This window comes from Hymenobacter sp. UYAg731, from assembly GCF_054061335.1.
Genome location: NZ_JBSSEC010000011.1, coordinates 1 through 57,454, shown reverse-complemented (window position 1 = coordinate 57,454; position 57,454 = coordinate 1). Strand labels below are relative to the sequence as shown.

The 57,454-nt window shown below is 62.4% G+C and carries 45 protein-coding genes and 1 tRNA gene; 17 read left to right on the top strand and 29 right to left on the bottom strand.

The genetic code is table 11. The features are described from left to right. Nucleotides 1-270: 270 nt before the first annotated feature. The 5 genes from arfB to ACVWYF_RS22425 form a co-directional block, all read right to left on the bottom strand. Complete coding sequence (arfB, locus tag ACVWYF_RS22445; RefSeq protein WP_457072428.1) at nucleotides 271-675, bottom strand: alternative ribosome rescue aminoacyl-tRNA hydrolase ArfB; 405 nt, start codon at nucleotides 673-675, stop codon at nucleotides 271-273. A 79-nt stretch (nucleotides 676-754) separates the two neighbouring features. Then, on the bottom strand, nucleotides 755-1,702 hold the full coding sequence (locus tag ACVWYF_RS22440) for a 3-oxoacyl-ACP synthase III family protein (RefSeq protein ID WP_457072427.1): 948 nt from the start codon (nucleotides 1,700-1,702) through the stop codon (nucleotides 755-757). Between the two features lie 182 nt (nucleotides 1,703-1,884). Next, nucleotides 1,885-2,616, bottom strand: a complete 732-nt coding sequence (locus ACVWYF_RS22435) for a head GIN domain-containing protein (protein ID WP_457072426.1) — start codon at nucleotides 2,614-2,616, stop codon at nucleotides 1,885-1,887. A 112-nt stretch (nucleotides 2,617-2,728) separates the two neighbouring features. Then, nucleotides 2,729-4,075: a carbohydrate porin gene (locus tag ACVWYF_RS22430; protein WP_457072425.1), complete on the bottom strand. Its 1,347-nt coding sequence runs from the start codon at nucleotides 4,073-4,075 to the stop codon at nucleotides 2,729-2,731. Nucleotides 4,076-4,190: 115 nt separating this feature from the next. Then, a complete protein-coding gene (locus tag ACVWYF_RS22425; protein ID WP_457072424.1) occupies nucleotides 4,191-4,604 on the bottom strand; it encodes a winged helix-turn-helix transcriptional regulator in 414 nt (137 codons plus the stop codon). Nucleotides 4,605-4,746: 142 nt separating this feature from the next. Here ACVWYF_RS22425 and ACVWYF_RS22420 point away from each other — a divergent pair, with 142 nt between their 5' ends. The 3 genes from ACVWYF_RS22420 to ACVWYF_RS22410 all read left to right on the top strand — a co-directional run bounded on the left by ACVWYF_RS22420 (nucleotide 4,747) and on the right by ACVWYF_RS22410 (nucleotide 7,357). Continuing rightward, nucleotides 4,747-5,649 (top strand): NmrA family NAD(P)-binding protein, encoded by a 903-nt coding sequence (locus ACVWYF_RS22420; protein ID WP_457072423.1) that lies wholly within the window; start codon nucleotides 4,747-4,749, stop codon nucleotides 5,647-5,649. 83 nt (nucleotides 5,650-5,732) lie between these two features. Beyond that, nucleotides 5,733-6,515, top strand: coding sequence for an alpha/beta fold hydrolase (locus ACVWYF_RS22415; RefSeq protein ID WP_457072422.1), 783 nt, complete (start codon nucleotides 5,733-5,735; stop codon nucleotides 6,513-6,515). Between the two features lie 134 nt (nucleotides 6,516-6,649). Next, the gene (locus ACVWYF_RS22410) at nucleotides 6,650-7,357 is read left to right on the top strand and encodes an SAM-dependent methyltransferase (protein ID WP_457072421.1); all 708 of its coding nucleotides are present in this window, start codon (nucleotides 6,650-6,652) and stop codon (nucleotides 7,355-7,357) included. 86 nt (nucleotides 7,358-7,443) lie between these two features. Here the strand turns inward: ACVWYF_RS22410 and ACVWYF_RS22405 are convergent, their stop codons facing one another. The 11 genes from ACVWYF_RS22405 to ACVWYF_RS22355 all read right to left on the bottom strand — a co-directional run bounded on the left by ACVWYF_RS22405 (nucleotide 7,444) and on the right by ACVWYF_RS22355 (nucleotide 21,641). Next, a complete protein-coding gene (locus ACVWYF_RS22405; protein ID WP_457072420.1) occupies nucleotides 7,444-8,811 on the bottom strand; it encodes an ammonium transporter in 1,368 nt (455 codons plus the stop codon). 129 nt (nucleotides 8,812-8,940) lie between these two features. Then, nucleotides 8,941-10,239, bottom strand: a complete 1,299-nt coding sequence (locus ACVWYF_RS22400; RefSeq protein ID WP_457072419.1) for a sensor histidine kinase — start codon at nucleotides 10,237-10,239, stop codon at nucleotides 8,941-8,943. Between the two features lie 130 nt (nucleotides 10,240-10,369). Next, nucleotides 10,370-11,758 (bottom strand): sigma-54-dependent transcriptional regulator, encoded by a 1,389-nt coding sequence (locus ACVWYF_RS22395; protein ID WP_457072418.1) that lies wholly within the window; start codon nucleotides 11,756-11,758, stop codon nucleotides 10,370-10,372. 304 nt (nucleotides 11,759-12,062) lie between these two features. Next, nucleotides 12,063-12,764, bottom strand: a complete 702-nt coding sequence (locus ACVWYF_RS22390) for a head GIN domain-containing protein (protein WP_457072417.1) — start codon at nucleotides 12,762-12,764, stop codon at nucleotides 12,063-12,065. 120 nt (nucleotides 12,765-12,884) lie between these two features. Next, the gene (locus ACVWYF_RS22385; RefSeq protein WP_457072416.1) at nucleotides 12,885-14,069 is read right to left on the bottom strand and encodes an ABC transporter permease; all 1,185 of its coding nucleotides are present in this window, start codon (nucleotides 14,067-14,069) and stop codon (nucleotides 12,885-12,887) included. Continuing rightward, nucleotides 14,066-15,319, bottom strand: a complete 1,254-nt coding sequence (locus ACVWYF_RS22380) for an ABC transporter permease (RefSeq protein WP_457072414.1) — start codon at nucleotides 15,317-15,319, stop codon at nucleotides 14,066-14,068. The genes ACVWYF_RS22385 and ACVWYF_RS22380 overlap by 4 nt, the downstream gene beginning before the upstream one ends. Nucleotides 15,320-15,451: 132 nt before the next feature. Further along, nucleotides 15,452-16,183 carry an ABC transporter ATP-binding protein gene (locus ACVWYF_RS22375; protein ID WP_457072412.1) on the bottom strand — a complete coding sequence of 244 codons (732 nt, stop codon included), beginning with the start codon at nucleotides 16,181-16,183 and terminating at the stop codon, nucleotides 15,452-15,454. Further along, nucleotides 16,180-17,655, bottom strand: a complete 1,476-nt coding sequence (locus tag ACVWYF_RS22370; RefSeq protein WP_457072410.1) for a TolC family protein — start codon at nucleotides 17,653-17,655, stop codon at nucleotides 16,180-16,182. The genes ACVWYF_RS22375 and ACVWYF_RS22370 overlap by 4 nt, the downstream gene beginning before the upstream one ends. 12 nt (nucleotides 17,656-17,667) lie before the next feature. After that, a complete protein-coding gene (locus ACVWYF_RS22365) occupies nucleotides 17,668-18,918 on the bottom strand; it encodes an efflux RND transporter periplasmic adaptor subunit (RefSeq protein WP_457072408.1) in 1,251 nt (416 codons plus the stop codon). 265 nt (nucleotides 18,919-19,183) lie between these two features. Beyond that, entirely contained in the window at nucleotides 19,184-21,352 is a 2,169-nt protein-coding gene (feoB, locus tag ACVWYF_RS22360) for a ferrous iron transport protein B (RefSeq protein ID WP_457072406.1), read from the bottom strand. Nucleotides 21,353-21,362: 10 nt separating this feature from the next. Beyond that, complete coding sequence (locus ACVWYF_RS22355; protein ID WP_457072404.1) at nucleotides 21,363-21,641, bottom strand: FeoA family protein; 279 nt, start codon at nucleotides 21,639-21,641, stop codon at nucleotides 21,363-21,365. 223 nt (nucleotides 21,642-21,864) lie between these two features. On the opposite strand from ACVWYF_RS22355, the gene ACVWYF_RS22350 reads away from it, so the two are divergent. Further along, nucleotides 21,865-22,764 carry a carboxypeptidase-like regulatory domain-containing protein gene (locus tag ACVWYF_RS22350; RefSeq protein WP_457072402.1) on the top strand — a complete coding sequence of 300 codons (900 nt, stop codon included), beginning with the start codon at nucleotides 21,865-21,867 and terminating at the stop codon, nucleotides 22,762-22,764. A 175-nt stretch (nucleotides 22,765-22,939) separates the two neighbouring features. Here ACVWYF_RS22350 and ACVWYF_RS22345 read toward each other — a convergent pair whose 3' ends face one another. Both ACVWYF_RS22345 and ACVWYF_RS22340 read right to left on the bottom strand, forming a co-directional pair. Then, nucleotides 22,940-24,247, bottom strand: a complete 1,308-nt coding sequence (locus ACVWYF_RS22345) for an alpha/beta hydrolase family protein (RefSeq protein ID WP_457072400.1) — start codon at nucleotides 24,245-24,247, stop codon at nucleotides 22,940-22,942. Between the two features lie 414 nt (nucleotides 24,248-24,661). Then, complete coding sequence (locus tag ACVWYF_RS22340) at nucleotides 24,662-25,279, bottom strand: OmpA family protein (protein WP_457072398.1); 618 nt, start codon at nucleotides 25,277-25,279, stop codon at nucleotides 24,662-24,664. 302 nt (nucleotides 25,280-25,581) lie between these two features. Here ACVWYF_RS22340 and ACVWYF_RS22335 point away from each other — a divergent pair, with 302 nt between their 5' ends. After that, nucleotides 25,582-26,478: a carboxypeptidase-like regulatory domain-containing protein gene (locus ACVWYF_RS22335; protein WP_457072396.1), complete on the top strand. Its 897-nt coding sequence runs from the start codon at nucleotides 25,582-25,584 to the stop codon at nucleotides 26,476-26,478. A 109-nt stretch (nucleotides 26,479-26,587) separates the two neighbouring features. On the opposite strand, the gene ACVWYF_RS22330 is transcribed toward ACVWYF_RS22335, so the two are convergent. Both ACVWYF_RS22330 and ACVWYF_RS22325 read right to left on the bottom strand, forming a co-directional pair. After that, nucleotides 26,588-28,018, bottom strand: coding sequence for an alpha/beta hydrolase family protein (locus tag ACVWYF_RS22330; RefSeq protein WP_457072394.1), 1,431 nt, complete (start codon nucleotides 28,016-28,018; stop codon nucleotides 26,588-26,590). A 244-nt stretch (nucleotides 28,019-28,262) separates the two neighbouring features. Continuing rightward, on the bottom strand, nucleotides 28,263-30,848 hold the full coding sequence (locus tag ACVWYF_RS22325; protein WP_457072392.1) for a bifunctional UDP-N-acetylmuramoyl-tripeptide:D-alanyl-D-alanine ligase/alanine racemase: 2,586 nt from the start codon (nucleotides 30,846-30,848) through the stop codon (nucleotides 28,263-28,265). 188 nt (nucleotides 30,849-31,036) lie between these two features. On the opposite strand from ACVWYF_RS22325, the gene ACVWYF_RS22320 reads away from it, so the two are divergent. The 6 genes from ACVWYF_RS22320 (at nucleotide 31,037) to ACVWYF_RS22295 (ending at nucleotide 40,088) form a co-directional block, all read left to right on the top strand. Then, nucleotides 31,037-32,485, top strand: a complete 1,449-nt coding sequence (locus tag ACVWYF_RS22320) for a M16 family metallopeptidase (protein ID WP_457072390.1) — start codon at nucleotides 31,037-31,039, stop codon at nucleotides 32,483-32,485. Nucleotides 32,486-32,502: 17 nt separating this feature from the next. After that, nucleotides 32,503-33,975 carry a M16 family metallopeptidase gene (locus tag ACVWYF_RS22315; RefSeq protein WP_457072388.1) on the top strand — a complete coding sequence of 491 codons (1,473 nt, stop codon included), beginning with the start codon at nucleotides 32,503-32,505 and terminating at the stop codon, nucleotides 33,973-33,975. A 464-nt stretch (nucleotides 33,976-34,439) separates the two neighbouring features. Next, on the top strand, nucleotides 34,440-36,437 hold the full coding sequence (locus tag ACVWYF_RS22310) for an ATP-binding protein (protein WP_457072386.1): 1,998 nt from the start codon (nucleotides 34,440-34,442) through the stop codon (nucleotides 36,435-36,437). Nucleotides 36,438-36,466: 29 nt separating this feature from the next. After that, nucleotides 36,467-37,906: an amidohydrolase family protein gene (locus ACVWYF_RS22305; RefSeq protein WP_457072384.1), complete on the top strand. Its 1,440-nt coding sequence runs from the start codon at nucleotides 36,467-36,469 to the stop codon at nucleotides 37,904-37,906. A 228-nt stretch (nucleotides 37,907-38,134) separates the two neighbouring features. Next, nucleotides 38,135-38,920, top strand: coding sequence for a bacteriorhodopsin (locus ACVWYF_RS22300; protein ID WP_457072382.1), 786 nt, complete (start codon nucleotides 38,135-38,137; stop codon nucleotides 38,918-38,920). 154 nt (nucleotides 38,921-39,074) lie between these two features. Further along, nucleotides 39,075-40,088 (top strand): Brp/Blh family beta-carotene 15,15'-dioxygenase, encoded by a 1,014-nt coding sequence (locus ACVWYF_RS22295; protein WP_457072380.1) that lies wholly within the window; start codon nucleotides 39,075-39,077, stop codon nucleotides 40,086-40,088. 19 nt (nucleotides 40,089-40,107) lie between these two features. On the opposite strand, the gene ACVWYF_RS22290 is transcribed toward ACVWYF_RS22295, so the two are convergent. Further along, nucleotides 40,108-42,756, bottom strand: a complete 2,649-nt coding sequence (locus tag ACVWYF_RS22290) for a DUF5686 and carboxypeptidase regulatory-like domain-containing protein (protein ID WP_457072378.1) — start codon at nucleotides 42,754-42,756, stop codon at nucleotides 40,108-40,110. Between the two features lie 190 nt (nucleotides 42,757-42,946). Between ACVWYF_RS22290 and ACVWYF_RS22285 the strand changes: the two genes are divergently transcribed. Continuing rightward, nucleotides 42,947-43,453 (top strand): regulatory protein RecX, encoded by a 507-nt coding sequence (locus ACVWYF_RS22285; RefSeq protein WP_457072376.1) that lies wholly within the window; start codon nucleotides 42,947-42,949, stop codon nucleotides 43,451-43,453. 134 nt (nucleotides 43,454-43,587) lie between these two features. Here the strand turns inward: ACVWYF_RS22285 and ACVWYF_RS22280 are convergent, their stop codons facing one another. Next, on the bottom strand, nucleotides 43,588-44,223 hold the full coding sequence (locus tag ACVWYF_RS22280; RefSeq protein WP_457072374.1) for a DUF4230 domain-containing protein: 636 nt from the start codon (nucleotides 44,221-44,223) through the stop codon (nucleotides 43,588-43,590). 65 nt (nucleotides 44,224-44,288) lie between these two features. Here ACVWYF_RS22280 and ACVWYF_RS22275 point away from each other — a divergent pair, with 65 nt between their 5' ends. Then, a complete protein-coding gene (locus ACVWYF_RS22275; RefSeq protein ID WP_457072372.1) occupies nucleotides 44,289-45,458 on the top strand; it encodes a hypothetical protein in 1,170 nt (389 codons plus the stop codon). Here ACVWYF_RS22275 and ACVWYF_RS22270 read toward each other — a convergent pair. From ACVWYF_RS22270 to ACVWYF_RS22260, 3 genes are all read right to left on the bottom strand, one after another. Continuing rightward, complete coding sequence (locus ACVWYF_RS22270; RefSeq protein ID WP_457072370.1) at nucleotides 45,455-46,375, bottom strand: 1-aminocyclopropane-1-carboxylate deaminase/D-cysteine desulfhydrase; 921 nt, start codon at nucleotides 46,373-46,375, stop codon at nucleotides 45,455-45,457. The two genes, ACVWYF_RS22275 and ACVWYF_RS22270, sit on opposite strands and share 4 nt — an antisense overlap. 84 nt (nucleotides 46,376-46,459) lie before the next feature. After that, complete coding sequence (locus ACVWYF_RS22265) at nucleotides 46,460-48,988, bottom strand: YfhO family protein (protein WP_457072368.1); 2,529 nt, start codon at nucleotides 48,986-48,988, stop codon at nucleotides 46,460-46,462. Nucleotides 48,989-49,147: 159 nt separating this feature from the next. Beyond that, nucleotides 49,148-49,414, bottom strand: coding sequence for a DUF4834 family protein (locus ACVWYF_RS22260; RefSeq protein WP_457072366.1), 267 nt, complete (start codon nucleotides 49,412-49,414; stop codon nucleotides 49,148-49,150). A 266-nt stretch (nucleotides 49,415-49,680) separates the two neighbouring features. Between ACVWYF_RS22260 and ACVWYF_RS22255 the strand changes: the two genes are divergently transcribed. After that, nucleotides 49,681-49,753: transfer RNA gene (locus ACVWYF_RS22255), tRNA-Thr, on the top strand. A 73-nt stretch (nucleotides 49,754-49,826) separates the two neighbouring features. On the opposite strand, the gene ACVWYF_RS22250 is transcribed toward ACVWYF_RS22255, so the two are convergent. The 3 genes from ACVWYF_RS22250 to ACVWYF_RS22240 are packed head-to-tail and all read right to left on the bottom strand — an operon-like array spanning nucleotide 49,827 to nucleotide 51,825. Then, nucleotides 49,827-50,612: a geranylgeranylglyceryl/heptaprenylglyceryl phosphate synthase gene (locus ACVWYF_RS22250; protein WP_457072364.1), complete on the bottom strand. Its 786-nt coding sequence runs from the start codon at nucleotides 50,610-50,612 to the stop codon at nucleotides 49,827-49,829. Further along, entirely contained in the window at nucleotides 50,584-51,435 is an 852-nt protein-coding gene (locus tag ACVWYF_RS22245; protein WP_457072362.1) for a hypothetical protein, read from the bottom strand. The genes ACVWYF_RS22250 and ACVWYF_RS22245 overlap by 29 nt, the downstream gene beginning before the upstream one ends. 12 nt (nucleotides 51,436-51,447) lie before the next feature. Beyond that, on the bottom strand, nucleotides 51,448-51,825 hold the full coding sequence (locus tag ACVWYF_RS22240; RefSeq protein WP_457072360.1) for a phage holin family protein: 378 nt from the start codon (nucleotides 51,823-51,825) through the stop codon (nucleotides 51,448-51,450). A 144-nt stretch (nucleotides 51,826-51,969) separates the two neighbouring features. On the opposite strand from ACVWYF_RS22240, the gene ACVWYF_RS22235 reads away from it, so the two are divergent. After that, nucleotides 51,970-53,109 carry a DnaJ domain-containing protein gene (locus ACVWYF_RS22235; RefSeq protein ID WP_457072358.1) on the top strand — a complete coding sequence of 380 codons (1,140 nt, stop codon included), beginning with the start codon at nucleotides 51,970-51,972 and terminating at the stop codon, nucleotides 53,107-53,109. Between the two features lie 84 nt (nucleotides 53,110-53,193). On the opposite strand, the gene ACVWYF_RS22230 is transcribed toward ACVWYF_RS22235, so the two are convergent. Further along, on the bottom strand, nucleotides 53,194-53,757 hold the full coding sequence (locus tag ACVWYF_RS22230; protein WP_457072356.1) for a fasciclin domain-containing protein: 564 nt from the start codon (nucleotides 53,755-53,757) through the stop codon (nucleotides 53,194-53,196). A gap of 262 nt (nucleotides 53,758-54,019) precedes the next feature. Between ACVWYF_RS22230 and ACVWYF_RS22225 the strand changes: the two genes are divergently transcribed. Both ACVWYF_RS22225 and ACVWYF_RS22220 read left to right on the top strand, forming a co-directional pair. Continuing rightward, a complete protein-coding gene (locus tag ACVWYF_RS22225) occupies nucleotides 54,020-56,461 on the top strand; it encodes a TonB-dependent receptor (RefSeq protein WP_457072354.1) in 2,442 nt (813 codons plus the stop codon). Nucleotides 56,462-56,831: 370 nt separating this feature from the next. Then, nucleotides 56,832-57,134 (top strand): transposase, encoded by a 303-nt coding sequence (locus ACVWYF_RS22220; protein WP_457072352.1) that lies wholly within the window; start codon nucleotides 56,832-56,834, stop codon nucleotides 57,132-57,134. Nucleotides 57,135-57,454 lie beyond the last annotated feature (320 nt).

Below are 57,454 nucleotides of genomic sequence, written 5' to 3'. Positions count from 1 at the left end.
TACGTCGGGTTGCGCATGTCGGGGGGCCCCTGGGCGCTCGCGAGCGGGCGGGGGGGCCCCCCCCCCCCCCCCCGGGGGGGGGGGGGGGGGGCCCCCACCTCTCACGCCTACTGCCACCAATGGCGGTCGTTTTTGCCACTATGCCCCTGGCCACTACCGCATGCGGCGGGCCCTGTGGGCACACTGGCGGACCCCATTACCGCATGCGGCGGGTGCTGTGGGCACACTGCCGCAAACCGCCGCCGCATGCGTCGGGAATTTTGCCGGCTGCTACTCCGTCCGTCGCCGGTTGGCCTTTTTCTCCCCCTGAATCTTTTTGCCCTCCAGGCGCTTGCGCACGGCGCTTTTGCTGGGCTTGGTGGCCTTGCGGGGCTTGGGGCGGCGCAGGCTTTTAAGGAGTAATTCGTGGAAGCGGGCCAGCACGATTTCCTTGTTGCGCAGCTGGCTGCGGTCGTCCTGCGCGGTGAGCAGCAGCAGGCCGTCGGCGGTGAGCTGGTTCGCCAGCTTTTCCCCTATCAGTTGCTTCTGGGTATCGGTGAGCACCTCCGAGTTCAGCAGATGCCAGCGCAGCTCCACGCGCGATTCTACCTTGTTCACGTTCTGCCCGCCCGGCCCGCTGGCCCGGCTGGTCTGGAAGGTGATTTCGGGCAGGAAGGATTGGACTGGCGGCAGCACTTGGTTGGGGTTGATTTATGAACGAAAATAGAACGGTCAGGCTGAGCTGCGCTCAGCCTGACCGTTCTATTTTCTAAGCCTACTTATTCAAGAGCATCGCCCCGTAGGAATACCCGCCGCCGAACACAGTAATAATCACCTTATCGCCGTGCTTCAGCGTGTCCCACACCTCAGCCAGGCCGATGGCGGCCCCGGCGCAGCCGGTGTTGCCGAGGCGCTCGATGTTGTTCACGGTGCGCTCCAGCTCGATGCCGAGTTGTTTGGCCACGTTTTTCGAGATGCGCAGGTTGGCCTGGTGCGGGATGAGGTACGTCAGGTCGGGGGTGGCAATGTGGTGCTTGTCGAGCAGCGTCTGGGTCACGCGAGCCATATAGGTGCAGGCCTGCTGAAACACGTCGCGGCCGAAAGGCATTACGATGCCCTTTTCCACCGGCTTGAGGGTTACGGCCTCGTCGGCCTTGCCCATAGGGGCCGCGCCGCCGGTGATGACTTCGGCAATGTACAGGTCCTCGGGGCTGATGCGCTCCTTGCTGATGAGCAGGGCCGCCGCGCCATCGCCCCAGAGGTGGCCGGCCATGGTGTCAGCCTCGTTGTTGTAGGCCGTGTTGTGCTCCGTCACGACCACCACGGCGCGGGTGGCCTTGCCCGTGGCAAAGTAGCCCTCCACGATTTCCACGGCGTTCAGCAGCGACGAGCAGGCCGAGGAAATGCTGACGGTCGGGATTTCGTTGATGTCCAAATCACGCTGCACGGCGTGCGCGGCGGTGAAAATGGTATCGTGCGGCGTGTAGGTGCCGGCCACAATCAGGTCGACACTAGCTTGGGCAAAAGCGGGGGCGGCGGCCAGTACGGCGCGGGTAGCGGCAATGGCCATGGTGTTGGCATTCTCGCCGGGGGCCGCTTTGCGGCGCTCCTGAATGCCGGTGCGCTCAATTATCCACTCGCTGGCCAGGCCATTGATTCGAGTGAAATGAGCGTTGGTGACGACGGCCTCCGGGAGGTAGGCCGCCACATGATGAAGATACACGGGGTGGTATTGGGTGAAAAGCAAAGCCGGCCAGCGGCCTGGCAAAGGTACGGCCCGCATCCCCCGGCGGTCGGCCCGCCCCGGCGATATGCCCGAATTTTACACCCGGAGGCCACTATCCGCCTGCCAAAAAGCCCCGGCTGCATCAGGCAGTCGGGGCTTTTCCACAAGCTTTTAGCTCCTTATTCCTTCACGACCCGGCCGCTGCCGTGTACCGCGCTGCTGAGCTGCGCCCCGCCGGCCACGTACATACTGCCCGAGCCCGAAATGGACGCATCGGCCGTGCGGCTGGCCGATACATGGGCATCGCCCGAGCCGCTGATGCGGGCGCGGCTGGTTTCGGTTTTCAGGTCGTGGGCCCGCACCTTGCCCGAGCCGCTGATGCGGATTTCGTTGCTGGAACAGGTGCCGCCCACCATCAGGTCGCCCGAGCCGGACACGGCCGTTTCGAGGCGGCCGGCCTTGAGTTGCGGCACCAGCAAATCGCCGGAGCCACTCACGGCCAGTGTCATGGCATCGGCTTGCAGCGGGCCGCTCACTTCGAGCTTGCCCGAGCCGCCCACCCGCAGCGCCGTGAGGCTGGGCGCGGTTACGTACACCGTCACGGAGCCGTGGTTTTTGTAGTTGAACATGCCCTTGCCCGTGTTCTGGCGGTAGCCCAGGTGCAGCTGGCTGCCCTTCACTTCGGTTTCAAAATCGGCCAAATCTTCTTTACTGCCTTCCACGGCCACGCTTTGGGGGCTGCCCTGCTTCACCACCACCCGCGACGAGCCGCCGAGGCTGATTTCGGTGAACGAGCCCACCGAGCGGGTTTCGCGGTCGGCCAGGGGCCGGGCCGGGGTGAAGGACGAAAGCGCGCCCACGGCCAGCACCAGCAGGCTGGCGCACATTGAGGTAATCCGAAAATTATTCATGTGAAAAAAGGTGAAAGGGTGAGTAAGTAAATCCGGTTACCGCCATGATGCAGCCAACGTTACAACGGTTGCCCGAAGTTATTCCTTTCCACCTTTTTTTGCTCCGGTTTTCCTAGAACTCGACGTGCAGGCGCACGGCCACGACGTGGACCGGGCCGCTGCGGTCCTTATTATACGCCGGGTTGATAACCAGCTGGTAATCGGAGCTGATGCTGGCGTGGTAGGTGGGCAGCGCGATGCTGTAGTACACCTCGCCAATCTGTTCCAGGCCGTAGTTCAGCATCCCGTCGCCCACGATGAATCCGTAGCCGCCGGCCGCCAGGTAGGCGCGGTGCTCGGGGCTGAGGCCGTTCACGACGAGGGCCGCGCCGAGGCGGTCGTCGGGCCGCTGCCAGCGGTCGCCGGTGCTTACGATGCCGAGGCTGGCGCTGTGGTCGATTTCGGTGAAAGCCCAGGTTTCGTTCTTGCCGTTGTTATAGCTCACGCGGGCAAACAGGCCTACGTTTTTGGCGATTTCCTGCTCCGCGTTCAGGCCGAAGCCGATTTTGGTGTGGCCATCGCGGCGCACCAGCGTCACATCGGGTTGCTCGCCCGTGGTTTGGGCCAGCCGGATGGCCGTGTTGTAGGTAGCCATGGCCGCCACGTTGCGGAAGCCCAGCGCCCGAATCGTGCCCTGCCGCCCCTTGAGGTGGTAAGTTTTGGTCAGCTCCAGGGTTTCGGCGTGGGCCGTGCCGTAATGGAAATTCAGCACCGGGCCGTTGGCCAGCGTGGGCATGAGGGTGGAAGCGAACCGGGCCGCGAAGCCGGGCACAACATACTCAAAAACCCCGCCCACGGTGTAGCCCCGCGTGTTGGCGGCGTAGTCCCAGGCCCCGGCGCTCATCAGGCTCCAGTTCAGAAACTGGGTGCGCGGGTCGTGCGAATAGCTGTTCTGGTCGAAGAAATCGGCGGTGCTGAACTTGCCGAGGTTGAGGGCAAAGTAACGCTGAGGCGTGGGCCCGGCCACCTGGTTAAGGTCATCGAGGTCGTTATCAGTCGCAGCGCCCAGCGCAAACACCTGCCGCAGGTACAGCCGGGCCAGGTACAGATTGGGGGCCGGGTCGCCGATGCGGAAGGTTTCGCCGTTGGTGAAACCCGCGATGCCGCGCGCGCCACTCAGCCCGCTGCCGCCCGCCACTTCGGGGTTGAAGTACACCGCCGCGCCCTTCCACAGCCGCCGCCCGATGAACAGCGTGCTGGTGAAGGAAAGCTTGGCCGATTCACGGTCGGCCAGGCTATAGTCGCCCGAATATGGCGTGGTCAGGTTGTTGTGCCACTGGTCGATGAGGGTTTGCTGGAAGTGCAGACTCCAGTTGCGGGCCTTTTCGGGCTGATGCACCGGCTCCTGGGCCGAAGCGGCATTGGGCGGCGTGGCGGGCGAGGTAGAGCCGGGCGGCGTGACCTGGGCCAGGGAAGGCATTGCCAGCAGCAATGCTCCAGCCAGCAGAATGGATACGTGTTTCAGAAAGCAAACCTAAGAAGGCCGAGTAAAATGGGGCGAAAGGTCCCGCGTTTCAGATGTTGAATAAGTGAAGTTATCCAGCGGCCGCCGTTGCGGCGGGCTTTTTCGCCACCGCGCAGCCCTGACGGCCCAGGTACTGTTGGCCCCAGCCCACCAGCTCGCCAAACAGCGGCTGCACGCGCTGGCCCTGCTCGGTGAGGCTGTAATCTACGCGGGGTGGCACGGTCTGATGCACGGTGCGGGCCACGATGCCATCGGATTCCAGCTCGCGCAATTCCTGAATCAGCATCTTCTCCGTGATTTCGGGCATCAGCCGGCGCAGCTCGCCGTAGCGGCGGGACTCATCGAGCAAGTACGAGAGAATGAGCAGCTTCCACTTACCACCCAGCACGTTGAGGGTGGTCCGCACGGGGCAGGTGAGGTTGCGCTCGGCATCGGCCGCCGACCAATAGGCTTCGGCCGTTTGCTGCTTGGTTGGTTTCGACATAAAATAATCTGACTGATTAACAGCAATTTTTACCTTTAAGTAAGTACCCTACTTTTTAGTAGGTACTTGCGAAAAGCAAAGTTAGGCCATCACCTTTGTATTGCCGCCGCGCAACAATGCCCCGGTTCAACCTTTTGCTCCCATGTCCAAGAAAATCACCGTCCTCGGCGCGACCGGCAACATCGGCACCGCCCTCGTCCACCACCTGCTGCAACAGGGCCACCAGGTCACGGCCGTATCCCGCCCCAGCGCCCGCCTCGACGCCCTCGCCCAGGCCGGAGCCACCATCAAAGCCGGCGATGCCCACGACGCGCCCTTCCTCACCGAAGCCCTGCGCGGGGCCGATGCGGCCTTCCTCATGATTCCGCCGAACCCGACTTCACCCAACGTGCTGGCCCAAATGGACCAAATCGGCGAAGCCACCGCCCAGGCCGTGCGCGACTCGGGCCTGAAAAACGCCGTCCATCTGAGCAGCATCGGGGCCGACGAGCCGGCCGGCACCGGCCCCGTGGTGGGCCTGCACCGCCAGGAAGCCCGCCTCAACGCCATCGCAGGGCTGAACGTGGTGCATCTGCGCCCGGCCTACTTCATGGAAAACCTGCTGGCCAACGTGGGCCTGATTCAGCACATGGGCATCGCCGGCTCGGCCACGCGGGCTGACGCCGCGTTCCCGATGGTGGCCACCAAGGACATTGCCGCCAAAGCCGCCGGGCTACTGGCCGGTGCGCCGCTAGAAAACCACGCCGTGCAGTACCTGCTGGGGCCGCGCAACTACACCTTGGCCGAGGCTACGGCCGCTATTGGCCAGGCCATTGGCCGGCCGGAACTGCCCTACGTGGCCTTTTCCTACGAAGACGCGAAGAAAGGTATGGTCGGGGCGGGTTTGAGCGAGAACCAGGCCGACCTCTACGACGAGATGACGCGCAATATCAACGACGGCAAGTCAATGACCAACGGCCCGCGGGACGCAGCCAGCACCACGCCCACCACGCTGGAGGAATTTGCGCAGACGGTGTTTGCGCCGGCGTTCGTGGCAGGAACGTAGCTTGGACTCTGCGAGTCCAAGCTACGTTCCTGCCACGAACGCCTCCCGGGCCCTGCCGGGGAGGCTTTCACTACTTTTGCCCCATGCCGCTACTTCATTACCTCGACCAGGGCCAGGGCCGCCCGCTGGTTATCCTCCACGGCCTGTTTGGCACCCTTGATAACTGGCAGAGCCTGGCCCGCCGCTGGGCCACCGAGGCCGGCCTGCGCGTTATCAGCGTGGATTTGCGCAACCACGGCCGCTCATTTCACAGTGCGGAGCACACCTATGCCCTCATGGCGCAGGACGTGCTGGAGCTGTTCGACCACCTGCAACTCGGGGCCGATACCACCCTCATGGGCCACAGCATGGGCGGCAAGGTGGCCATGCGCCTCGCCCTCGACCATCCCGAACGGCTCGCCAAGCTCATCATCGTCGACATCGCCCCGCGCTTCTCGGATATGGAGCATCAGGACGACATTGTGGCCGGCCTGCAATCGGTCGATTTTACCACCTGCACCAACCGGCAGGAAGCCGATGCCGCGCTGGCGAAGTACGTACCCAACGTAGGCACCCGGCAGTTTCTGCTGAAAAACCTCTACCGCAAGGAGGACAATACCTTCGCCTGGCGCATCAACCTGAACGTACTGGCCGCCCAGCTGGCCGCCATTGGGGAAGAAACCATCGGCCTCACGCCGTTTTTGAAGCCCACGTTGTTCATTCGGGGTGGCAAGTCCGACTACATCACCGCCGAAGACAAATTGCATGGGATTCCGGCGCTGTTTCCGCACTCGCAGGTGGCGACCGTGGTCGATGCCGGCCACTGGGTGCATGCCGAAAAGCCGGAAGAGATTTTCGGGATGATAAAGGCATTCGTACAGCAGTAGCTTGGACTCTGCGAGTCCGAGCAGCGAGCGGAGCGAGCATCTCGCGCCTGGTTATCGATTATCTAAACAATGAGTCCTAACGCGAGATGCTCGCTGCGCTCGCACTCGGACTCGCAGAGTCCAAGCTACTTCTTTTGAAAACCCTTTTCCTCATCCCCACACCCCTGGCCGACGACACGGCCCCGCAGGTGCTGCCGCCGCAGGTGGTGGCCGCCGTGGCCGCCCTCCCCTACTTCCTGGTGGAGAATGCCCGCACCGCCCGCCGCTTCGTGAAAAGCGTGGCCCCGCACCGCGTCATCGAGGATATCCGCTTCGTCGTCATCGACAAAGACAGCACCGACGCCGAGGTCCGCGCCGCCCTCGCCCCGCTGGCGAAAGAGGGAATTGACGCCGGAATTCTCAGCGAGGCAGGCTGCCCCGGCATTGCCGACCCCGGCGCGGCGCTGGCCCGAGAGGCGCACCGGCAAGGGCTGCGGGTGGTGCCGCTGGTGGGGCCGTCGTCGCTGCTGCTGGCGCTCATGGCCTCGGGGCTGAATGGGCAGCAGTTTGCCTTCCACGGGTATTTGCCCATTGAGAAAGCGCCGCGCGTGGCGGCCATCAAGGCGCTGGAGAAAGAGGCGCAGCAGCGGCAGCAGTCGCAACTGTTTATCGAAACGCCTTACCGCAATGGGTCGCTATTCAGCGATTTGCTGGCGCATCTGCAGTCCGGTACGCGGCTGTGCGTGGCGGCTGATGTAACGGGCGAGGGCGAGTTTATCCGGACGCTGACCGTGAGCGACTGGAAGCGGCTGCCGGCCCCGGAGCTGCACAAGATTCCGACGGTTTTTATAATTGGGATATAGCGCGGACTTTTAGTCCGCGACTCGTCCGATTATAAGACCAGTAGCCAGCGACTTGTCCGATATAACTCGCGGACTAAAAGTTCGCGCTACGAGGCCCGCACTACGAAGCGCAGCTCCCGGGCGGGCTCCAGCTCCTGGGCGGCGGGCAACACCGTTTCGCCGTGCTGGCTCATGTCAAGGCCATCGGCTTCATGCACAGCGTTTACCCGAATGGGAATGAGGACGTTGGTTACCTTATAGAGCAGGTAGGAGCCGCCGAAGGTGTAGACCGAGATGAAGGCTAGCGCGCCGAGGTGGTGCAGCAGCAGCGTGTAGGAGCCGGTGGTGGCCAGGCCGCCGTCTTTGGCGAAAATGGCGGTGAGAATCATGCCCACGATGCCGCCCACGCCGTGGCAGGGAAACACATCTAAGGTATCATCGAGCTTCGTGCGGTTCTTCAAATCGACCGCGCCGGCGCTGATGGCAGCCGATACTACGCCGATAAACAGCGCCGGGCCGTAGCTCACGTAGCCCGCCGCCGGCGTGATGGCCACCAGGCCCACCACCGCGCCAATGGCCGCGCCCGCCGCCGAAGGCCGCTGCCCGCGCACGGCCTCAATCAGCATCCAGGTGAGCATGGCGGCGGCTGAGGCCATGTGCGTAGTGAAGAAGGCCTGCACCGCCGTGGCATTAGCCGCCAGCGCCGAGCCGGCATTGAACCCAAACCAGCCGAACCACAGCAACCCCGTGCCGATGAGGATGAACGGCACGTTGGGCGGGACGTGGGTGTGGCCTTCGAGGTGCGAGTGGCGGCGGCCCAGGGCCAGCGCGCCCGCCAGCGCCGCGAAGCCAGCCGAGATGTGTACCACCGTGCCGCCCGCGAAATCCAGCACGCCCCACTTCAGTAGGAAGCCGTCGGGGTGCCAGGTCCAGTGGGCCAGCGGGCAGTAGATGAGCAGGCTGAAGAGGCACATAAACAGCAGGTAGCCCCAGAATCGGATGCGCTCGGCAAACGCTCCGCTGATGAGGGCGGGCGTGATGATGGCGAATTTCAGCTGGAAGGCGGCGTAGAGCACCAGCGGCAGGTTGGGGGCCAGGCGCGGGTGCGGGGCCGTGCCCACGTTATTGAACATGAAAAACGTGAGCGGATTGCCGATAACGCCGCCGATGCTGTCGCCAAACGCCAGCGAAAAGCCCACCACGTACCACAGCACCGAGATGACGCCCAGCGCGATAAAGCTCTGGAGCATGGTGGAAATGACGTTGCGCTTGCTCACCATGCCGCCGTAGAAGAAGGCCAGGCCGGGCGTCATCAGCAGCACAAGGCCGGAGGCGGAGAGCATCCAGGCGATGTCGGCGGGGTTAAAGGCATTGGGCAGGGCGTCGGGGTGGTTTTGGGGCAGGAAGGCGGCAAAACCGGCCAGTAAGAGGATGGCCCCGAGACAGGCAGCAGCTAAATATCTTTTCCGAGTCATAGTAGGGTAAATTTAAAGGCACTTGACCGAATATATCAAATAAATCTCGATTATCCCTTTCAATACAAACCCCCACAAACGTTATTCAACCATTATTTCCCACCAATGCCCTATTAAAAATAACTGCGATTAGAAATCAATGCTAAACTCGGTGCGGCCGTCCTCATTCGTTTCGAGGCGAAAGCGGAAGCCGTGGGCCAGCAGCACGTCGCGCACCAGCGTGAGGCCGATGCCCTGGCCGTCGCGTTTGGTGCTGAAGAAGGGCGTAAAGAGCCGCTGGCGCACTTCCGGGGTGAGGCCGGGGCCGTCGTTTTCGATGGTGAGGGCGGGCGGGCTGAGCGTGGTGCGCACCCACACGTTGCCGCCGTGGCCGATGGCTTCGAGGGCATTTTTGGCCACGTTGAGCAGGGCCTGCTCCAGCTGCTGGGCATCGAGGCTGATTATTAAAGGTGTTTCCGGCAATTTCAGGTGCCAGGTGATGCCGCGCTCCGCGCTCTGGGGCTGGAGGAGGCGGGCGATGCCGCGCAGCAGGGCATGAAGGTCGGTGGGACGTGGCGCGGGCGGCGGCAGGCGCACGAGGTGGGCGAAGTTGGCAATGAAGTTGGCCAGCTGGGTATTGCGGGCAATGCTCACGTCGAGGGCCTGGGTGAAGTCGGGCTGGTCGGCGGGATTCAGCTGCGGGGCGTAGTGCTGGAAGCTGTGCAGGATGGAGTTGATGGCCCCGATGGAATTGTTGATTTCGTGCGACATCATCCGGATGAGCTGCTCGTAGGCCTGCTTTTCCTGCCTGATGAGCTCCTGGGTCAGCTCTTCGAGCACGATGAAGCGGCGCGTGAAGCCCCGGTCCAGAAAGTGGGCGGCGTGGGCGCGGTAGGTGGCCAGGCCGGAGAGGCGCAGGGCCTGCGGCTGATTTTCACTGAGGCCGGCCAGGGCCGCCCCCCACGGCGCGGGTAGCGCGGCGAGGGCTTGGCCGGCCAGCGCGGCGGCCGGCTGGCCGATGAAGCGGGCGGCGGCGGCATTGGCGCTTTCAACCCGGCCTTCAAAATCCAGGATGAGAATGCCGGCCGGCGAGGCCTGGATGAGGCGTTCGAGCAGCACGCTTTTCTCGTGCTGGCTCACGCGCTCGCGGCGCAGGGCGTCAATCATCTGGTTGTAGACGAGGATGAGCTGGTCCATCTCGCGCTGGCCCACGGGCACGAACTTCATGCTGAAATCTTGGGCCTGCATGGCCGCCGTGCCCGCCGCGATGAGTTGAAACGGCCGCACAAAACCCCGGTAGAGTTGCGTGGTGACGGCAATGCTGATGAGCAGTAAAACTTCGCTCCCGATGAACAGCGGCACATTGGTGGTGCGCAGCTGGGCCGCCAGCCCAATGAGCACGGCGTGGATGAGGGTGACGAACAGCAGGAACTGGAGGCGGAGGGACATGGGTGGGCGTTGGCTCTGGTCCGACCGCCCTAGGCGGTCCGACCGGTTGCCGTTGGGATGGGTCGGTTGTTGGTGGTGCTTCAACCGGTCGGACCGCCTAGGGCGGTCGGACCGGCGCACGACCCCGCCCCTATGCGTCGTACGGAATCCCGTGCTTCTCAAACCGTCGGTATAATGCGCCCCGGCTCAGGCCCAGCGCCTTGGCCACGCGGCTGATGTTGCCTTCATAATGCGCCAGGCTCTGCCGAATCATCTGGGCTTCGAGCTCGTCGAGGGTCATGGTGCCGGGGGGGGGCAGCTCGCCGGGGGCGAGCGGGCGCGGGGGCTGGTGCAAGGCGTTGGCTTGGAAGTCTTCGGGGCCGAGCTCCTCTTTGCCGCTGACGAGGACGGCGCGCTCCACCAGGTTTTTGAGCTCGCGGATGTTGCCGGGCAGGGACTGTTCGCGCAGCCAGTGCAGGGCGCGGGTGCTCACGCGCAGGGCCGGGCGCTGGTAGGTGGCGCGCAGCTGGTCGAGGAAGTGCTGGGTTAATAAAGGGATGTCGGCGGGGCGCTCGCGCAGGGCGGGCAGGCGCACCGAAATCAGGTTGATGCGGTAGAACAGGTCTTCGCGGAAGCGGCCCTGGGCCACCAGCTCGGCCAGGTTGCGGTTGGTGGCGGCAATGACGCGGATGTCGAGCCGGCGGGGCTTCGAGTCGCCGAGGACTTCGTAGGTGCGGTCCTGCAGCACGCGCAGCAGCTTCACTTGGCTGGCCAGCTCCAGCTCGCCGATTTCGTCCAGGAAAATGGTGCCGCCGTTGGCCAGTTCGAAGCGGCCCACGCGGTCGGTTTTGGCATCGGTGAACGCACCCCGGCGGTGGCCGAACATCTCGCTTTCAAACAAGCTGCTGGAAATGCCGCCCAGGTTCACCTTCACAAAGGCCTGCTGGCGGCGCGGACTGTTGCGGTGAATGGCTTCGGCAATGAGCTCTTTGCCGGTGCCGCTTTCGCCTTCGATGAGCACGGCGGCATCGGTAGCGGCCACCTGGCCCACCTGGCGCAATACGTGCAGCAGCTGGGCATCCTGGCCGATAATATCCCGAAAGGCAAACTGCTGGTCGAGCTGGCGGCGCTGGCGGGCGGGGGCTTCGGTGGGCTCGGTATCGGGCGGGTTTTCATGCACGGCCAACACCGTGCGGATGGTCTGGAGCAGCGAGTCGTTGTGCCAGGGCTTGGTGACGAACTCGGCGGCCCCGGCTTTCATGCCCTCCACGGCCAGCGCGATGCTGCCCCAGCCGGTGATGAGGACGACGGGCACCAGCGGGGCCACGGCCTTCACCCGGGCCAGCAGGGCCAGGCCGTCGGCCCCGCTGGTAGCGAGCGAGAAGTTCATGTCCATCAGCACCAGCCGGGGCGGGGCTGCGCGCACCACGGCCAGGGCCTCGGCGGGCGTGGCCACGGCCTGCGCGGGGTAGCCGGCCTGCTTCAGCAGCAGCCGGAGCGAGGTGCGGATGGCCAGGTCGTCGTCGATGATGAGGAACATATTTACCAGAGAATAAAGCCGGTGAGAGACGAGGCAGGACTCGCCTTCAAGGGCACTTGATGGCCGGTACGCACGTACCACGGGTATTTCCGACCGGCGGAGGCTGTGCTACGCGCGTATCATGGACATTGCTACTCAGCGAAGCCCGTGGTACGCGCGTACTGCTGGCATTTCTATTCAGCGAAGCCCGTGGTACGCGCGCACTGCTGGCATTTCCGGCCGGCGAAGCCCGTGGTACGCGCGTACCACGGGCTTCGCTGCCTGGTGGAGGCGGCAGTCCGCGCGTACCGCGCGTTGCCGTCGCTTAGCGTTGCTTCACGCTGCCGCCGCTGCTGGTGTGCTTGCTCACGCGGGGCGAACCGGTGTAGCGCACGTCGCCGCCGCTGCTGGCGTCGGCCGTTAGGGTTTCCTGCACGGCCACGGCCACGGTGCCGCCGCTGCTGGCTTTGGCCTCGCAGGCGCGGGCTGTCAGCTCGCTGCCCTTGAACACGCCGCCGCTGCTGGCCCCCACGTCGAGGCGCTGGGCGGTGCCGGCCAGGGTGGCCACGCCGCCGCTGCTCACCTGGGCGCGCAGGTCGGTGCTGGTGAACGTGGCCTTGAGTGTACCGCCCGACGACGCGGCCACGTCCAGGCCCTGGGTGGTGAAGGCCCCCACCACTTCGGCGTGGGCCCCGCTGCTGGCGTGCAGGGCCGTGAGGCTGGTAGCCGTGACGTTCACCAGCAGGTGGCGCACGTTTTTCAGGCCCAACGACTCGGCCCACGCGCGGTCGAAGCTGATTTTGAGCACGCCGTCGCGCACTTCGGTGGTGAGGCGTTCGAGCTGGTCGGCATCGTCGGCGCTGGCCTCCACGCGCTGGGTGGTGCCGGACGTGAGGCGCAGCTCAACGCCGCTACCCACCTCCACGGCGTGGAAGTTGGCCACGGAGCGCACCTGGGGCGCGGTTTGGGCGAAGGCAGTTCCCGTGCTCAGGAGGCAGAAAAAGGCGGTGGCAGTGAGGTTTTTCATAACAGAAACAGAAAAAAGGTGAGTGAGTGAAGCGGGTTGCCAGCGCGGCAGATGCAGCGGGCGGCCCGGAGGTTGCCCGAGGCCTTGGCTAGCCGGGGCAAGATAGCCCGGCCGGCCGCCTCACTCCTCGCGCAGGGCCACCGCCGGCTGAATCGCCGCCGCCAGCCGGCTGGGATACAGGGCGCAGCCCGCCGCCAGCACGTAGAGCACGCCCGTGGCCAGCAGCATGGCCGTGCCGTACACGCCGGGCGGCACATCGAACACGCCTAGCAGCGGAAACTGCACCGCCAGCCCCAGCCCCAGCAGCAGGCCGAAGGTGGTGAGCACCAGAATTTCGCCCACCACCTGCCAGCTGATGGCCGCTCCGGTAGCGCCCATGGCCCGGCGCACGCCCAGTTCGCCGCGCCGCTGGTTGATGTTCAGCCAGAGCACCCCAAACAGGCCCAGCATCACGTTCACAATCAGAAACAGGCACACCACGCCCAGCAGGGCCGGCAGCGTGAGCAGCTGCTTGAGCTTGTTGTGGCGGTTTTCGGCCAGCGGGGTGATGCCGCTGGTCCAGCCCGCGTTCAGTTGGCGCACCTGCTCGTTCAGCCGCTTTTCGAGGGCCGCGCCCGCGCCGGGCCGCACGCGCAGCAGCAGGACATGCAGGTCCAGGGCAGAGGTGTCCAGGGGGGCCACGTAGCGGAACGCAGCCGGCTGCGGGTCACTCAGCTCGCCCCCGGCGCGGTAGGGGCCGCTCACCCCAATCACGCGGTACTCGTTGGGGCCGTCGCGCACGATTTTGCCCACCGCCGACTGCCCGCCAAACAGGGCCGTCTGCGTCATATCGGTGATGACGATGGGCGGACGGGCCCCCGGCGCGTCGTCGCGGCGGTCGAACCAGCGCCCGGCCAGCAGGTGAAGCCCCACCACTTGCGGCAGCTCGGCCCCCACCCGGTAGATGTCGCCGGGCGCTTTTTTGGTGTCCTTGCCCGTATCGAAGTCGGTGGTGTTGTTGTTGAAAGTGAAGGGCGTGTTGTAGTTAGAGCGCGTCACGGCTTCCACGCCCGGCGTGCTGCGCAGGCGCTGCAAGGCCAGCTGGAGGGTAGCAAACTGCTCGGCGCGGGGCTGGCTGCCGGGGTCCAGCTGCATCTCCCACACATTTTCATAAGCGAAGCCCAGCGGCGACTGGTAATTGCGCTGCAAATAGATGCCCAGACTGCCCACGGCAAAGAGCACGAAAAAGGCCAGCACCATTTCGGCGATGAGCAGGCCGTTGGCCCGCTTGCGGTTCCACATCAGGGTAAGCAGGTGGCGTATCATGCGGCGTTTTCTCCTTTCAGGGCCTTCACGGCCTGTAGTTTCGACATCTTGTAAGCCGGATAAGCCCCCGACAACAGGCCAAACACCACCACCACGCCCAGCGCCACGGCAAACACCCGCCCGTTGAGGGCATAGGTGGAATAGGGCAGGAAATGGCTTTCGTTGAGCAGCGCCAGCGCTCCCCCCGCCAGCCCCAGCCCCAGCACCCCGCCCAGCAGCGTCAGGAAAATATTTTCCATCAGGAACTGGCCCACCAGCGCCCCCGCCGTGGCCCCAAACGCCTTCCGCACCCCAATCTCGGCCGAGCGCTCCAGCGTCCGGCTCACGTTGATGTTTATCAGGTTCAGGGCCGGCAGCAGCATGAACAGTAGCGCCATGCCCAGCATCAGCCGGGCGAAGTTGCCCACGCCGCCCTCAGCCCCGGCATCGTTATTGAACCGCGCCGTGAGCGAGGCCAGCACGGTCTGGGCATAGGAATTAATCTTTTTGAACTGCTTGGGGTCGGGCAGCGGCACCCGGTCGATGATGCGCTGGTACTCGTCCTTTAGCAGCGGCACATCGGCCGGGCGGCGGGCCAGCAGAATGGCCTGGTAACGGCCCTGGTAGCTGGGGTCGCGCAGGTTGTTGTTGCCGGTGGTCACGGGCGTCCACAGCTCGGCGTAGGTGTTGGCCCGCGTGATGGGCACGTCGTGTACCACGCCCACCACGCGGTAGGGCACGGCCTCCAGCACCATGTCGCGCCCCACCACGCCCGCCGTGGTGCCGAAGTAGCGCTGGCTGGTGGTGGCGGTGATGACCACGACGTGGGCGGCACTGCGCACCTCGGCCGCGTTGTAGGGCCGGCCGGCCAGGAACTCAAAGTCCAGCACCTGCCAGAACTCGGCATCGGTGGTTTTCGAGTCGAGCTTGAGCACCTGCTGGCCCACATAAGCCACCGTCGTGCCCCAGTTCGAATCGCTGATAGATACCTTTTCCGGAGTGTGCATGGGGCGCACGTACTGGTTCAGGAACGCATAGCCCAGGCTCGAATTGTTGGTGCCGCCGTTGCGGTACGCCAGCTGGATGCGGTTGATGAACAGGAGCCGGTCCACGCGCAGCTCGGGCCGGTGTGGCCCCACCGTGAAGTCGAACATGGCGTACACCACCAGCAGAATCATCAGCGTGAAACTGATGCCAAACAGGCTGATGGCGGTGAAGAACTTGCGGCGCAGCAAGACCTTCCAGGCAATTTTGAGGTAAGAGAATAACATGGATGTTAGCGTCAATTAGTTGAAGCAGAAACCGGGACCCACCGACTTCCACACGAGCGAATGAGCGGCTTGTACCCGCCTCATACTTTTTTGTACCAAGTTCATACCTTTCACCTTATCGCACACCCTCATTCAGCCCACTTGGCTGCCGTCGAAAAGGCGCACCAGACGCTGGGTTTTCAGGGCTTGCTGCTCGTCGTGGGTTACCATCACGATGGTCACGCCCTGCTCCCGGTTCAGGCCCAGCAGCAATTCCATAATCTCCTCCCCCATCACCGAGTCGAGGTTGCCCGTGGGCTCATCGGCCAGAATAATTTCCGGCCCGCCGGCCAGCGCCCGCGCAATGGCCACCCGCTGCCGCTGCCCCCCCGAAAGCTGGCTGGGAAAGTGGCTGGTGCGGGCGTTCAGCCCCACTTTATCCAAGGCGGCAAGGGCGCGTTGGCGGCGCTCGCCGCCGCTCATGCCCTTGCGGTACAGCAGCGGCAGCTCCACATTATCCACTACCGAGAGGTCGTTTATGAGGTGGTAGCTCTGGAATACGAAGCCGATTTTCAGGTTGCGCAGCCCGGCAAGCTCCTTGTCGGAGTAGGACGTCACGGCGCGGCCATCCACCTCAATCGTGCCGCTGGTGGGCTCATCCAGCAAGCCCATTAAGCTCAGCAGCGTCGATTTGCCGCAGCCGCTCGGCCCCATAATGGACACGAACTCGCCGCGGCTCACGGTCAGGTTCACGCTGTTCAGCGCCACCGTTTCGATGGTTTTGGTCTGGTATATTTTTTCGATGCCGGTGAGGCGCAGGACTGGCACGGTGCGGTCGGGCGCGGGCGCGAGGGCGGGTTGGCGGAGGTCGGTTTCCGGGGTCATTTGAGGAGCGGCGTTTGGGTTTCGAAATCGAATAAAGTGAGGGCCCGCAGGCGATAATAAGCCACCCAGCCGGCGCGCAGGGCGAAAATGTAGCCGCGCCGCGCCCCGTCCTTGGCCACCGAAGCCAGGGTCAAATCCGTCAGGCTGATGCGGCCCAGCAGGTAGGTGGCGCGGGCGATGTCGTAGCGGCGCTGGGCCAATGAGTCGGCCCGGCCCGCCAGCTGCACCTGCTCAGCCAGCGCAGGCTGCTGACCGGCCTGCGTGAGCACGGTCTGCTCGAAGCTCTGGGTTTCCTGGGCCACGTCGTGGCGGGTCTGGTCGCGGGCCAGCTCAGCGGTTTTCACGATGGCCTGGCGGCGGCCCCAGTCCACGAGCGGCAGCGAAAAGGCCAGCCGCACCTGCTGCTGGTTTTGCAGGTTCAGGTAGGTATCCGCGAAGACCGGAGCCTGGTTCACGTAGCCCAGATTAGCCGTGAGGCTGGCCTGAAAACCGGTGGTGCCGCGCGCCTGGGCCACGTCGCGCTCGGCCTGGAGCAGCCGGCGGCGCAGGGCCAGCGTGGTGCTGCGGTACTGTCGGGCCTCGGCCAGGGCCTGGGTGGGCAGCACGGCCGGCTGCGGGGCCGGCGTGGGCACCGCCAGCGCCAGGGTTCCTTCGGCGGCCGGCTGACCGGTGTAGGCCTGCAAGGCCACGGCCGCAATCTCGGCATCGAGCCGGGCCTGGTTCCGGGCCTGTTGGGCATCGAGCAGGTTCAACTCCAGCTGCAATAAGTCGCTCTGCGAGAGCCGCCCCAGCGCAAATCGCTCGCGGCCAATGCGCAGCAGCTCGGCCGTGGCCTGGGCGTTCTGGCCGGCCACGGCGGCGTTTACCTGTTGCAGCAGCATGTCGAAATACAGCTCTGTCACGCGCTGGGCCACGGTTTCGCGCTCCTCCACATAGCCGCGGGCACTTTCCTGGAAGCGCAGCGGCTCAATGGCCCGCGCCCATTTCAGCCCATTGAACTGCCCCAGCGGCTGCACAATGCCCAGCATGAACGGCTGGTTGTTGTAGCGCTTCAGGTTGCCGTTGAAATCATCGAACCGCTGCACTTCGGCCCCCACAAACACCTGCGCCCCGCTCCAGCCAATGTTCTGGCTCAGCGTCAGGGCCAGATTGGAGTTGTTGATGCGGACGGCCCGGAAATCGGTGGTGCCGTCGGGCTGCACCACGGGCGTAATCACGCGGCTGAAATTGGGCAGTGTGCCCGCCGAGCCCAGCTGCGGCCGGTAATTGGCCTGGTAGCCGCGCCAAGCCCAGTAGCCGGTTTCGCGGTTGGTAACGGTTTGCTGGCCGGCGGCCGAATGGGCCAGCGCCTGGGCAATGGTTTCGGCCAGCGTGAGGGCGACGGGGGCAGGCGCGGCGGCCTGCGCGGCAGCGCGGTCCAGCCTACCGGCCAGCAGCATCACAATAAGCAGAAGAAAGGAAGCAGGTTTCATCGTCATCGGGCACTAGTCGTGAAGAATTAGCTCCGGCGTGTCCAGATGGTCCTTCATATCCGACACCACAATCTCCTCGCCCGCCCGCAGGCCGCTGGTAATCTGCACGAAGTCGAAATTGCTGTCGCCGAAGCGCACCGTGCGGCGCACCACGCGCCCGTCGTTGGTTAGCACGAACACCGGCTGCTCCTTGCCGCCCTGGTAAAACGGCCCGTTTTTCACGCGCAGCACGCCGTGGTGGGCGCGGGTTATCACAAACACGTCGGCCCGCAGGTTGGGGCGCAACGCCGGGTGGTGCGGGTTATCAAGCTGGGCCAGAAATGTCACCACGCCCTTGTCCACGCTCGGGCTGATGCTGGCCACCGTGCCGCGCAAATCAGTGTCGTTGATGCGGACCTTTACCGGGTCGCCCTGGTGCAGGGCATCGGCGTAGCTATCCGAAATGGTGGCCCGCACCCGAAAGCTGCTCAAATCGGCCACCCGGGCCAGCGCGTCGCCGGCCTGCACGGTGGTGCCGAGGTTGTCGTTCACCCAGGTCAGCACGCCCGCTTGCTGGCTGCTGATATTGGCCTGCCGCAGCTTGGTGGCCAGCTCCGAAATGCTGCGCTGCTGCATCGACACGGTGTAACCCAGCTCCCGCATGTCGGCCACATTCGAGCGCTGCTGCGTCTGAATCTGGCGCGTCAGGCGGTCAGCTTCCAGCTGGGCCACGGTCAGGTTCAACTCGGCCTGGCGCACGTTCTCGGCGGTGCCGCCGCCTATTTTCAGCAATTGCTGCTCGTCGCGCAACGCCGATTGCAGGCTGCGCACTTTCACGGCTTGCACCTGGGCCAGGGCGCGCAAATCGGTCAGGCTGCGCTCCAGCGTCAGTTGCAACTGCGAGTTCTTGTTCTGGTTGCGCAGTTGCTCGTCGTCCAGTTTAGCCAAGTTCGAGTTGGCCAATTCCTTATCGAGTTCCAGAATGGTTTCGCCGGGCCGCACCCGCGCCCCCACCGCCACCGCCACCCGTCGGATGGTGCTCTGAATCGGGCTGGTCAGCACCGCCTCCCGGCCCGGAATCACGGTACCGGCCGCCGTCAGCGAGGCTTCCACCTCGCCGGTTTCCACTTGGGCGGTCAGCACATCGCCGCGCCGCAGGCTGGGCTTCAGCACCGTGCGGAAGGCCAGCACCGCGCCCAGCGCCAGCAACACGGCACCAGCTACCGCGAGCCAGCGGCGGCGCTTGCGTTGGGTTTGAATAGAATTGGCAATGGCTCTGTCCATTTTCGTGCAGAAAGAAGGGAGGTTCCCCTATCTGTTGCCAAGCCGCGTGCCAATGATATAAATGTCTTTTTTTCAATCAATTACAACCAACACCCGCGCATTGGACAATAAAAAAGGTGTCCATTTCTGAACACCTGCGCGCAAACCGGACAGTACAAATGATGTAGAGACGCATATTTGCGTCTCGTCGTTGAACGGCCCGAACCACACCAAACCGCCAACATTTCAACAACCTCTTCCAACGACGAGACGCATATATGCGTCTCTACACCAGCACCTGGTACACTACAAATGCTGCCGCGTAGGCCAGCCCGGTCATGTACACGAGCTGCGCCAACGGCCAGCGCCAGCTTTTAGTCTCGCGGTACGTTACGGCCAACGTGCTCATGCACTGCATGGCAAATACGTAAAACACGAGCAGCGAAAACGCCCGCGCCGGCGTGAAAAACGGCTGCCCGGCCGCGTCCTTCTCGGCACTGAGCTTCTGTTGCAGGGTGCCCATATCGGCATCCTGCCCCACGCTGTAAATGGTGGAAATGGTGCCTACAAATACCTCCCGCGCCGCAAACGATGTGAGTAGCGCGATGCCGATTTTCCAATCGTAGCCCAGCGGCCGGATGGCCGGCTCCAGGACATGGCCAAACTTGCCGGCGTAGGAAGTTTCCAGCCGTGCCGACGCTACCTGCCGGCTGGTTTCGGCCGCATCCCAGCTGCGAGCAGTAGCTTCCCGGCGCACCTGTGCTTCGGCGGCGGCCTGCTGCTGGCCCGGGCCATAGCTGGCCAGCACCCACAGCAGCACCGAAATGGCCATAATCACCCGGCCCGCCTGCAACACGAACGCCTTCACCTTCTGATAGATGGTGAGGGCCACATTCTTCCAGCGCGGCCACTGATACACCGGAAACTCCATGATGAAGTAGCTCCGCTCCCGCGCTTTCAGCAGCTTCTTCAACGCCCAGGCCGAGCCCAGCGCCGAGAACAGGCCCAGCAGGTACAACGACATCAGCGCCACGCCGCGCAGGTTGAAAATGCCCCACGCGGCCTGGTCCGGCACCACCAGCGCTACCAGCACCGTGTATACTGGAATGCGGGCCGAACACGACATGAGCGGGGTCACGAAAATCGTAATCATCCGGTCCTTCCAGCTCTCAATCGTGCGCGCCCCCATGATGGCCGGCACCGCGCAGGCCAGCCCCGAAATCAAGGGCACTACGCTCTTACCGCTTAACCCGAACGGACGCATCAGCTTGTCCATCAGAAAAGTAACCCGGGCCATGTAGCCCGTTTCCTCCAATACGGCCAGGAAGCCAAACAGCAGCGCAATCTGCGGAATGAACACCAGCACGCCGCCCAACCCGGCCAGCACGCCCTCCGTCAGCAGCCGCACCAGCGGCCCCGAAAAGTTGGCCTGAATAACCGCGCTCAGCCCCGAAATACCTTGGTCAATCCAGTCCATCGGGTACTGCGCCCAGGCAAAAATGGCCTGAAACAGCAGGAACAGAATCGCCAGAAAAATCAGATACCCACCCACCCGGTGCGTCAGCACCTTGTCAATCCGGTTGCTTATCGGCTCGCGCTTTTCCGTCCGCACCACCGTCACCGTTTCGAGCAGAATCTCGTTGATGCGCCCGTAGCGGCCAATGGTTTCCGCCGCCTGCGCGGCGGTGGCATCAAACCCGGCCTGCTGCGTCAGCTCCTGAATGTGGCCCTTTTCCTCGGCCGTTAAAAAGCCAATCTGGCGGTACTGCTGAGCGTAGTGCAGCGCCAGGTAGTCGTTGTGCAGGTTGAAGTAATAGCGAATCTGGCGCACCAGTGGCAGCACCTTGCCATCGGGTTCCCAGAAGCGCACCGGCGGCTTATCCAGTCGCTGGGCCATCACAATCTTGAGGGCGGCCACGCCAATGCCCTTCCGGGCATTCATCGGAATAATGGGCACTCCCAGTTCGCGCTCCAGTGCCGGCAAATCAATGTTCACGCCGTGGCGCTCGGCCACGTCCATCATATTAAGAGCCAGCACCGCCGGCAGCCCAAGGTCGCCGAGCTGCGTGAACAGCAGCAGGCTGCGGCGCAGGTTGTTGGCGTCCACCGTCACCACCACGAAATCCGGGTAGTTATCGACCGCTTTATCGTAGAGCAAGTCCGTAATCACCTTCTCATCCAGGCTCTTAGGGTAGAGCGAGTAGGTGCCCGGCAGGTCAATAATCTCGGCCCGCTGGGTGGCGGTGAGCTGGGCTACGCCGGTTTTGCGGTCCACGGTCACGCCGGGGAAGTTGCCCACCTTCTGGTTGAGGCCCGTGAGCTGGTTAAACAGCGAAGTTTTGCCACTGTTGGGGTTGCCGATGAGGGCAATGCGCAGGGGCCGGGTGCCAGCCTCAGAGACAGCCTGTGGCGCGGCAATTGCTGCGGTTTTTGAACTACTTGCTGTTACGGCCATCGCGCATCTGCTACTCCTTCAGCAAAATAGTAGCTGCCTCGCTAGCCCGCACCGACAGGGTGTATTCCTGGTCGCCCAGCACCAGCATCAGCGGGTCGCCGAGGGGGGCGCGGCCACTCAATCGTACTTGCACGCCCGGCACGCAGCCCATTTCCAATAGCTTCAAGGCCATTTCGGGGTCTTCCAGGCAGCAGATGGTGCCGGTTTCGCCCACGCGCAGGTCTTTGGCAGTGCGCCGGGTGGCCGTACCAATGACGACCTTTTGCGGGGAACGACGAAATAATGACACGGGCGTTGAGCGGGCTAAACCTTATTTAGAAAGAATACAAACAAAGGTACGCTACTAAATGCTTTTCGGACCTTTGCCTTTTTTTTGATGGTCAACAATCCCTTTGTGTCTGCCTCACGCCCCTTCCAGCCAGCGTTTTGGATTATTCGGTTGCATCTGCTAATAATTTCTGATAACTTTCGGCACCGGAATATGTAATTTTGTTCGGACTATACCGCTTACTATGTCTACACGCCTACCGCTTATAGCACTATTTTTAGCCTTTGCTGCAACCTCCGGTTGGGCTCAGCAAATTCAGATAAAAGGGGTTATCGTTGACAAAGACACGAAAGAGCCGCTGCCATTCACGTCCATCGGCCTGAAAAGCGAGCAAATCGGTGCCCTTAGCAACGAGCACGGCCAGTTCATTGTGCCCGCTCCCACCAAGAATGCTGACGATTCTCTCATCGTGTTGGCGCTGGGCTATGCCCGGCGGGCCGTGCTTGTGAAGCGGGGTGCCGCCCTGCCCAACCTCACCATTGAGGTGCCCAAGCGGGCCGTCGAGCTCAGCAACGTGGTGGTGAAGGCCGGCAAGGTGAAGAATCTTGGCCTGGGTGCCCGCACCAACGACCCCGGCGAGGGCATGATTCAGGGCCTGCCGGGCTCGCAGTACGCTTTCTTCGTAAAGAATGACAAACAGAAACGGCTCGGCAACGTGCGGACCGTGTCGTTCTACATCGGCGAAAACGGCTTCCCGCGCGAGCCCTTCCGCGTGCGCCTCTACAAGGCCGACGGCAACTACAACGCCCCCAATACCGACCTGCTCACCGAAAACGTGGTAGTGTCGGCTCCGCAAGGCGGCCAGTGGTACACTGTCGACCTCACGCCCTATAACATTATGGCTCCCGAAGAAGGCTTTTTCGTGGCCATGGAATGGGTAGTGAGCGGCGATAAGTTCTTCGCCACCAACTTTATGGACGACTACACGCCCTACGGCCAGATTATGCGTCCCACTTTCGAGTTCAAGGAAAGCCGCACCTGGAACTACTCCATCGGCAAGGGCTGGAGCCTCATCACGGCTGCCAACAGCCAGGGTCTGCGCTACAACGCCATGATTAAGGCCGAAGTCGACATGATTAAGTAAGACCGCAGATTCGGACGGCCTTTATTTACGGCTCCAACGCTGATTTTTCGCACCAACAAAAAAGGTCCGGCTCGCAAGCTGGACCTTTTTTGTTGGTAAGTAGCGAGCCGAGAGGGGACATTGCCAAATGCCGTCCGAATCGGCGTAATCCGTCCAATCCGTTACAATCTGCGGTCTATTTTTTAACGTCTAGGCCCACCAGCCATTCCCGGATGGTTTCCTGTGCTACGGGCGAAAACAGCGGCTTCATCTCCCCGTTCATTAGTATCCACTCGGTTTTGGCAGGCTGAAACAGGTGGTTGACGCCCGGCAGGCGCTTCACCGTAACGTTGTGGTTCACGCTTTTCAGCTCTTTTTCCAGGGCCGTCAGGTGTAGGTCGGCGGGGGCTTCGGCATCGTCGGTGCCACTGAGAAGCAGCACGGGGCAATGCACCTGGTCGAGGTCGGCAATGGGGTCAAAGGACAAAAAGTACCGCCGCCAGGGCGTGAGCAGCTGGGCGGCGGCGGCCTGGGCCGCCTGGGGGTCCAGCGTGGGCTGGTCCTGCCGCAACATATTGCTCACGATGGCCAGCGACTGCGGCGGATTGGTTTGCCGGATGATGTCGTACATCGTCCGCTTGCGCTCGTAGGCAGCCTGAATTTCCAGCGGGGCCACTTTTTTGGCGCGCTCCTCGTTCACCAACTGTTGCAGCAGGGTTTGCTCGCCGGGCAGGCCATAGCCCGCCAGCGCTACCACAAAGGCCGGCGGCAGCGTTTGGCCCGCCGCCAGCAGTGCCACGTTAGCCCCTTCGCCGTGCCCCAGCACCCCAATGCGGTTGATGTTTATTTCCAGGCGCGCCCGCAGAAAATTCAGCGCCGCCTGCACGTCGCTCACCAGCATGGCCGTGGTGGCGGTGCTGGTGCTGCCGCCGCTCTGGCCCACGCCCCGGTCGTCGTAGCGCAACACGGCAATGCCGCGCCGGGTGAGGTAGTCGGCCAGCGAGCCCATCAGGTGGTAGTTGCCCACGGTGCCGTCGCGGTCCTGCGCACCGATGTCGCTCACCATCACCACGGCCGGGAACGGCCCCGGGCCGGCGGGCACGGTCAGCATCCCGGCAAAACTGAGGCGGGCGGTGGGATTGTTGAACACCACTTCCTCTTCGCGGTAGGGCGGGGCCAAGCGCGTGCCCTGGCCCGTGACCGCAGGCATGGGCGAATACAGCAGCCGCACCGCCGACTTCACCCCCGCCTGCGTCCAAACCCCGTTCAGTTCGCGCCGCACCGAATCGAGGAGGGCGGCGTAGCGGCTGCCGGCGGCCGGCATCCAGAGCAGCACCGAATCGCCGCGTACGGTCACTTCCGTAACCATGCGGCTCACCTTTTGGGCGGGCACGTCGAGGGCGGCAAAATACTTACCGCCCGCCAGCGGAATTACACTGATGGTCAAATCCAGGTTGCCGCCCAACACCGGGAGCTTCCCCTTCCACAGGCCTCCCAAGGGCAAGCGGCCCTGGGGAATTTGGTCGGTGGCCCGGCCCCAAACGGTACTCGTTATCCCAAACAATAGAAAAACGCATAGTAAACTTCTCCTCATTCTATAAAAACTTAACGCGGCTTATGGCCCCGAAAGATAAGCAGTAGTATACCGTATATAGTAAACTCATTTACTCACCATTGCAACCATAATTTTTGTAAACAGCAATACAAAATAACAGATAAATATTTGCACTGTATTCCCATAACTCCGATTGGGAACATTATCAAATTGGCACAAAACACCGCGCTATTCCTTTCGTCTTACCCGAATCCAGCGGTTCAATTAATGCAAAAAGCCCCGGCAGTATCCTGCCGGGGCTTTTTGCTAGTCCGTACCTCGTGGCCATTTGCCACGGAGGCTGGTGGGCGCGTGTGGGGCTGGCTATTTGGTACGAACCGCGATTTCGACGCGACGGTTTTCCTTACGGCCGGCGGCCGTGGCGTTCGAGGCGGCGGGCATTGACTCGCCCATGGGCTCCACGCTCACGCGGGCAGCGGTAATATTGCCGTTGGCTACCAGGTAGTTTTTCACGGCTTCGGCGCGCTTCTCGCTCAGGTCTTTGTTGTAGTCCTTGTCACCGCGCGAGTCGGCAAAACCCATCACGCGCACTTGGCTGGCGCTGTAGCGCTGGCCAATGGAACCGGTGATTTGCTTCAGGGCCTCGGCCGCGCTGGGCTTGATGTCGGATTTGTCGGTATCGAACAGCACGGTTTCGTCGATGCTGTATACGTTGTAAGTACTATCGCCGCGCACCGATACGCCGGGCAGGGTAATCTCCTTGAATTTCACGTCGGCCATCTTTGCTTTGCCCATGTCCCAAGCATTGTCGACGGCGGCACCCGCGTCGCTGGCCACGTCGGCCACCGTTTTCCCATCGCGGGCCATCACGGCCGTGTCCTGGCCGGCTTCGCCGAGTTGGTCTTTGGTTTCAGAATGTTTGGTTTCGCAGCTAGCCAATAGCGATGCAGCAGCCAGCAGAGAGAAGAAGGACTTTTTCATGAAATGAAGTAGGTAAGTTCTGGAAAATGATTCCGGTCCCAGTACGGGAAAGCATTCATTAATGTTAATTTTTTTATTTTTTTATCGGCCAATCGTATTATTACTAACCCGCTTTTAAACCAGCCAGCGCAGTCCGATGGGGTTGTACAGCAATAAAATCGGCCTCTCGTTGTTACGCAGGGAAAAAAAATCTGCATATAGCGCACCAATACGTACCCTGAAGAATAAAGGATGCTGGCAGAGTGGTTCAAAATTTGTAAATTTGCCAGACTACAACCCATTATAAATTATTTTTGGCGATGATGAAACGCATACCTTTTCTCGCTCTGGTCTTTCTGTTGCTTTTGCCGGCGCTGAGCCGGGCGCAGGAAAACCGCATTACGGGCCGCGTCGTGGATGCCAAAACCAAAGACCCGGTTCCGTTCGCCTCCATTGGTTTGCGTGAAGAAGGCACCGGGGCACTCACGAACGAGTACGGCTATTTTCAGCTGGCCGGCCTGGAAAAAACCAGCCAGGACTCGCTGATTGTGATGACGCTCGGCTACGAGCGCAGCGCCGTGTTCATCAAACGTGGCAGCACCGAAGACCTCATCATCGAACTGAAAAAGCGCGTAATTGAGCTGTCCAACGTGACCGTGAAAGGCGGCCACCTCAAGAACCTGGAACTGGGCTCGAAGTCGAACAACCCCGGCGAGGGCATGATTCAGGGCCTGCCGGGCTCGCAGTACGCTTTCTTCGTGAAGAACGACAAGCAGAAAAAGCTCGGCAACGTGCGGACCGTGTCGTTCTACATCGGCGAGAACGGTTTCCCACGCGAACCGTTCCGCGTCCGTATTTACAAGGCCGACGGCAACTATAACGCCCCCAACACTGACCTGCTCACCGAAAACGTGGTGGTATCGGCGGCCCGGGGCGGCGAATGGTACACCATCGACCTAAGCACTTACAACATCCCGGCCCCGGAGGAAGGCTTCTTCGTAGCCATGGAGTGGATTGTGGGCGGTGACAAGTTCTACACCACCAACTTCATGGACAACTACACGCCCTACGGCCAGATTATGCGCCCCACCTTCGAATACAAGGAAAGCCGCACCTGGAGCTACACCATCGGCAAGGGCTGGAACCTGCTGACGCTGGCCAACGGCCAGGGCCGCCGCTACAACGCCATGATTAAGGCCGAGGTCGACATGATTAAGTAAGCTGATACTGACGGAGCGCTGCTTTTGCCAGCACCGCTCTGGCCAACAAAAAAGGCCCTGCTGATGAGCAGGGCCTTTTTTGTTGGCCAGAGCGGTGCTTGGTTAGTCTTTATTTCTTGGACTGGGCTACAATCCATTCCCGGATGGTTTCTTCGGCTTCGGGCGAGAAGTTGGGCTGAGGCTGGCCGTTGATAATAGGCCACTTGGTCGGGTCGGGCTGGAAGAGGTGGTTGACGCCGACCAGCTTCTTGGCCGTCACGTTCTTATTGTTCTTCAGGCCTTTGGTGAGGGCCGTCATGTTGGCATCGGCATTGATGGTGAGGTCGGAAGTGCCGTTGAGCAGCAGTACGGGGCAGTTGACGGTCGGCAGCTTCTCCACCGGATTGAATGCCAGAAAGTAGCGGTAACGGGCCGAGGTCATTTCGGCGGCGCTGGCCTGGGCCGTGGCGTTGTCAATGGCGGCGTTGTTCTGCTTCAGCATGTTGGCCACAATGGCCTGGGCCTGGGCATTGTCGGTGGTCTGACGGATAATTTCGAGCATGGCCTGCTGGCGCTTGGTAGCGCCTTCAATCTGAGCCGTCTCGGTACCCAGGGTGCGCAGCGTGGTGGCCTGCTGCTGCACCACAATGTCGCGGCCGGGCAGGCCGTAGGCGGCCAGCGTGACCACAAAGGCGGGCGGCAGGGGCTGGGCCGCCGCCAGCAGGGCCACGTTGCCGCCCTCGCCGTGGCCCACCAAGCCCAAGTGCGACAGGTCGATTTCGGGGCGGGTGCGCAGGAAGTTGAGGCCGGCTTGGGCATCGGTCACCAGGTCTTCGGTGGTGACGGCGGGGGTGCCGCCGGACTTGCCCACGCCGCGGTCGTCGAAGCGCAGCACGGCCACGCCGCGCCGGGTGAGGTAGTCGGCCAGCTGGCCCAGCGGGGCAAAGTCGCCCACGGTACCGTCGCGGTCGTGCGGGCCGCTGTCGCTGAGCAGCACCACGGCCGGAAACGGCCCCGGGCCAGCCGGAATGGTGAGTATGCCGCTGAGGCGGGCATTCACGGCGAGGTTGCTGAACGTGGCGTCCTCCTCGCGGTAGGGTGGCGTAAGGCGCACGTTTTTGGCGTTCATGGCTGGCAGGGGGCTGAACGTAAGCGTCATTGGCACTTTGAAGCCGGGCGACTGCCAGGTGCCGGCCATCTGCTTGCCATCGGCCGAGACGCGGCCCACAAAGCGGGTGGCAGCCTCTTCGGCATACAGGCGCACGGTGTCGCCCTTGATTTCGGTTTTCACGTTCATCCGGCTCACTTTCTGGAGCGGCACGTCGAGGGTGCAGAAATATTCACCGCCGGCGAGTTTCACGAAGCGGAAAATGACTTCGAGCTGGCCGCCGGGTACTTTCAGCGGACCTTTCCAAAGACCATCGAGCGGCGGCACATCCGACGCGGCCGCGGCCACAGGGGCTGTTTGGGCCTGAGCATTGGGGTGCGCAGCAACCGCCAGGGCCAAACAGAAAAAGACGCCGCTGACGAGGCGAAGAGGAAAGAACGTATTGGTTTTCATATTACTAAAGAGCATCACAAAGCTCTGGGCTACCCCAAAGGTATTCCGGGCGCATTACACCAGATGTAAAGTAGCAAAATAAATACCTTGCCAACATTACACGCCCGGACCTCGGCATAAAAAAATTACTCGTTTCGGCGGTGAATCAAGCGTCTTGCCGGGTGAATCCGGCGGGCTTACGGGGCTAACCCAGCGGCTTCCGCCCATTCATTGGCCGGGGCGTCAGGCCGGTAAAGCCCAACGCTTATTCGCTCACAAATACCCGTTTCACCCGCTCGCTCACGTTGGTGAGCAGCTCGTAGGCGATGGTGCCGATGCGGTTGGCCAGCTCCGGCAGCGGCAGGCCTTCACCAAAAATGAGGGCCACATCGCCGGCCCGGGCGGCGGGAATCGCCGTCACGTCGACCATACACATGTCCATGCACACCGAACCCACCAGCGGGGCCGGCTGGCCGTGGATGAGCACCGTGCCCGTGCCGTTGCCGAAGCGGCGGTCGTAGCCATCGGCGTAGCCAATGGCTAGCGTGGCAATGCGGCGCTCGGCGGGGGCGGCGGTGCCCCGGCGGCCGTAGCCCACGGTGGTGCCGGCGGGCAGGGTTTTAATCTGGGAAATGGTGGTGCGCAGCTGGCTTACGGGGCGCAGGGCGGTGGGGTCGGCGGTGTTGCTGGCATCCACGCCGTAGAGGCCGATGCCGAGGCGCACCATGTCGAACTGCGCCGCTGGGAAACGCAAAATGCCGGCCGAGTTCAGGGCGTGTTTGAGCACGGAATGGCCCAAGGCGGCCTCCAGTGCTGTGGTCATGCGGCGGAAAGCGGCCAGTTGCTCGTCGGTGAAATCGTCGTGGCCGGGCTCGTCGGCGGCGGCGAGGTGGGTCATCATGCTAGCCACGGGCAAGCGGGCGGCGTGCTGGCGCAGGCGGGCGGCCAGGGCGGGCAGGTCGGCTTCGTCGAAGCCGAGGCGGCGCATGCCGGTATCGAGCTTGAGGTGGATTTTGGGGGCGGGCAGCGCGTTTTCGGTGGGAGTATCGAAGGTGGCGAGGTATTCGTCCAGCATCTCGAAGGAGTAGATTTCGGGCTCCAGGCGGTAGCGGCGCAGGGCTTCGAAAGCATCGGGAGCCGCGTTCATCACCATGATGGGCAGGCTGATGCCAGCTTCGCGCAGGGCGATGCCTTCGTCGGCGTAGGCCACGGCGAGGTAGTCGGCGCGCTGGAATTCGAGCAGGCTGGCTACTTCGTAAGAGCCCGCGCCGTAGGCGAAGGCCTTCACCATGACCATGAGCCGGGTGCCCGGCTGGAGCTGGCGGCGGTAGTGCTGGAGGTTGTGGCTGAGCGCGTCGAGGTTGACTTCGAGCACCGTGCCGTGCTGCTGGGCCTGCAAGGCGGCCACAATGCGCTCGAACCCAAAGCGCCGCGCTCCTTTAATAAGAATGGTTTCGTGGGCAAAATCCGTGGCACTGAGCTGGGCCAGGAAAGCTTCGGTGGTGGGGAAGGTTTGAATTAAAAATGAAGCCGGGTCCGTCAACGTATCGGGGCCTGATGGAGTGCCTTCAGTCTCAATTTTTAATTCATAATTTTTAATTTTTAATTCTCTCGAAATCTCCTCCCCGATGCCCACCAGCCGGCTCACGCCGGCCGCCGGCAACAGGGCGGCCACGCGGGCATACAGCTCCGTGCTGCTCAGGCCCGATTCCAGGACATCGCTGAGAATGAGGGTGCGGCGGCCGGGCCGCGACTGCCGGGCCAGGGCATTGAGGGCCAGGGCCAGGCCGGCGAGGTCGTTGTTATAAGTATCGTCGAGCAGGTAGGAATCGTGGCGGCCCAGCTTCATTTCCAGGCGCATGGCCACCGGGTGCAGGCGCAGCAGGCGGCGCTGAATCTCGGCCGGCTCTACCTGCCGGTGCAGCAGCACGGCCAGGCAGTGCAGGGCATTTTCGATGGAAGGCTCATCGGCGAAGGGCAGCGTGAACCCGGCGCGGAGGCCGGTGGCGGGGTAGTCGGCGTGCAGGCGGGTGGCGTGGGCGGGGCTGGCTTCGGCGGTGAAGCGCAGGTCGGCGGGCTGGGCTGGCAGGCGCGTCCAGCAGAAGCCCGGGAGTTGCTGCGCGGCCACGGTGGCGCGCACCAGCGGCTGGTCGGCACAGTAGAACAGCCGCTGGAAACCCGGGCCGTGAAACAGCTGCAGCTTCTCGTGCAGCTTCTGCTCCTCGGAGGCAAAACCAGCGTCGTGGGCCGTGCCGAGGTTGGTGAAGATGCCTTCGGTGGGCCGGATGATTTTCGCCAGATGCGCCATCTCCCCTACCTCCGAAATGCCGGCTTCAAAAATTCCCAACGTGTGGCGTTCGGGGTTCAACTCCCACACGCTCAGCGGTACGCCCACCTGCGAGTTGTAGGAGCGCGGCGAGCGGCAGATGTCCTCGTCGGGGCTCAGCAACTGAGCCAGCCACTCTTTCACGATGGTTTTGCCGTTGGAACCCGTGATGCCCATGACCGGGCCGGCGAACCCGGCGCGGTGCGCGGCGGCCAGCGCCTGCAGGGCCGCCAGCGGGCGGGCCACGGCCACGATGCCGGCCCCGGCATAAGCGCCCAGGCCGCCGGGCAGGGTCGCGCTTTCTTCCACGATGAACAGGCGCACGCCCTGGGCGTAGAGGTCGGGCAGGTAGCGGTGGCCGTCGTGGCTGGGGCCGCGCAGGGCGAAGAACACGGCCCCAGCGGGCGGGCCTACGCGGCGGCTGTCGAGCAGCAGGTGGCGCACTTCGGCGGAGGCATCGGCGGGGGCTTGCAGCAGGTGGCCGGCTACGCGGGCGGGCAGGTCGAGGAAGCGGGGAAAGAGCATGATGCCGCAAAGGTCCGGCAAAAAACGGCGCGGCCTTTCAAGGCCCGGGGGCCGGCTGGCGGCGGAGCAACCCTGCGTGTGGTTGCCGCATCTGGCGTCTGAGCGGCGTTATGCAGTCGGAATTCGCGTGGTTTCGGCAATAATGTGTAAATCGGACATACTTTCTTCACATTCACACCTTTTTACCGATGAGACAACTGAATAACTTCCCCTTTGGCCTGCGATGGGTGCCGGCCGCTGCGCTGGTGCTGAGCGCGTGCAGCCACCAGACCACGTCGGTGGTGACGGCCCCGGCCGCCGGGGCCGCGACCAGCGTGGCGACCGCACCGCCGGCAGCCCCGGCCGGGCCGGCCTTCCAGATTCCGGTGGAGTACTACACGCTGCCGAACGGGCTGCGGGTGGTGCTCTCGCCCGACCACACCGCGCCCACGGCTACCGTGGCAGCCTACTACGCGGTGGGCTTCCGCACCGAGCCGCGCAACCGCACGGGCTTTGCGCATTTGTTTGAGCACCTGATGTTTCAGGGTTCGCAGAACCTGGGCAAGGCGGAGTTTATTCAGCTCATTCAGAAGAATGGCGGGTCGCTGAACGGTTCGACGCGGTTCGATTTCACCAACTATTTTGAGGTGGTGCCCAGCAACAAGCTCGAAACCATGCTGTGGGCTGAGGCCGACCGGATGCGCGGCCTGGCCATCAACCAAAGCAACCTGACCAACCAGCAGGGCGTGGTGAAAAGCGAGGTGCGCGTGAATGTGCTCAACCAGCCCTACGGCGGCTTTCCGTGGCTGGACATGCCCCAGAAGGCCAATAAGAACTGGAACAATGCCCACAATTTCTACGGCGACCTGAAGGACCTGGACGCGGCCAACCTGGCCGATACCAAGGACTTTTTCAAAACCTACTATGCCCCCAACAACGCCGTGCTGGCCGTGGTGGGCGACTTCGAGCTGGCTGAAGCCAAGGCCTGGGTGCAGAAATACTACGGCAACATCCCGAGCGCGCCGCAGCCGCCCAAGCCCGACATCACGGAGCCGCGCCAAGAGCAGGAGCAGCGGTTTGCGAAGGATGACAAGCTGGCCACCAAGCCCGCGCTGGCCTTCGCCTACCACATGCCCGAGCGCAACACGCCCGAATACTACGCCATGATAATGCTGGACCAGATTCTGCTGCAAGGCAACGACAGCCGCCTCTACCAGGCGCTGGTGCAGAAGCGCGGCTACTCCGACAACGTGAGCGGCGGCATCAACTACCTCGGCAACCAGTTCAACTACAACGGCCCCATGCTCTGGATGGGCGACCTGATATTTGACCCTACCGTGCAAGCCGACTCGGTGGTGGGCGTGCTCGACCACGAAATCAACCAGCTGACCACCAAGGGCATCGACCAGGCCACGCTGGATTTGGCACTGGTGAAAATCCGCTCGGCTTTTTATGACCAGATGAGCGGGTCGACCAACTTCGGGCGGGCCGATTTGCTGGCCGCGTTCGCGCTGTTTGATAACGACCCGGCGCGCATCAACCGCCTCGAAGCCGAATTCCGCAAGGTGACGCCGGAGCTGATGCAGAAAACCATCCGGGAATACCTGCGCCCCGGCAACCGTACCATCCTCACCGTCAACCCGCTGGCTAAGAGCTAGCCTTCCCTCCTATCGCCATGAACAAGCTATTTATCGGGCTGCTCGGTGCGGCCCTCGTTGCCACCGCCGCGCCGGGCGCGCAGGCCCAGAAAGCCCCGGCCAAGCCCACCACTACGCGGGCCGCCAGCGCGACCAAGGCCGTGGCCGCCGCCCCCACTGTCCCCAAAGAAGCCCCGCCCGAAGGCAGCGCCCCGCGCGACTTTGCCCTGCCCGCCAAGGAAGAATTCACCCTGGATAACGGCATGAAGGCCCGGCTGGTGCCCTACGGCCAGGTGCCCAAAGTAACCATGATGGTGGCCATTCAGGCCGGCAACGTGCATGAGGCCCCCAACGAGCTGGCCGTGGCCGACCTGCTGGCCCGGCTGTTGCAGGAAGGCACTACGACCATGACGGCCACCCAGCTGGCCGAGAAAGTGGCCCGCATGGGCGGCGCGCTCACTATTTCGGCCGGGGCCGACCAAACCACACTCCAGGCTTCCTGCCTGAGCGAGTATGCGCCGCAGCTGGCCACCCTGCTGGCAGACGTGGTGATGAACCCCGTGCTGCCGGCCTCGGAGCTACCCCGCCTCAAAGCCGACCTGAAGCGGCAGATGAACCTGGCCCGTGCCCAGCCCGGCACCCAGGCCCGGCAGCAATATTCGGCCGCCATCTACGGCAGCCACCCCTACGGCCGGCCGCTGCCCACTGATGCTCAGCTCGATGCGCTGATGCTGGAGCAGGTGCAGCATTTCTACCAAAGCCAGTACGGCGCGCAACGCATCAGCGTGTACGCGGCCGGGCTGTTTGATGCGCCGGCGCTGCGCCAGGCCATTACCAGCGCATGGAAGGACTTTACGAAGGGGCCGGCCCCGCTCATCGAAGTGGCCAAGCCGCTGACCAGGGGCGACCTGCTGACCCAGGACCGGCCCAGTGCCCCGCAGTCGACCATTGTGGTGGGCCTGCCGGCCGTGGACCCCACCAATCCCGATTACATCCGCCTGCGGGTGATGAACTCGCTGCTCGGCGGCTCGTTCGGTTCGCGCATTACGCGCAACATCCGGGAGGACAAGGGCTACACCTACTCGCCCTATAGCTACCTGGAAACCCACTACCACACCGGCAACTGGAGCGAAAACGCCGACGTAACCACCGCCGACACCTACAATTCATTGCGTGAAATAATGAATGAGGTGGAGCGCCTTCAGAAAACGCCCCCCACCGAGGCCGAGCTCAAAGGCATTCAGAATTACGAAAGCGGCATGTTTGTGCTCCGCAACTCCAGCCCCGGCGGCATCATCGGCCAGCTCAACAACCTCGACCTGCAGGGCCTGCCCGACAGCTACCTCACCGAGCAGGTCCAGAACATCAACGCCGTGACGCCCCAGCAGGTGAGCGCCACCGCCCGCAAATACATCCGCCCCGAAGCCATGACCATTGTGGTGGTGGGCGATAAAAAGCAGGTAGACCCGCAGCTGAAAAAATTTCAGGCCGAGCGCAAGAAGCCGCTGTAACGCGGCAGAACGGCGGCCAGATAATCCGTCATGCTTCGGCTGCACCTGGCATGACGTTGCTGGCAATAAGACACGAGAAAGGCCGTTTCGAGTACTCGAAACGGCCTTTCTCGTGTCTTATTCAATCCGACTTACCCGATTCGGCCGATGTGGGGATAAATTCCTTGCCCAAACCCAGCGCGTGGTGCGCGGCTTCATTCTGGCCAGCGGGCCAGTTGGCCTCCACATCTGCGAGCCGGGCGAAAAAACGCGTTGACAATATCTTGATTTTCAACAGATTAATGTTTCCTGTCAAATTTTATCAAATAATACTGCGGATTACTTTGTTTCCGATTTAATCGGCAAGCCGACTATCTCCGCTTTTACGTAGATACCAGCAATGCGCAAGCCGTGGCGACGTTCCTCTCCCAGCCCGGTTGTTGCAAGCCTTGCTTCCTTTTCGCTTCCTCCTTTCCGCTCTTCTAATGCCTGCTCCAGCCGCGCGCCTGCTGCTGCTATTTCTGTGGCTGTGCCTCACTGGCTGGGGCCATTACGCCCACGCCCAAAACCCGGCCACCGATAGCCTGCGGCGCATGCTGGCGCATACGCCGGCCGACTCGGCCCGGGTGCTGCTACTGCTGGAGCTGGGCCGCACCTACCGGGCCTCGCAGCCGGATTCGACCATGTACCTGGCCCAGCAAGCCTGGCAGCTGGCGCGCCGCCTGAACTTTGACAAGGGACGCGGCCGGGCTCAGGGCATGATTGGCATGGTACTGCGCGAACGCGGCGAACTGCCCAAAGCCTACGCCAACCAGCTGATTGCGCTGCAGATAAGCCGCCAAAGCCACGACCCGGAAGGCGAAGCCTACAACCTGAATTGCCTGGGCAACATCAGCCTCGACCTGCGCCAGTATCCGCAGGCCATTGGGTACTACCGCGCTTCGGAGGCGCTGTACCGCCGGCTGCACCGGCTGCCGTGGGTGGCGGGCACCCTCACCAACCTGGGCAGCTGCTACGAGAAGCTCAACCGGCTCGATTCGGCGCTGGTGCTGCAGCAGCGGGCCGAATCGCTTCTTGCCCAGAACCTGCGGCCCCGGCTGGCCGTGGCGCTGGCCCGGCGCAACATGGGCATGGTGCAGGCCCGCCTGGGCCACTACCCAGAGGCATTTGCCTACTACCGCCGCGCTTTGCACGAAACACAGGCGGCCAACGACTTCCGCAACCGGGCCATGGCGCACTACCACATGGCGCTGCTGTTCGAGCAGCTGCACCAGCCCGATTCGAGCCTGCTGCACGCCCACGCCGCCTTGCGCAACGCCCAAACCGTCTCGTACCGCCTCACGGTGATGGATGCGGGGGCCCTGCTGGCGCGGCTCTACCAGGCCCGCCACCGCCCAGACAGTGCGTTTCATTACCAAAGCCTGGCCGGGACCGCGCGTGACAGCCTCTATGGCCCCGAGAAGTTCCAGCAGCTGGAGCTGCTGGCCTTTACCGAGCAGCAACAGCAGCTCCGGCAGCGGGCGCTGCAACAGCAGCAAACCGCCAGCTACCAGCGGGCCGGCCTGCTGAGCCTGCTGGGGGTGTTGCTCACGGTGGCCCTGGTGCTGGGCTGGGCCAACCGCCGCCAACGCCGCGCCAACCTCCTGCTAAACGAGCGCAACGCCCAGATTGAAGCCCAGCGCAACTCTTTGGACGAAGCGCTCACCGAGGTGCGCGCGGTGCAGGCCCAGCTGGTGGCGGCCGAGAAGTGGGCTTTCGTGGGGGAGCTTTCGGCCGGCATCGCCAACGAATTGCAAAACCCGCTGGCCTTCATGCGCAAGTTTGCCGATGTGAGCGCAGACTTGCTCGACCATGAGGGCACTACGCTGCCCGAAGGCCTGGAGCAGCAAATAATGAACGGGCTGAAGCAGAACCTGCGCGAAATCAGCCAGCACGGGCAGCGGGCTTCGTCCATCATTGCCGATATGCTGGCCCATGCCCGCCCCGGCCCCCGGCAGCCCGTGCCCACCGACCTCAACGCCCTGGTGGCCGACAATCTCCGCCTGGCCTACCAGGGCGCACCGGACCAACAACTCACGCCCGCCGTGGAGCTTGAGACCCATTTCGACCCGGCCGTGGGCACCGTAGCCGCCGTGCCGCAGGAGTTGGGCCGGGCGTTGCTGAACCTATTCGCCAATGCCTTTTATGCGGTACGGCAGCACCAGCACACCAGCGGCCCCGGCTTTCAGCCGCAGGTGAGCGTGCAAACGCGCCGCGTGGGCGGTGAGGTGGAAGTGCAGGTGGACGACAACGGCTTCGGTATCCCGGCCGGTGTGGTGGAGCGGGTGTTCCAGCCCTTCTTCACCACCAAGCCGGCCGGCGACGGCACGGGCCTGGGGCTGTCGCTGGCGTACGACATCATCACAAAGGGCCACCAGGGCACGCTGACCGTCGAAACACAGGTAGGAAAATTCACTCGGTTCACGGTGCGCTTACCGGCCTAACTTTGCCGGCCCCGCTTGTCACCGCCCGCATGAAATTGTTCCGAGTTGTTTTTAGTTTGCTGGCGGCCGCGCTGCTGACCACCTGCGCCCGTCGCCCCACCAAACTGGAGATTTACGACGTGGTTATCAACCACGTAACCATTGTGGACGTGCGCACGGGCCAGCTTACGCCCAACCAAGTGGTGGCCATTGCGAAGGGCAAAATCGTGAGTGTGCAGCTGGCCGATAAGGACAGCTACGCCGCCCGGCAGTACGTGAACGGCAACGGCCGCTACCTGATACCCGGCCTGTGGGACATGCACGTCCACTTTCGGGGCGGCGACAGCTTGGCCGCCGCCAATAAAAAAAGCCTGACGCTGTTTCTGGCCCACGGCATCACGACGGTGCGCGACGCGGGCGGCGACCTCACGCCCAGCATCTTCCAGTGGCGGCGCGACATGGACGCGGGCCGGCTAGCCGGGCCGCGCATCTTCACTTCCGGCCCCAAGATTGACGGGCCGGGCGCCTACTGGCCGGGCTCCCTGGAGGTCGAAACCAAGGCCCAAATTCGCAAGGCGCTCGATTCGTTGCAGCGGCTGAAGGTGGACTACGTGAAGATTTACGACAGCAAGATTTCGGGCGCGGCCTACCTCGAAACCATTCGGCTAGCCCAGCGGCGCGGCCTGAAAACCACCGGCCACATGCCCTACTCCGTGAAGCTGAGCGACGCCGTGACGCGCGGCCTCGATGCTACCGAGCACCTCTACTACGTGTTCAAGGCCTGCTCGGGCAAGGAGGACAGCCTCACCGCGCTGGTGCGCAACAGCCTGAGCACGAGCAAGCCGCTGGACCTGTTTGCCATGCTGCCGGCCGTGTACGACACCTACAGCCCGGCAGCGGCGGCCCGCATTTTCGCGCTCATGGCCAAGCATCACACGGCCGCCGTGCCCACGCTCTACATCGGCAAAACGCTGACCGAGCTGCCCGAAAACGACCACGCCCGGGATACTCTCCTGGCATACATCGACCCCAAGATTCAGGCCACCTACCAGCGCCGTCTCACCAGTGCCCGCGTGCAGCCGCTGGCCAGCCAGAATTTCAGCCGGAAGCTGGAGGCCAAGTTCATGAGCCTGATTCCGACCATGCAGGCGGCCGGCGTCACGCTGCTGGCCGGCTCGGATAGCGGCCCGTTCAACTCGTTTATTTACCCCGGGGCCTCACTCCAGGAAGAGGTGATTTTGCTGGTGAAAGCCGGCCTCACGCCGCTCCAGGCGCTGCAGGCCGCCACGCTAAATGGCGCGCGCTTCATGGGCGTAGCCGAGCAAACTGTTGCCATCGCCCCCGGCAAAGATGCCGACTTGGTGCTCCTGACCGCCAATCCGCTGGAAGACATCGCCAACATCAAAAAAATTGATGCCGTGATTTCACGCGGTAAAGCCTACCCGGCCGCCACGCTGGCCAATATGCTGAGGACGATTAAAAACCGCTAGAGTAGCCGCGGCATAGCTGCCGCCCGCCTTTACCTACGTGGCCTTGTGCCCCGCCGTACCTGAGCAGCCTCAGGCACGGCGGGGCTTTTTTATGCCCGGCATGACTCACGCGGCAGAAGCAGTGAATCTCACTATTAGAAAATATTATTTGCGAAACATATAAACATTTGTTTAATGTTTACTGTCTGAACACTAAACAATTCTCATCCTCCAAAACCCTAAAGCCCCATGACAACTTTACTCGCCAACATCGTCGACATTCGGGTTGATGACCCCATTGCCTTCACTTTTTTCACCGGGTACATGGCCATGCTGGCTGCCTCGGTGTTCTTTTTCGCCGAGCGGGGCGTAGTGGAAGGCAAATGGAAACTTTCCCTGCTGGTATCGGCCCTGATTACGGGCATCGCGGCCGTGCATTACTACTACATGCGCGACTACTACCTGGCCACGCACCAAACGCCCACCGCCCTGCGCTACATCGACTGGACGCTGACCGTGCCGCTGATGTGCGTGGAGTTCTACCTGCTCACCAAAGCAGCCGGCGCTAAAATCGGCCTGCTCTGGAAGCTGATTGCCGCCTCGGTGCTGATGCTGGTGGCGGGCTACATCGGCGAAGCCTTTGCCGATGGCTCAACCAGCCATTCCGTGCTGTGGGGCACCATTTCCACGGTGGGCTACGTCTACATTCTGTACACCGCCTGGGCCGGCGAGGTGGCGCAGCTGGCCCGCGCCTCGGGCGATGTGGCGGTTATCAAGGGCATTCGGGCGCTGGGCTGGTTCGTGCTGGTGGGCTGGGCCATTTACCCAATCGGCTACATGTGCATGAAAGGCGGCTGGCTGAACACCGGCCTGGGCTGGCAAGCCTCAAGCGTCGACTTATTCTACAACATTGCCGATGCTATCAATAAAATCGGCTTCGGCCTGGTGGTATATGGCATTGCCGTGTCGGGCAAGAGCGCCGCGGCCGTGCATGAAACCATGCCCACGGCCGGCCGGACGGCGGTACCCGCGTAGGCAACCGGGTCCGGCTGCGGCCGGGCCCACGAGTCCATTCTACTTATTCCCGCTCTCCATTGGCACTTGGCGGGGCGGGAATAAGCGTTTTGGCGGTACCGGCCCGCCGGATTGCCGTTTCGGTCATGCGCCTGGGAATGCTCCCACCACTGCTATGCTACCGCTTACTTCTTTTATTGCCGATACCTGGCGCGTTACGGCAAAGCCCCGGCACTACGCCTACGCGGCGGTGCTGGGCGCGGTGGCCATCGGTTGGCTGGCCCCCGGCACGGTGGCCTGGCTGCTGGGGCCAGCGCTGCTGGGCGGCATGGTGCTGCTGGGCGTGGCCCACGGGGCCTGCGACCAGTTTGTGGTGCCGGCCACGCACCCAGGGCTGGCGCGGGGCCGGGCCCGCTACTGGGCCGGGTTTCTGGCGGGCTATCTGGGACTGGCGGCGGCCGTGGCCGGGCTGTGGTGGTGGCAGCCCACGGCGGCCGTCGCGTTGTTTTTTGGCCTCACGGCCTGGCACTGGGGCTCAGCCGATGCGCCCACTCAAGCGCTACCCCGCAGCCAATGGCTGGCGCACAGCCTATTGCGGGGGGCATTGCTGTTTGCGGTGCCGCTGTGGCACTGGCCCACCGAAACCCAGGGCGTTGTGAATGGCCTGCTGGCCCTGGCCGGGGGCGCGCCCGTGCGCGCAGCCACCGTGGCGCAGGCGGCCGGCTTGCTGCTACCGCTAGTTGCCAGCGGCCTAGTTATACTCTGGCTCAGCTACCTGTGGCAGCAGCAGGCCGCCCTGGCCCGCACCGATGCCCTGGAAACGCTGCTGCTCACGGCCTTGCTGCTGGTGCTGCCACCGGTGCTCTCGGCGGGGGTGTACTTCGTGTTCTGGCACAGCCTGCGGCACGTGTTGCGGATGAACCAGCTGATGGACCACCAGGCTACTGTCCGGCGCGGACTCGGGCACGAGCTGCGCTTTTTTCTGCGGCGCTCGGCACCGCTGCTGCTCATCAGCGTGGGCGGGCTGGCAGTGTTGTTTGGGCTGGCCTGGGCGCGGGCGGCAAGCGCAACTGTCTTGGTGAGCCTGGCGCTCCTGGCCGCCTCGGTCGTGACCCTGCCGCACGCCCTGCTCGTAACCCTGGGCATGGACGCTGCCCGATGGCGGCGGAGCAGTGAGCAAAACCAGTGATTCCGGATTCTTGGGTTCGCTAAAAACCCACGCCCACCCGGAACCCCGTGCCCAATCGCTGCCCGCTTTGCAGAGCGGTGTAAAAATCAACCCGCAGCAATTTCAGAATGTGTTCTACGCCCGCGCCCAGCTCCAAGTAGTGGCCGGCCTGGGCGGTGGTGAGGTAGTTAAGCGAAACGACTTCCTGCCATTTTAGCTTGCGGAAGAGCGGGACTTTGTTGAAGATGAAGCCGTTGAAGTGATGGTCGTAGTGGGCTTCGAGGTAGGTGTTGTTGGTACTGAAGCGGTAATAGTCGAGTAGCTGAAACTCGCTGAAATTGCCAGCCAGGATGGTTTGGTTGCCGGAAAAGTGGCGGTAGTCAACAAAGGTCATGCCCTCCTGCTTGCCCACGAAACCGCCCACGCTCACCCGGAAGTTGCTGGTACCCAGTAGGCCCAGCGGTACGGCATCGCGCACGCCGCCTTGCAGCAGCAGGTAGCGCACGTCGGCTCCCAGCGCGTGCGGCACGGCCAGCCGGCCCTGTACGTTGAAGGTGGGCCACTTCGAGCCGAGGTTGAATTTGCCATCGGGCCGGCTGATGTAGCGCTGGCCGGGCTTGAAATCGGCCGAGAGGGCCACGGTAAGGATGCGGCTGCGGCCAAAGCCGGTATCGGGCAGCTCGTCGCTCACAGGCCGGTTCGGGGTGAAGGCCCGGCCGGGCACGTCGCGGATGAGTTTGTCGGTGGTGTTGTACAGCTCGTGGCGGTCGAAGTAGGCGGCGGTGGTGAGCAGCGTGAGGCCGTTCATGGGTTCCGTCAAGTAGCTCAGCTCGGCCCCGTCGCGGCGGTAGAGCTTGGCGTAGTTGCGGTTATCGAGCAGCGTGTAGATGGTGTTGATGAGCGGTGTAACCTGCGAGTTTTTGTCGAAATTCTCGATGGTGCGGCCGGCTTTCAGGCCAATTTGCTGGCGGCGGGCCGGGTGCAGCTGCCAGGTAAGCGCGAGGCTGGGGTTCAGCTCGGTGCTGCTGAACCCGTAGCGCAATACTGGCGTGATGCTGAAATTCCGGCGGTCATCAGTGCGCTTCCGGAAGGTGGCCTGCGCGTTGAGCACGGCCCCTTCCACAGTGTTGTACTGGAAAATCTGGGGCACCGGCAGCACGTAAAACGACGTTTTCTTGAAGCTGTTGACGTGCGAGTAGCCGCCCATCAGCAGGCTGATGGGTTCGAACTCGTTGCGCTTGCGGTCCATCGAATCCTGGTAGGGGCGCGAGCGGCGGATAACTTCGGTGCTGTCCTTCACTTGGTAATCCTTCTTTTCCTCGGCCGTAAGGGGCACCGGGCGCACGGCATCCCAGTAGGTCGAGTCGCGCTCGTTCACGCCTTTTTCCACCAGCTGCACCTGGCCGCGCGGCATCTGGGCGAAGATGTCGTTTTTGAGGGAATCGCGCTCAGCCTGCTTCACTTTCTTGCGCACCTGGGCGTTGAGGCCGCGCAGGTCGGGCTTGCGCTTACGGATTTGGGCGGCGGTTTCCTGGCCCACGGGGGTGTCGTTTTTGCCTTCGGCTACCACGGGCGGCGCGGCTTTGGGCGCGGGTGGCGTGGGGTAGGTGGGCACCACGTTGGCGTAGTTGGAAAGCACGGCCGTAATGTAGCCGGAGCCCTTGAAGCCCAAGCCCGACAGATTGGCCGTAACCTGCTGCGACTGAATGAGCCAGACGTTGGCATTGCCCGGCGCGGGCGCGTACTGCTGGGCCAGGTGCAGCTCGTCCACGTAGTCGAGCTGGGCATCTTTATCCAAGTGCAAATCGACGGAATGAATGCGCCACGAGCCGTCCACGATGTAGATGTAGCCCGAGAAAACGGGGTCCGTGCGGCGGCGCGGTAGCACCCGGATTTTATGCACCAGCACGCCGCCCTGCGGGGTGCTGCCCACCAGCTCGTACTTGTAGAACAGCATGGCATTGCCCGCGATGGGCGACACAAATCCGCGCTCCGAGAACCCGGGATTTATCAGGTTTTCATAGAAACTTAGGTTGCGCCCCGCACTGGCCCGGTTGAAGCTGATGCCCCGCGAGTCGCCGCTGATGCGGCTCGACAACATCTTTTCCTTCACGATATTGGGCTGCGTGAAGCTGAAATCGGACAGGCTTTCGGAAAGGTAAAAAATGCCCTTTTTGATGTCCGGCCCCAGCTTGAAGAGGCCCATGATTTTGGCCGGTGTGTCGGTGATGCGGCCCAGGGCTTTGATGTAGATGCGGGCTCGGTAGGCGGCCACCTCGCGCTTGTGGTAGGCGCGCCACTGCTGCGCTTCCTGGATGATGGCGTAGGCCGGGTCGCGGTCGGAAGACTTCACCAGCACCTCGCCCAGGCTGTAGGCTTCGGGCTGGAGCGTGATGTTGACCGTGAGCGTGGAGTCGCCGCCCGGCACGCGCACTGGCTCGATGTGCTGCTTATAGCCCACGTACTGGAACACCAAATCGCACTGCCCGGCCGGCAGCCGCAGTTGGAACTGACCCTGCTCGTTGGCTCCCGTGCTGGTGGCGGCGCCGCGCACGGCCACGTTGGCGAAGGCCAGGCCCGCCTTGTTGGCTCCGCTCACCGTTCCCCGGATTACGCCGGCCTGGCTGAAGAGTGGCGCGCCGCTCAGCAGCAAAGAAAAAAACAACCAGCGCAACGGAAAGGGCATCATAAAAATTGGCGGGTAGAAAGAAGGCACCCCAAGGTACGCCCCGCCCGCAACTGATGCACGCCAGGGCCTCAAAGGTTGCCTGATAATTTGCAGCCCGGCCGGTGACAGTGCCCAATAATCCGTACCGGAACTGGTAACGAACCGCCGGGCGCGTTGTTGAGTGTTACTTGCCTTTCGAAAGACCCTCCGCATGTTCAAAAACCCTGATAAAGCCCCCAAACAGTACACACCCGGCGAAGCCCTGCAAAAAATCGCCGCCTTCTGCGCCTACCAGGAGCGCACCCAAAAGGAGGTCGAGCAAAAGCTAAAATCCTACGGCCTCGACGAGGACGAAGCCGGCGAAATCATCATCCGCCTCAGCCGCGAAAAGCTGCTGGATGAAGAGCGGTTTGCCCAGGCTTTCGTGCGCGGTCACTACCGCCAGAAGAAGTGGGGCCGCCGCCGCATCGTGCAGGAATTGAAGCAGAAAGGCATCAGCGAATACTGCATCAAATCAGGCCTCAAGGAGATTGACGGCGAAGAGTATTACCAGAACCTGGTGGACGTGATGGAGAAAAAGGAACGTCAGGAAAAAGAGAAAAATCCACGCGTGCGCCGCATGAAAATATCGCAGTACCTGACGGGGAAGGGCTATGAGCAGGACTTGATAAAAATGGCGCTCGATGAATTGGGCAAAGTGCCGGAGGATGACGAGTAGCACGTAGCGTGGACTCTGCGAGTCCGCGTCTCGCCGCGCAGCGGCGACCAAATCGTTGGGTTGACGTTGTATCGTCGTGCGGTCCCGTATTCGCCGCTGCGTGGCGAAACGCGGACTCGCAGAGTCCACGCTACTTACTGCTTCGGCCCCACCATCGGCATCACCAGTTGCTGGCCGATTATCACGCGGCGGCCGGTAAGGGTGCGGAGCATGGGCACGAGAATCTGCTCAGCATTGCGCTGGGTTTCGGCGAGGATGCCGGATTGCAGGGCGGCGTTGCGCACCTGCTTTTCGGCATACTTATAACCTTGGTCTACTAGGTCAGCATCCTGAAAAAATCCGTTTTCGGTACTGAAAACGCGGCTCTGGTCATGGTTTACCTGGAAGGAGCACAGCTCGGGCGCGGGCAGTACCACGCGCACTATGGAGTCGCCCTCGAACACGACATCCTGCGGACGGATTTTGCGTAGGTCGAGGCAGCCCACAGCTTCGCCGCCCACCACGAGGGCCACTTTGGCATCAGGCAACAGCGGGTAGCGGCTGGCCCGGCGGTACTCCACAATGTCTTTGAACTTGTAGCGCACCAGCTCCAGCTTGCCCAGGGCTTCGACCTGGGTGAGCACGGTGTTGTGCGTGACGGTGACTTTGGGCTCGGTATCCAGCGGGTTGAGGTCGGCGAGCGTGGGGCCTATTTTCTTCCAGAGAAACCACCCCAGCCCCACGAGAAACAACAGCGGCAACAGGCGGCGAACGAGGCGGACTAAATTCATATAGGGTAACGTACGCAGGGGGCGGCGCGGCGTTGGGCCGGGCGGCAGCCTAGCTTTGTGAACTGATGCGCGTTCCGACTTCTTTTCGTTTGCTGGCCCGGCGTTTGTGGCGGCACCATCCGGCGCTGCTGGCGGGGCTGTGGGTGCTGGTGCAACTGGTGTACCTGCGCAAGTTTCACGGGCCGCGCTTCGCCAACGACAGCGGCCGCTATCTGGCCTACGCCGCCAATATTGCCGAGCGCGGCTACTTCGAGCCCGGCCACAACCTGCGCTACGTACTCTACCCGCTGTTCCAGAGCCTGTGGCTGCGGCTGGGCCTGGGCTGGTGGGGCATAGTGGCCGGCCAGATGACCGTTTCGGCCTTTGCCACGCGGGCGGTTTACCAGGGTATCCGACGGCTGAGCTACGGTCGGCGCGGCGCGGCGGCGCTGGCCACGCTGCTCTTCATTGCCTGGCCCGATATTCAGCCCTTTAACGTTTTCCTGCTCACCGAGTCGTTGTTTATCAGTTTGGTGGCGCTGTCGTTCGGGGCCTTCACGCAACTGCAAAGCGGCCGGCGTAGCGACTGGCTGTGGCTGATTGTCGTACTCATCCTCACCGCCCTGGCCCGGCCCAATGGTTTCCTGGTGGCGCTGGCCGCCGCCCTGGCCGGCCTCGATACCCTGCGCCGCCAGCCCGACCGCCGGCCGTGGCGGGCGGCGCTGCTGGCGCTGGTGCTGCTCGCGCCCCTGCTGTGGGCCGCCCTCAACCACCAGCTCGCTACCTATTACTTGATGGATACTTACCAGCGCGGCGAGCTGATTTTCCGCTACCAGCTGTGGGCCGTGCATCAGGCCGCACCGCTCAATATGCCGCCGTCCGGCACCGGCCCGGTGGCGCGGGTGCTGTACTTCGGCGCGCATAACCCGCTGTATCTGTCCCGGTTGATGGTGGGCAAGCTGTTCGTATTCATCAGCTACCTCAAGCCGCACTACTCGCTGGCACACCGTATTATTGGGGTGCTGGTGCTGTGGCCGGCTTATTGGCTGGCGGCGCGGGGGGCGCAGCGGCGCGGCATCTGGCGGCCGGCGCGGGTGTTCCTAGCGGCCATTTTCCTCCTGCAAACGGCCATCATCATGCTCACCGTCGATGACTGGGACGTGCGGTTTCTGGCCCCGGTGCTGCTGGTGGTGTTCGTGCTGGCCTCGCTGGAAATATCCAATTGGCGCGCTGGCGGGAAGCTGGCGGCGGTTTAGCGCTTACTGCCAAACCGCTCCTGCCACCCGGCCCAAGCCTGCTGCCCGCCGGTGTGAATGGCTACCACCGTGCTGCCCCGCTGGAAATAGCCTTTTCCAATCAAATCGAGCACGCCAAACAGCAGCTTACCGGTATAAATCGGGTCCAGCAGCACCCCCTGCCGCGCCTGAAACTGCTGAATAAAATTCAGCAAATCAACTGAATATTTGGCGTAGCCGCCGAAGTGATAATCAGTTTGGAGCGAATAATTATCGAAGGACAGGCCATCGGCCGTCTGCGTTAGCGCATCAATATCAGCGCGTAGGAAACTGCCGTTTTTCAGCGCGGCTACGCCCACGGCGTGTTGCTGACCAGCCAACCCGGTGAGCAAGCCGGCCAATGTGCCACCGGTACCCACCGCCACGGCCAGCGCATCGAAATCAACCTGCTGCCGAATCTCGGCCACCAGCTCGGCGCAACCGGGCAGGGCCAGCGCGTTGGTGCCGCCCTCGGGCAACACGTAGGCCGGGCCGAAACTGGCCAGCTGTTCGGCTATAAACTCCGGCTCGGCCCGGCGGCGGTAGGCCGTGCGGGCGAGGTAGTGCAGAGCCATGCCATCGGCGGCGGCTTGGGTGAGCGTGGGATTGGGGGCGGCACCGGCCGCCGGCTCATCGCCCCGAATCAGGCCAATGGTGTGGAAACCACGCAGCCGGCCGGCCGCCGCCACGGCCGCAATATGATTAGAATATGCCCCGCCGAACGTGAGCAGCGTGTGGTGGCCCTGCTGCCGCGCCGCCACCAGATTATACTTGAGTTTACGGGCCTTGTTGCCGGGCAGGTCAGGGTTCACGAGGTCGTCGCGCCAGAGTAGCAGGCGCACGCCGTGGGCAGCGGCTACCGGCTCATCAATTAGCCGAAGAAGGGAAGAAGGCAGCATCGGGACGGCGGTAAAACGAGAAAGGGGACTGAGGAAACAACCGTTTCCTCAGTCCCCTTTCTCTGATTCTTTACAAAGTAGAAGCTACGCGAGCACCGGCGCGTCAGCCAGTTCGTCGCCGCTGCGCTCGCGGCGGCGGGCTACGTACACGCCCGTGCCCACCAGCACCAGCAGCAGCGCAATGCTGGCTGCCAGCGACACACCATTGCCCACGGCGTAGGATTTAGGCTCAAACTTAAACTCGATGGTGTGCGCGCCAGCCGGGACTTGCAATGCCCGCAGCACGTAATCAGCGCGGATGTGCGGCACTGGCTTGCCGTCGATGAAGGCCTGCCAGCCGTCGGCATAATAGATTTCCGAGAACACCACCAGACCGGCCTGCGTGGCATTGTAGCGGTATTTCAGCTCGTCGGGACTGTAGTTGGTGAGGGCAATACTGGAGCCGGCAATGTCGTAGGTCGCGGCTTTTTGCTGCGGGAATTTGCTGGCATCCACCACGGCTTCGGTGGCGGGGCTTAGGGTGCTGAGGGCGGCCATTTCGGCGTCGGGGCTGGCCACGGGCTTCACCTGGCTCACAAACCAAGCGTTGCCCAGGGCACCGGGGTTGCGCTGCACTGGTTGCTTAGCATCGCCGGTGATGAGGTATCGCATGTTCAGCATGTTGAGCACCTGCTGGTTGTTGTTCGAAATCTGGCGTTCGATGAGGTCCTGATAGCGGCGCAGCTTGGCCCCGTGGTAGCCGCCGATGCTCTTGTGAAAGTACGAGGTCTGGGCTTCGTTGAAGGGGTTCTGCACGTTAAGCACGCGGTAGCTCAGGTCCTTGTCCTGCAAAATCATTTGGTCGGCCGGGCTGGGCTGGAATTCCTCGGCAATGGTTTCGCGCTGGAATTTATTGTCGCCGAGGTAGCGCTTGTCCACGCCCCACAAATCCACCAACACCAGCACCACCATAATGGCGGCGGCGGGCATCACTTTCAGCTGCCCTTTCAAGTGGAAATACAGCACGCCCAGCGCCGCCCCAATGAACAACAGCCCGCGCCACACGTCGTTGCGGAGTAAATCGGCGCGGTCGGCACGCAGTGCGCCCAGTAGCTGCGGCGTGAAGCCCTGCTTGGTAAGCTCCCCATCCACGGGAGCCGAAAAATCGAAGCTGAAGCTGGCCAGATAGGCCAGTACGCACAGCCCGGCCGCGATAGCGCCAGCATACAGCACCTTGGGCAGCAGGGCCGAAGCCTCGGCCGAAATAGGAGCCTTGGTGCCCGGCAGCGTAGGTGCCGTGGCCGGGCGCGGCCGTAGAATACGGCTCAATGCTAGCGCGCCCAGAATGGGCATGGCCAGTTGCGCAATCACCAGTGCCATGCTCACGGCGCGGAACTTGTTGTAGCCCGGCAGCAGGTCGAAAATCAGGTAGTTAAACGTTTCAAAGTTCTTGCCCCAGGCCAGTAAAATGGAGAAAATGGTGCCCGCCAGCAGCCAGTAGCGCGTGCGCTTCTCCACCACAAACAAGCCCAGAATGAACAGAAAGCACACCACCGCACCCATGTACACCGGCCCGGCCGTGTACGTCTGCTGTCCCCAGTAGGTCGGCATCGAACCCAAGTATTCCTGGGGCAGACCGGCTTTGGCTAGGTTAGAATCGGTGCTGAGCGGCATGGAGCTGGCCCCGCCGTAGAAGTTAGGAATCAGCAGCGTAATGGTTTCGCCCACGCCATAGCTGTACTGGAAAGCATAGTCGCGGTCCACACCCGAGCCTTCGTTTTCCGATTTGGCCGCCGCCGTCTGGCCGGGGGCTGTCGATTTCAACTCACTCGGGCCGCGGTTGCTGTACTTGCTATACTCAGCGGTCGTGTAGAGGCGACCGAAGCTCACGCCTACGGCCAGGGCCGCGCCCAGCGCCAGCAGCGCCGTGCGCTTGGCAAACTCCGGCAGGCGGCCCGCCCGCACGGCCGAAACTAGCTCAATAATGCCGAAAATGGCCACCAGGAGCAGCAGGTAGTAGGTAATCTGCAGGTGGTTGACATGCACATTTAGCGTGAGGCCCACGGCGAACAGGGCGGCTCCCAGCCACTTATCGCGGCGGTACGTGACCAGCAGGCCACCCAGCACCAGCGGCGCGTAGGCCAAGGCCAGGCTCTTTGTGTTGTGGCCGGCGGCCAGAATGGCCAGGTTGTAGCTCGAAAAGCCCAGTGCTACCGCGCCCGCCACCGCGACGAGTGGCCGCACGCCCAGCGCCACCAGCAGAATATAGCCGCAGAGCAGCGCCAGAAACAGGTTGGCCACCACGGCGGGCAGGCCCAGCGTCATGGCCTTCTGCAAATACCCCGACCAGTCGCCCGGAAAGTGCAGGCTGATGAGGTAGGTCGGCATGCCCGAGAACATGGAATTTGTCCACAGTGCTTCCTTGCCAACGGCCTTGGCGTATTCCTGCGCCTCGTGCGCGCCGCCCTGAAACTGGGTAATATCGTGCTGGGCCAGGGTTTTGCCATCGAACATGATGGGCGCGAAGTACACGCAGGCCAGCAGCACGAAAAACAGCACCGCCAGTACGTGCGGCAAAGCCCGCTGCCACCACGGCGCAGACGAAACAGAAGGAGCAGAAACAACAGCAGCCATCAGGGCAATTTTGGGGAAAATGAAAACGTGCCCGAAGGTACAGTAGAACCGCGCTATCGCTTCCACCGCCAGGTTTTGCGAAGTAAAAAGAGGTTGCGCCAGGCTGCCCGAACGGCGACTTGGCGCAACCTCTTGTTTACACAGCGGTATTCTATGCCGCTATTTTACTTCCTCAAAATCAACATAATCCCCGCCCTTAAAATCGTGGGGCTGGCTGCTGTGGTTTGCCGTTGGCGGCACGTAGTCCACCCGCACTTCGCCGGGCCGCGAGGTGGGGCTACTCTCGGGCTGCGCCTGGGGCGGCACCACAAAGCCGCCGTTGCGCATCTGCTTGCGCACAAAGCCGCTCAGCGCCAGCCGCAGCACAATGGGCAGCAGGTAGCGAACCGCGAAAAAAATCAGAATGAAGATGAGCCAGAATTTCATGTAGTCAGAAACGTAAACACCGCCGCAAAGTACGGTCAGCGCCTGCTGACGTGCGAACGGCGCTTTTGCTTTACGCAAACGGCCTACCCCCGCCTATCGGTTCCGCGCCTGCTACGGGCTAGGGCGGCGGCAGGTGCCGGACCCCCAGCTTTATTCCAATTCAAGTACCCCGCCCGAACGGTAAATTTTTCTCCCCGGGCGGTTGCGCAGCTTCCCGCCTATTGCCTATCTTTGCAGCTCCTTCCAAAACCGTTGGTCGGGCACAAGCCGATTTAGCTCAGCTGGTAGAGCAGCTCATTCGTAATGAGCAGGTCGTTGGTTCGAGTCCAATAATCGGCTCCCAAAAAAAGGCCCTGAAACCACACCGTGGCTTCAGGGCCTTTTTTGTTGAACTGAGTTGCCAGCCGCACGGCTACTGAAAAACCCGCCGCGCAGCCGCTACCTGATTGAACGAGGCTACTACGCCTACTGCTTCGGCCAGAAACTCCGGCTTGGCTTCAATGTGATTGCCCACTACCACCACATCGGCTCCGGCGGCCAGGGCCGCATAAACTTTTTCACCCGAATTCAGTCCGCCGCCCACGATTAGGGGCGCGCTCACGGCTTCGCGCACGGCCCCAATCATCGCGCCGGATACCGGATTTTGCGCTCCGCTGCCCCCGTCAAGGTACATCAGCTTCAGCCCCAGCTGCTCACCGGCCAGGGCCGTGCAGGCAGCAATGCCCGGTTTATTGTGCGGCATGGGCGTAGTGCCGCTCATGTAGGAAGCAGTAGTGGGCCGGCCCGAATCAACCAGCATGTAGCCCGTCGACAGCAGCTGCAAGCCGCTAGCCTTGAGGCGCGGTGCAGCTACTACATGCTGGCCAATCAGGAAATCAGGGTTGCGGCCCGAAATGAGCGACAGGAGAAGCAGGCCATCGGCCGGTCCATCGAGGTGCATGCTGTGGCTGGGAAACAGCAGCACCGGCACATCGGAATGGGCCTTGATTAAGGTGATTAGGGCAGCCTGATGCGAACTAAGCACCAAGCTGCCCCCCACAAAAAAGTAGTCGACCGGATGCACTTCGCTCAGGCTGAGCAGGTGCAACAGGCTGGTTTCATCTAGGTTGTCCGGGTCGAGCAATACGGCCAGCGCTTTGCGGCCGTGCTGCTGCCGGGCGCGCAGCGCATCATAAAGACTTAGGGGGGTTGGACGCATCCGAGGAGTCAGAAGGAGCAGACGAGGCGACGGGAGAAGCCCCGGTTTCGGCCGTGCCGTAGCCGGGAGAAGTCGCAAGGTCGGCATTTTTGGCCGCCGGGAAAAACTCACCTACTTTTTTCGTTACCATGGCCAGGGCTACGGCGGCGGCCTGCGCTACCAGGACCTTGCCGGTATCAGATTGCAGGAAAGACTGTAGCACTGAGCCCACCATGCGCGAGCGGGAATTGGCAGGGCGGGCAGCCGGGGCGGGCTCATCGAAAGCGTGCGAAGCGGGCAGGCGGCGGCTGTCGTCGTAGGGCAAATCCTGGAAGGGGTCTTCCTCGAACTGCTCGTCGGCAAAAGCTGCGCCGGCAAAGGAAGCCGTGGAAGCATTTTCCGAAGCATATGCTTCCGAATGCGACCCCGTGGAGCCAAAGCCCAGGTCGTCGGCTTCGTGGGCCTGCTCGTGGTGCTCCACAAAGGCGCGGGCCGACTCTTCGGCCGATTTATGCGCCAGGTCGTCGCCTTTTTTGCCTTTCTTGTCCTTTTTGCCTTTGCTATTGGAATAATAGTCGGCCCCAAACTCGTAGTCGTGGTCGGCCTCGCCGCGCTCGGCTGTGTGCTTCTTCTGCGTGCGCTTGCGCTTCTTGCCGCCAATCAGCTTCGTGATAAGCCACACGCCACCGGCCAGGCCAGCGCCTACCAGCGCCACCTTGCCTACCACTACCGATTGGTCCTTGATGTGGTCCACATCGCCGCGCAGGGCACGCTCGTATTCCAGTTTTTTACGTTCGAGAAATTCCTTTTCCTCGTCGAACAGGGGGTTTTGCAACTCACTCATGCTAGGGTTGGCTTAAGCTTGGCGTTTGTCAGATTTGTAAATGGTATCCTTGAGCACCTTGTTAGCCAGGCCCTGGAAAGCGGTTTTATCCACGCCCACCAGCACCAGCACCATTAGCACCAAGTAGAAGCCGGCCACGATGCCGAAGCCCCAATAAGGGCTATCCAGTGCGGCATTGAGCGCCAGACCGGCAAAGATGCTCACGAAAATCACGAACAGCAGACCCAGAATAGCCAGGGTAGCGCCGTGAATGGTGCCCACGAAAATGGTGGATACTCTTTGCTGAATTTCTAGCCGAACCAAGTCAATGCGGGTATCGAGGTAGCCGGTCAGGTTGCCAATCAGGCTGTCGTTGCGAGGGTTTTTGGAGGTATCGTCGTCGTTGAACATGCGGCGCGAAAATGGAGTGACACAAGAAAAAAAAGCCCGGCAGTTTCTTTGATTTCGCAGAAAAAAGCAGTGGACCGCGCCGGTTCTACGGAAAATTTCGGCGCGTGGCTGACTTTTGCACCCACCTTTGTGTTTGCCGCTAGCGTGAGTCAGAATCATTACCAAGTTCTTGGAGTTGCCCCCACCGCCCCGGCCGCCGATATCAAGCGGGCCTACCGGCAGCTGGTGGTGCGCTACCACCCCGATAAGCACGGCGGCGACATCCGCTACGAGGAGCAGTTTAAAGCCGTGGCCGTGGCCTACGGCGTACTCGGCGACCCCGGCCGGCGGGCCACCTACGACTTCCAGCTGACCCAGGCCGCCCGCCGTGCCGCCGAGGCCCAGCGCCAGCAGCAGCAGCGGCCCGTCTCACAGCACGTTTATGGCGTGCCCATGCCGCCACCCGCCCCGTTGCGCACACGCCCACCCGCCGGTAGCCGCGAGCGGCACTACCAGCGCATTCCGCACCAACGGCCCGCCTTCAACCGGCGCGACTGGCTGTTCACCCTGCTTTTCATTGCGGGTATTGTGCTGTTTGCAATGGCCGTGAAAGTGACTATGGACCGCGTCTCAGCCAATAGCAACTACGCCGATGGCCTGCGGGCCTACGTGCGTGGCGACTGGCCGGCAGCGTACAGCTTCATGGATGAAGCCCTGCATTTCCGCCCCGACTATGCGCCCGCCCTGCGCCGGCGCGGCGAGTTGGCACGGTTCAATCTCCACGATGCCCGTGCCGCCCGCGCCGATTTTCAGGCCGCACTCCAGCAGCCCCAATCCCGCCGCCTCACCGCCGACCTTCTCTACCAATTAGGCCGATGCGAGTCCGCCCTCGGCCGCGCCAGTACCGCCAACTTCAACTACACCCACTCCCTGGCATTAGACAGTACGCGTAGCATCGCCTACCTGGCCCGGGGCGAAACCCGCCTGCTCGACCTGCATCAGCCTGTCCTTGCCGTAGCCGATTTCACCACCGGCCTGGCCCAATACCAGCGCGCCGGCCGCAAAACCCCCTGGCACTACCTGCAGCTGCGCGGAGTGGCCTTCACCGCCCTCACCCGCTACCCGGAGGCCCGCGCCGATTACTTCCGCGTGCTCCAGGCCAACCCCACCGATGGCCGCACCCACTTTTTGCTCGGCAAGCTGGCCGCCCACACCGGCGACTCTACTGCAGCCTGCGAGTTCTACCGTCGCGCCCTGAACCTGGGCTACGAATACGCCCGCACGGCCCAGTCCACCTGCCATTAACCCTTGGCCTTATAATGCAAACAACCGCCGCCGGCCTGGGGCCAACGGCGGTTGCCGAACTTGTATTCAGAAGCTCAGGAAGCCTTAGTTAGGCATCAGCACGGTGTTCACTACGTGAATTACGCCGTTGCTCTGCAGTACGTCGGCGATGGTTACCGTCGAAATACCGCCCTTCTCGTCTTTCAGCTCCAGAGTTTTGCCCTTCATCATGGCCGTCAGGGTACCGCCGCTCACGGTTTTGAAAGTAGCCTTGCCACCGCCGGCCTTAATGGCTTTTGCGATGTCAGCCGAAGTCATGCGGCCAGCAACTACGTGGTAGGTCAGGATTTTGGTGAGGGTAGCCTTGTTCTCGGGCTTCACCAGCGTTTCCACCGTGCCGGCGGGCAGCTTGTTGAAAGCTTCGTTGGTAGGAGCGAATACGGTGAAGGGACCGGCGCTGCTCAGCGTCTCAACCAGACCGGCCGCTTTCACGGCGGCTACCAGTGTGGTGTGGTCTTTCGAGTTAACCGCGTTTTCTACGATGTTTTTCGTGGGGTACATGGCGGCACCGCCTACCATCACAGTTTTAACTTTTTGGGCCGAAACGGTAGTGGTAGCGGCAACGCTGAACAGGGCAACAAATGCGAGGGAAAACAGAGTCTTTTTCATCGGTATGGAGAAATGCTTGATTGTTTTGAATTGTAGCCCACCTACGCCCCGCCTTGCATGAGCGGATTGCATAACGGGTAATATTTTTTTCTGCAATCACCTGTCGTTCTCATCTGATGCCCGCTTATGAAGCACTTTTTTGCCGAAAAACAGTTTGCAGCGATTCAACCGGCGCAAGCGCTACAATGTTCTGTTCAAGAGAATATTAGCGGAGGGGAAAAGCCGTGGCTAAACATTTTCTTTTCCCGATTCTTGCTGCTGTATGCGAATAACTACCCTGCTGCTCTTTCTGCTCCTTGCCTTCACCACCCGCGCCCAGAACCCCGGCACCGTGGCCGGCACCGTGCGAGACCGCGCCACCCAGGAAGCCCTCCCCGGCGTCAGCATCACCCTCGACGGCACTAGTTTCGGCACCGCCACCGATGCCGAAGGCCACTACCGCCTCCCCGGCGTGCCGGCCGGAGCCTACAACCTGCGCGCCGCCTTCGTGGGCTACGATGCCCTGCTCCGCGCCGATGTGGCCGTGAGCAGCGGCAATGTGAACACCCTCAACCTGGAAGTCAACAAGTCCCCACAGGCCTTGGGCGAGGTCACCGTGACGGCCAGCCGCGCCATCCGCGTAGCCACCGCCGAAACGCCGCTCAGCGTGCAGCGCCTCACCACCGAGGAAATCAAAAGCAACCCGGGCGGCAACTTCGATATTTCGCGGGTGGTGCAGAGCCTGCCCGGTGTGGGCGGCGGCGGCAGCGGCGGCACGGCCGGCTTCCGCAACGACATCATCATCCGGGGCGGTGCCCCCAACGAAAACGTGTACTACCTCGACGGCATCGAGGTGCCCGTTATCAACCATTTTGCCACCCAGGGCAGCGCGGGCGGCCCGGCGGGCATCCTCAACGTCAGCTTCATTGAAGACGTGACGCTGAGCAGTTCCGCCTTCCAGGCGCGCTACGACAATGCCCTGAGCTCAGTCCTCCAATTCCGCCAGCGTGACGGCAACTCAGAGCGCCTGCAGGGCAACCTGCGCACTTCCGGCACCGAGGTCGCCGCCACGCTGGAAGGGCCGCTAACCAAAAACACGACGTTTCTGGCTTCGGCCCGCCGCAGCTATCTGCAAGTTCTCTTCAAGCTGATTGACTTGCCCATCCGCCCCGACTTCTATGACTTCCAGTTCAAGACTACCACGAAGTTGTCGCCCAAAACCACGCTCACCACGCTTGGCTTGGGGGCTATTGACCACTTCGAAATCGTGCCGCCCAAAAAAAGCTCGCCGAGTAAGGAGTTTATCCTGCGCAACAACCCCACCATTAACCAGTGGAACTACACCGCAGGCCTGAACCTGCGTCATCTCGTCGACAACGGCTACCTGAACCTCTCCTTAAGCCGCACCCAACAGTACGCCGCCGCCGACCAGTTCCAGTACGGCTACGCCGGGCAGGAAGCCTACCGCAAGCTTTTCGCCCGCACCAATGAAACCGAAAACAAGCTGCGGGCCGACGTGAATAAGCGCATCGGCCGCTGGCAGTACAGCTACGGAGTGGTAGGGCAATTGGTACACTACGATAACAACCTGAGCAACCGTATTCGGGCCGAAGTGCGCGATGCCAGCGGGGCAATTGTCAGCCCGGCCGTAACGGTACGCTTCCAAACCAGCCTCGACTTTGTACGCTATGGTGCCTTTGCCCAAGCCACCCGTGCCTACGGCCCCGACGGCCGCCTCACCGTATCAGCCGGCGTGCGAACCGATGGCACCAGTGCGTTACTGCAAGGCTATCGTCTCGACCGCACCCTTTCCCCCCGGGTATCATTGAGCTACGCCCTACTCCCCACCTTAAACCTAAACGCCAGCCTCGGCCGCTACTATAAAATTCCACCCAGCACCATTTTGGGCTACCGCGACCCGGCTGGCCTCTTGCTGAACGAAGGCAGCCGTTACATCCGCTCCGACCATGCAGTCGCCGGGCTGGAATGGCTGCCCGGTGCCGCCACCCGCCTCACCCTAGAAGGCTTCTACAAAAAGTACGCCTACTACCCAGTATCTGTGAGCGACGGCATCAGCCTTGCTAACCTCGGCGGCGATTTCAATGCCATCGGCAACGAAGCCGTCACCAGCACTGGTCAGGGCCGCGCCTACGGGGCCGAAGCCTTTTTCCAGCAAAAACTCAGCGGCAAGCTTTTCGCTATTGTGTCATTCACGGCCTTCCGCTCAGAATTCTCGGGCCGCGATGAAATATACAAGCCCACTGCTTGGGACACCCGCTTTTTGGGCTCCGCGCTACTGGGCTATAAGTTGGGTCGGGGCTGGGAATTGGGCACCAAATACCGCGTGGGCGGTGGCGGTCCCTACACGCCATACGACGAAGCCGCCAGCCGCGCCAGCTACCAAGCCATCGGCCAAGGCATCCTCGACTACCGCCAGCTCAACACTCAACGCCTCCGCCCCTTCCAGCAGCTTGACCTGCGCCTCGACAAAAAAATCAGCCTCCGCCGCTTCAGCTTCGACTTCTACATCGATGTGCAGAATGCCCTCCTAGCCAAGCCCGTTTCGGTTCCCACCTACACCTTCGAGCGCCTCCCCGATAACTCCGGCTATACCACCACCGACGGCCAGCCCCTCCGCCCCGACGGTAGCAACGCCGTTCCTATCCTACTCCCAGACAGCGACGCCCTCGTAGTGCCCACTATCGGCTTCATCATCGAGTTTTAGCCGTTGAATTAACTGCGATACAGCGGTTACGCCGCCATTTCCCTCTAATTAAAAACCAACTCCCCGGTGAGGTTCCCAGCTAGTTAGGCTCCTCACCGGGAATTTGTGATACATAAATTTTACCCCACGCCGTTTTCCATCTAAATATTAAACATGGGGCTTAGCAATCAGGGCGTAACTTCTTGTTATGCATCTTACTAACCATTAGTATAAGTGCAGCAAAATTTTGGAGGTCAAATTTCGCTACTTGCTTCGGCTCTTTGCCCTAGATTTGACGGCCTCGGACGCGGCCCGAATGACGAGCCTGAGCACTCGCGCCGCCAACGCTCTTTACCTGCGGCTGCGCTACTGATTCCCGGCTTGGAATCCCGTGCCGGCCGAACTGGCCGGGGCCGTCGAACAGCGACGAAAGCTACTTCGGCCTACGGCGGGTGCGCGGCAAAAGGTGACGGGGCGCGAGCGGCAAAACCATTGTCTTTGGCCTGTTCAAGCGGGGCGGGCAGGTCTGCAGATCTATACCGAAATCGTCCCAGATTGCTCGAAAAAGACGCTGCAAGCCATTATTCGCGGCAAAATTGACGTCTCGGCCATGGTCAACACCGACGGCTGGCGCGGCTACGACGGGCTGGTGGATGTGGGCTTCGACCACTGCTTTCGCATCCGCCACGGCTAGGATGAGTTCATTAGGGGGCCTCGCACATCAATGGTCTCGAATCCTGATGGAGCTTCGCCAAAGCCCACCTTCAACAGTTCAAGGGCGTGCCCAAACACATTTTATTGCTGCACCTGAAAGAGTCTGGATTTCGCTTCAATCATCGCTACGAGAACCGCTATAAATGGCTCCTTAAATTAATTCGTCAACAACCTCTCTGACGGAGTTTGCTTCTTAAGCCCCTAGTATAAAAAGGGAATAAGGGGACAAAAGTACATCCGTACGGTCACCGGCCGGTGGGGTACAGCAAAAATCCTCCCGCGGGTGCTGGTGAAAGCATC

Coding starts and splice junctions, on each gene's coding strand:
- ACVWYF_RS22335 (WP_457072396.1), top strand. CDS start 25,582: ATGAAACGCATACCTTTTCTCGCTCTGGTCTTTCTGTTGCTTTTGCCG.
- ACVWYF_RS22280 (WP_457072374.1), bottom strand. CDS start 44,223: ATGAATTTAGTCCGCCTCGTTCGCCGCCTGTTGCCGCTGTTGTTTCTC.
- ACVWYF_RS22425 (WP_457072424.1), bottom strand. CDS start 4,604: ATGTCGAAACCAACCAAGCAGCAAACGGCCGAAGCCTATTGGTCGGCG.
- ACVWYF_RS22420 (WP_457072423.1), top strand. CDS start 4,747: ATGTCCAAGAAAATCACCGTCCTCGGCGCGACCGGCAACATCGGCACC.
- ACVWYF_RS22370 (WP_457072410.1), bottom strand. CDS start 17,655: ATGAAACCTGCTTCCTTTCTTCTGCTTATTGTGATGCTGCTGGCCGGT.
- ACVWYF_RS22400 (WP_457072419.1), bottom strand. CDS start 10,239: ATGTCCCTCCGCCTCCAGTTCCTGCTGTTCGTCACCCTCATCCACGCC.
- ACVWYF_RS22230 (WP_457072356.1), bottom strand. CDS start 53,757: ATGAAAAAGACTCTGTTTTCCCTCGCATTTGTTGCCCTGTTCAGCGTT.
- ACVWYF_RS22260 (WP_457072366.1), bottom strand. CDS start 49,414: ATGAAATTCTGGCTCATCTTCATTCTGATTTTTTTCGCGGTTCGCTAC.
- ACVWYF_RS22390 (WP_457072417.1), bottom strand. CDS start 12,764: ATGAAAAACCTCACTGCCACCGCCTTTTTCTGCCTCCTGAGCACGGGA.
- ACVWYF_RS22415 (WP_457072422.1), top strand. CDS start 5,733: ATGCCGCTACTTCATTACCTCGACCAGGGCCAGGGCCGCCCGCTGGTT.
- ACVWYF_RS22325 (WP_457072392.1), bottom strand. CDS start 30,848: ATGCTCTTTCCCCGCTTCCTCGACCTGCCCGCCCGCGTAGCCGGCCAC.
- ACVWYF_RS22305 (WP_457072384.1), top strand. CDS start 36,467: ATGAAATTGTTCCGAGTTGTTTTTAGTTTGCTGGCGGCCGCGCTGCTG.
- ACVWYF_RS22380 (WP_457072414.1), bottom strand. CDS start 15,319: ATGTTATTCTCTTACCTCAAAATTGCCTGGAAGGTCTTGCTGCGCCGC.
- ACVWYF_RS22385 (WP_457072416.1), bottom strand. CDS start 14,069: ATGATACGCCACCTGCTTACCCTGATGTGGAACCGCAAGCGGGCCAAC.
- ACVWYF_RS22315 (WP_457072388.1), top strand. CDS start 32,503: ATGAACAAGCTATTTATCGGGCTGCTCGGTGCGGCCCTCGTTGCCACC.
- ACVWYF_RS22250 (WP_457072364.1), bottom strand. CDS start 50,612: ATGCGTCCAACCCCCCTAAGTCTTTATGATGCGCTGCGCGCCCGGCAG.
- ACVWYF_RS22290 (WP_457072378.1), bottom strand. CDS start 42,756: ATGATGCCCTTTCCGTTGCGCTGGTTGTTTTTTTCTTTGCTGCTGAGC.
- ACVWYF_RS22340 (WP_457072398.1), bottom strand. CDS start 25,279: ATGAAAAAGTCCTTCTTCTCTCTGCTGGCTGCTGCATCGCTATTGGCT.
- ACVWYF_RS22295 (WP_457072380.1), top strand. CDS start 39,075: ATGCTACCGCTTACTTCTTTTATTGCCGATACCTGGCGCGTTACGGCA.
- ACVWYF_RS22245 (WP_457072362.1), bottom strand. CDS start 51,435: ATGAGTGAGTTGCAAAACCCCCTGTTCGACGAGGAAAAGGAATTTCTC.
- ACVWYF_RS22350 (WP_457072402.1), top strand. CDS start 21,865: ATGTCTACACGCCTACCGCTTATAGCACTATTTTTAGCCTTTGCTGCA.
- ACVWYF_RS22375 (WP_457072412.1), bottom strand. CDS start 16,183: ATGACCCCGGAAACCGACCTCCGCCAACCCGCCCTCGCGCCCGCGCCC.
- ACVWYF_RS22270 (WP_457072370.1), bottom strand. CDS start 46,375: ATGCTGCCTTCTTCCCTTCTTCGGCTAATTGATGAGCCGGTAGCCGCT.
- ACVWYF_RS22405 (WP_457072420.1), bottom strand. CDS start 8,811: ATGACTCGGAAAAGATATTTAGCTGCTGCCTGTCTCGGGGCCATCCTC.
- ACVWYF_RS22320 (WP_457072390.1), top strand. CDS start 31,037: ATGAGACAACTGAATAACTTCCCCTTTGGCCTGCGATGGGTGCCGGCC.
- ACVWYF_RS22310 (WP_457072386.1), top strand. CDS start 34,440: ATGCCTGCTCCAGCCGCGCGCCTGCTGCTGCTATTTCTGTGGCTGTGC.
- feoB (WP_457072406.1), bottom strand. CDS start 21,352: ATGGCCGTAACAGCAAGTAGTTCAAAAACCGCAGCAATTGCCGCGCCA.
- ACVWYF_RS22395 (WP_457072418.1), bottom strand. CDS start 11,758: ATGTTCCTCATCATCGACGACGACCTGGCCATCCGCACCTCGCTCCGG.
- ACVWYF_RS22265 (WP_457072368.1), bottom strand. CDS start 48,988: ATGGCTGCTGTTGTTTCTGCTCCTTCTGTTTCGTCTGCGCCGTGGTGG.
- ACVWYF_RS22330 (WP_457072394.1), bottom strand. CDS start 28,018: ATGAAAACCAATACGTTCTTTCCTCTTCGCCTCGTCAGCGGCGTCTTT.
- ACVWYF_RS22435 (WP_457072426.1), bottom strand. CDS start 2,616: ATGAATAATTTTCGGATTACCTCAATGTGCGCCAGCCTGCTGGTGCTG.
- ACVWYF_RS22240 (WP_457072360.1), bottom strand. CDS start 51,825: ATGTTCAACGACGACGATACCTCCAAAAACCCTCGCAACGACAGCCTG.
- ACVWYF_RS22225 (WP_457072354.1), top strand. CDS start 54,020: ATGCGAATAACTACCCTGCTGCTCTTTCTGCTCCTTGCCTTCACCACC.
- ACVWYF_RS22430 (WP_457072425.1), bottom strand. CDS start 4,075: ATGCCTTCCCTGGCCCAGGTCACGCCGCCCGGCTCTACCTCGCCCGCC.
- ACVWYF_RS22275 (WP_457072372.1), top strand. CDS start 44,289: ATGCGCGTTCCGACTTCTTTTCGTTTGCTGGCCCGGCGTTTGTGGCGG.
- ACVWYF_RS22365 (WP_457072408.1), bottom strand. CDS start 18,918: ATGGACAGAGCCATTGCCAATTCTATTCAAACCCAACGCAAGCGCCGC.
- ACVWYF_RS22300 (WP_457072382.1), top strand. CDS start 38,135: ATGACAACTTTACTCGCCAACATCGTCGACATTCGGGTTGATGACCCC.
- ACVWYF_RS22285 (WP_457072376.1), top strand. CDS start 42,947: ATGTTCAAAAACCCTGATAAAGCCCCCAAACAGTACACACCCGGCGAA.